Below are 57,671 nucleotides of genomic sequence, written 5' to 3' on the forward strand. Positions count from 1 at the left end.
GGCTGTGTCCGACCGAGGCCACGTTGTTGTACACATCCAGATAGGCTTCCCCATCCGGGCCGTACAGCCAGACGCCCTCGGCGCGTGCTACATGCACAGGCCGTTCGTAAAACAGCCGGTAGGCCGCGCCCAGCGACAGCTGCCGCCGCCGCACCAGCGCCTGCTCCCGTGCCGGCAATGCCGCTGCCGATGCGGGATCGAAGGCATTCACCATGCGCTGGTCCTTATTGCTCATGCTTGTCCTTTCATGCCGCAGATGCGACGCAGATAGGTGGTGGCTTCCTCGCGCCCCAGCGCGCTGAGCCGGGCGAAGCCATCGCGGCTGATGCCGTTGTTGCGCAGGATGTAGACGCGGTTTTCCGGATGTCGGGCAGCCCGCCAGTCGGTAATGGTGACCGTCATGTAAAGACGGGTGAGGATGAGGTCGTACAGCAGGTCCACCTCCGCCTCCTGCAAGGCATTGAGCTCGTGATAGGCGGCGATCAGGTCGGCGGCGGTATCCAGCGGGTTGACGCTGGCCGACAGCTGATAGGAACAAGCCACCGCCAGCTCATCCACCAGGGGCGCGTGCACCATGTCGCCAAAATCGATCAGACCTGCCGTACCGGTTTCATCCTCGGCGTTCACCAATACATTGTAGGGATTGAGGTCGTTGTGGATCACCTGCCGCCGCAAACCGGCCAGGCGGGGTTTGACCTCATCTTCAAAATGATCGAGCCAGCACCGCAGCTGCGGCTCCTGCCCTTCGGCCAACCCCCGCAGTCGTTCGCAGTGCTGGATGTCCCACAGCAGATAATGATGCGCGGCCGGATGCCGGAAGCCCGACAAGGCACGGTCCAGTCGCGCCAGCGTACGGCCCAAGTCGCGGCGCTGGGCAGGGGTGCGCGCCACTTGGTGCAAGGGCTTGCCATCCAGATAACTCAGCACTCGCAACACCCGCTCGCCGCCCTCCGGCATGCGTACCGCCGCCCATGGCGCGTCGTCCTTGCGAGGCAGCACATGGGGGATGGGCAGCCCCGGGTCTTGCGCCTGCGCATGCAGCAGCGCCCGGGTCTGAAAGTCCGTCACTTCGCGCGGCTCGGCCGGATGCGTCAGCTTCACCACGTACTGCTTGCCATCCAGACCTTGCAGATGAAAGTTTTCGTCACGCTCACTATTGAGCCGGCTCAGCGCGCCGCCCAAGCCATAGTGCTCGACCAGTAAGGCCGACACCACCTCGTACGGCGTGGCGTCCGCCACGGTGGAAAACAGCTTACCGGCTTGTTCAGACATGCTGCCCCCCGTTGATATGGATTTCCGCGCCGTTGATATAGGACGAAGCGTCGGTACAGAGAAAATGAATGGTGCGCGCCACTTCTTCCGGCGTGCCCAGCCGTCGCAGCGGCACATCGCGCTCTACAATCTGCGCCGTGCCGGGCGACAGGATGGAAGTATCGATTTCGCCCGGAGCGATGGCGTTGGCGCGAATCCCGTGCGGGCCCAGCTCATGCGCCAGCTCGCGCGTCAAGGCGGCCAGCCCGGCCTTGGAGGCGGCATAGGCCACGCCGGCAAACGGGTGCACCCGCGAACCGGCAATAGAGGTCACATTGACGATGGAACCCTGCCCTTTCTTGAGTTCGGCAAACAAGCCCCGCGCCAACAGGGCGGTGGAGATCAGATTGACATTCAATACCCGCGTCCAGGTGTCGGCATCGCTTGCCAACACGCCAAGACGCGCGCCCTCCGGTCCCTTGGGTGAAATCCCGGCATTGTTTACCAGGGCGTGCAGCTCGCCGTTCGGCAAACGTGAACGTACCTCGGCAATCAGCGCATCCAAGGTGGAAAGGTCGGCCAGGTCCGCCTGCACATGACTTTCTTTGGCGGAGGGCCACAGGCAGAACTCGGAAAAGGGCTGGCGTGACACGGTAAGCATGCGCCAGCCCTGCTCCTGAAACAGCTTGACGGTAGCGTGACCAATGCCGCGGCTTGCACCGGTGAGCAACATAAAGCGGGTGGACTGCGACATGACGGCTCCTTAAGAGTGGCTGGCAAAATGCCTGATGCGGCGTTGCGCCGACTGGTCGTACTCAAGTACTGCCTGCATCGGCACGCTTGGCCTCAGCCGTGAAACCGATTTTGTCAGCCGCTCCAAATCCGCCACAAACCCTTGCGCGTCCCTGTCCTGCTGCGGTTGCCGGCTGCATCTGCCTGTCTGGACTCAGGGTGTCTGCGAGGTATTGTTAGCGGTTTGCATTGCGTGACGGGGCGAGATGAGCAAAACCCGGGCCGACTGCGCCGTACCAGGCAACAAGACATCAAGCGCATGTCGTCGACAACTCGGTACAAACAAGCGGTAGCACCCAGCCGCCAAAACTCTGGCCGCCGACAAGCCTTGCTCACCCAAATTATGATGCATCATATACAATGCATCTTGAGCATTGCAAACACGCATCGACTGCTTGTATCGTTCCGACCACAAACCACCGGATTGATCACAGGCTGCTCGCAAACGCGGCTCATGCCCGAAAACGGCGTAGACCAAGCACCCGCCCAGTCTTGCCCGCAAGATTCAAGCGCGGCCAACAAAGCCCTGATGCTGCATGCGTCTCCTGGACATACCCGGGTACGGCCTGTGCCGGCGCACCTTGCCTCGGCTGTGAAACTGATATTTGTCAGCCGCTGCAAACCCTTGTTTCTCACGCCGTGCGCAAACGCCAGGCTTGCGCCAACCGGAACACCGCCATGACACAGGAAACCGCCGCATTGGAACATGACAAGCTGGGCGACTCTGTCTACCAGCTGATCTGTCACGCCCTCATCCAGGGCCGGCTCAAACCCGGCGACCGACTGAAAATCCGCGATCTGGCCGAGCGCTTCGGCACCAGCGTCACCCCGGTGCGCGACGCCATCCTGCGCCTGGTACAAGAGCAAGCGCTCATCCTGAGCTCCCCGCGCGACATCCGTGTGCCGCACATGACGCTGGCGCGCTACCTGGAAATCCGCGCCATCCGGGTCAAACTGGAAGGCCTGGCCGCTGAAATGGCCGCGCTCAAGGCGGGCCCGGCGGATATCGCCCGACTGGAAGAGCTGGTGACGCGCAATCAGGCGGCGGTGGCCGCTGGCGATATCGACCTAGGCTGCGACCTCAATCAGCGCTTTCACTTTGCTCTGGTGGAAATTGCCGACATGCCCTTTCTTGTCGGCATCCTCTACCGCATCTGGCTGCAGATGGGCCCGCTGATTGCCGCCGTCTACGCCGAAGGCGGCGACGACATGATCGACTACCACCCGCCAGTGATAGACGCCATCCGTCGCCAAGACGGCGCGGCGGCCGCAGCGGCCATCGGCGCGGATATTGTCAGCGGCGGACAGGCCATGCTGCACAGACTGCAAAAGGCCGAAAACCTGTTCGATTCATGAATCCGGCGTCTGGCATACCTTCCTTCTTTTGAACAGTTGCTTGCAAGTGCCGACTTTATCTCCCACCCAGAAATGTGACTGACCTGAATTTCATCGGTGCACAGATCATGGGGGGGGACAATATGCTGGGACAACTGACAGTGCGGCAGAAACTGCTTGGCGGTTTCGCTGTCATTATCGCCTTGCTGGTGGTGCTGCTTTCCGCAGCGCTGCACAACATGGGCACCATCAACGAAAAACTGCTGGATATCACGCAAGACCGCTACCCCAAGGTAAAACTGACCCACGGCATTACCGAAAAGTCCTTGGACATAGGTCGTCAATTGCGCAGCGCAGCACTTTTCCCGGCCACTTCGGCCGACTTTCTGAGCAAGGTTGACGGCTTGAGCGCCGGGCAAAAAGACGACATGGACAAAATCGAAGCGCTCTTGTCCACCGCCAAGGGCAAGGCGCTGTTTGCCGAACTGAAAGAAAAACGAGGCGCCTTCATCGCGGCAGTAAGCGATGCGAGTGTGCTACTCAAGGCGCAAAAAGCCGCCGAAGCGGCCGATGTCATCAAAAACCGCGTCGCGCCCGCCAACAATGCCTTCATGGCCAGCCTGAAATCCTTCTCCGACTTCCAAGAGGAGCTGATGGGACATGCCAACGAAGCGGCCGCTACTGCCTATCACGATGCCGTCACCAGCATGATGACCATCGCCGTCATCGCTCTATTGCTGGCCGTCGCCACGGCATTGCTGATTGCCAGGCTGATCACCACGCCTCTGCAGAAGTCCGCCGCACTGGTGGAAAACATTCGCCGTGGCGACCTGTCCGGCCGCGACGATGCAATCCCCCCTTCCCGCGATGAAGCCTTGCAGATCGCCCGCAGCATTCAGGAAATGCGCAGCGGTCTGCGAGAGATCGTACAAGCCATCCAGCAAAACGCGCACAATGTCGCCGATTCGGCGCGAGAACTGTCCAGCATGGCCGAACATGTGGCCAATGGCGCACAACAACAGGCAGAGGCCACCAGCGAAGCCGCCGCCACCATTGAAGAACTCACGGTGAGCATCAATCATGTGGCGGACAACTCCACAGAAGCCAGCGAGCAAGCCAAAAATACCGGCACGCTGGCCCGCGACGGCGGCAAGGAGGTTATCCACTCGGTATCCCAGATTCGCGAGGTCAGCCATTCGGTGGGCGGCACCGCACATCAGATGAACGAACTGAGTCAGGAGGTGCAACGCATCGGCAGCATCGTCACCGTTATCCGCGACGTGGCCGACCAGACCAATCTGTTGGCGCTCAACGCCGCGATTGAAGCCGCCCGCGCGGGAGAAATGGGCAGAGGCTTTGCCGTGGTGGCGGATGAGGTGCGAAAGCTGGCCGAGCGCACCACGGCCTCGGCGCTGGAAATCACCCAAATGATCAATGCCATCCAGCAAGGCGTTGGCAAAGTAGTGGGCAGTATGGAACGCAGCCTGAGCAGTGTGGACAGTGTCAGCAGCAGCACCGAGCTTGCCTCCCAAACCATTGAGCGCATCAGTCACAGCACGCATGCCATTGTCAGTGCGGTGGCCAACATCACCGACTCTCTGGGAGAGCAACGCATCGCCAGCCAGAGCTTGGCGATGAATATGGAAAAGGTGTCGCAGATGGCCGAAGAAAACAGTGCCACTGTTGAGGAGCTGGCCACCACCTCCGCTCAACTCAGCGCCCTTTCGGGCAACTTGCAGGAAATCACGGCCCGCTTCCATCTCTGAGCTGTTAAAGCCAATAAAAAGGCGGACCGCAGTCCGCCTTTTTTCGGTTACCAAACCCGCGCCGCCAGCAACACTTGCGCTAAAGCGCAGGCATTGCCAGACCCCAGTCTTACTCCCGCTCCGCCGCCATGGCCAGTTGCTGATGCCGGCCCAGATTGAACATCTTGTAGGCTGCGGATACCAGCAACAGCAAGGCGCTGCCCACCAGCAGGGACACACGGGTATCCGGGTTCACGGCCATGCCGAACAGCACGCACACCAGGAAGGCAATGGTCAGATAGTTGGTGAAGGGAAACATCACCGATTTGAATGGATGGCTGGCCATCTTCTCGCTGTGCGCCATGCGGAAGCGCGCCTGACACAGCAACACGATGAACCAAGGCACCATGCCCGGCAACACGCTGGCGCTGTACACATAGACGAAAACGCGCTCCGGATTGGGAATGATGTAGTTCAGCGCCGAGCCGAAGAAAATGCAGGCGATGGTCACCCAGATGGCGTTCACCGGCACCCCGCCCTTGGATACTTTCGCGAGGAAGGACGGCAGCTGCTTGTTTTGCGCCAGCGCGTACAGCATGCGACCACAGCTGTAGATGCCGCTGTTGCACCCGGACAGCGCAGCGGTCAGCACTACGAAGTTGATCACCCCGGCAGCGGCGCTGATGCCGATTTTGGCGAATGTCAGCACAAACGGGCTGCCGTGGCTGCCAATCTGGTTCCACGGATAAATGGCCACGATCACAAAGATGGCGCCGACATAGAAAATCAGGATGCGCCAGATGATGTTGTTGATCGCGCGTTTAAGCGTCACTTGCGGATTCTTGGCCTCGCCGGCGGTAATGCCCACCAGCTCTACGCCCTGATAGGCCGCCACCACCAGACAGAGGGCAAACAGGAAGCCCTTCCAGCCGCCGGCGAAGAAGCCGCCATGCTGCGCAAGATTGGCGAAGCCGATGGCGGGCATGTCGCCGCCGCCCACCAGGATCAGCTTCAGTCCCACCAGGATCATCACCACGATGGTGGAAATCTTGATCAAGCCGAACCAGAACTCAAACTCGCCGTACAGGCGCACAGCCAGCAGGTTGGAGGCCGCCAGAATGCCGACGAAAGCCAGCGCAGGCACCCATTGCGGCAAATCGGGGAACCAGTACTGCACATACACCCCCGCCGCCGTGATTTCCGAAATGCCCACGGCAATCCACATGAACCAGTAGGCCCAGGCTGTGAGGTAGCCCCAATAGGGGCTGATGTACTTGTACGCGTAAAAGGCGAAGGATCCGGCCACCGGTTCGGTGTACAGCATCTCGCCCATGGTGCGCATGATGAAGAAGATGAATAGGCCGGCGATGGAGTACGCCAGCAAGACGGAGGGGCCGGTCCACTTGAGCGTGCTGGCGGAGCCCATGAACAGGCCCACCCCAATAGTGCCGCCCAGCGCGATCAGCTCGATGTGCCGAGCCTCCAGCCCGCGCTGCAGTTTCTTGTCGACTTGATTATCTGACACGATGCTATTTCCCACTTGTTTTGATATGTCTCTGCGAATGACTTTATCGCCAAATCATTCTGGCAACCGGCAAGATCATGAATATTGATCTTGCTCACATTCAAATGCTAACCAGCATTTGAATTCGCAACAAGCTGGGGAAATCCATTAAAAACAGGCACTTTTTGATTATTTTCGGATTGCCGAACAGTAATTGTGTATCAAATTCGGATTTCCGAACCACATTATCAATTTACGTGGCAACACCCAGGAAAATGGCTTTCATTGAAAGCACTTCAAAAGCAAAAAAAGGCCTGAGGCGGCCTGACGCCGGCTTATTTCATAAAGCCTTGTCGCAATCAGGCAAAACCAGCACCCGTCCGTCATGATCGTAAGCCACATTCCTTGACGCCAAACAGAAAGCCCGGCTGTCGCCGGGCTTTCCAAAACCGGGGCCGGCCAGTTTGTTGGCCGCCCCGCTGATGGCAGTACTAAAGAGCACAGATAAAACCTCGCGTCACCTCTGAGCCAAGACGCGCCGACGCGGTCAAGTCACCCAATGCGACAGGGCGCGCAACGCAGGAATTCCGGTGTTGTTTGCGGGTTTTACTTGCTCAGATACAAATCATCAAACACGTCATTGGTGAGGTAGTACACCTCCCCCTCGTGCGAAATGCGGGACACCTTGCCGTCGCAATAGGAGTTGCCGCGCTCGATGACGTATTCCCCCTCCTCCAGCAACACCTTGGTGTTGTTCTTCTGCAGATAGGCAACCGTGCCGGCCGGCACATGCAGCGTAGTTTTGAGCTCTTGTTCAGCCATGGTTTGCTCCTTTGTTGTTCGATGGGGTGCCAGCAGCATATCAGGCTTGTCGTTTCAATGCCTTGACGGGCCGCGGCAAATACTGCCCGTCGTAGGGGAAATGCAACGTCAGTCGCTTAGAGCGGCCAACAAAATTCCTGATGCTGCGTTGTGCCTCCTGGCCGTACTCAAGTACTGACTGCGTCGGCGCGCCTTGCCTCTGCCGTGATACTGATTTTTGTTAGCCGCTCTTATTCCGTCTTACTGACAGCTATTTGAAATGAATGATTGTCAATATTTGCACTATTCCAACACTGATAGTTTTTAATCGGCAAAACCCATGTCTTCTTGCAAATTTATGTGAAAGAAACCCTGGTCATAACTAAACTTTGTCTGACAAAAGCCAGCCATCAAACAAGGCGGCATTGCGGCAGGGAGGCCACATGAAGCGAAACCAATTCAGCAAGACCATCATCGCAGCCGCCATGGCGTCGCTGGGAGCGCCGGCCCTGGCGGCCACCTACGCGCCCTGGCTGACGCAAATCGGACTGAACGACAGTATTCTTTCCGCCAGCAACTGGGGCAAAGGCGTGCTCATCGGTGTGGTGGACACTGGTATTCAGCCCGCCAGCCCGGCTTTCGCCAAAGGCCAGATTTCCACATCGCTCAGCAGCTGCGCCGCCGTCAGCTTTCCTTGCGGCAACGGCTATATCGACGACAATAGCCACGGCACCGCCGTCGCCTCTATCGCCGCAGCCAACGCCGTCTCTCAGTTCACCACCAACACGGGGATGTACGCCGTCAAGGCCGGCAATGTCATCAGCGTGGCCCCCAATGCCAACCTCGTGGCGGAAAAAGTACTGAGCGCCGCCGGCAGCGGCTACTCTACCGATGTGGCCAACGGCATCATCAAGGCCGCCAACGCCGGGGCTTCGGTAATCAATCTCTCACTGACTTACGGCAACAGCGGCGACCTGGTCAACGCGGTGAACTACGCCGCATCCAAAGGCGTGTTTATTGTCTGGGCCGGCGGCAACAGCTCTCAGGCCTTGCTTGGCAACGCCAACAGCAACGGACTGACCGCCGCCGCGATCAGCCATCTGATACTGGTGGGTTCGGTCAATGCCGGCAATGGCCTGTCCAGCTTCAGCAATACGCCGGGCGGCGGCAAGCTGATCAGCACCACAGGCGCCAGCACCAGCTATGCCAGCCGCTGGGTGATGGCCCCGGGAGAGGGCATCCTCGCTCCCTATGTCAGCTATGGCAGCAACGCCTGGGGTTACTGGAGCGGCACCTCCATGTCCGCACCCGTGGTCAGCGGCTCCATTGCCCTGCTGGAGTCCACATGGAAGGTGCTGCAAACACAGGGCACCGCTGGCAATCTGCTGCTGGCCACGGCCAAGGATCTGGGCGCCGCCGGCGTGGACAGCACCTATGGCAATGGGCTTGTCAATCTTGGCGCAGCCTTTCAGCCGGTGGGCGGACTCAACGTGACCGGCAGCAATGGCAAGTCCATCAGCGTTTACAGCCTGACCGGCAGCATGATTACCGGCGGAGCGCTGGGGAGTTTGTCCTCCGTGCAGAAACTGCTGGCCAACTACACCGCTTTTGACGGCTACCAGCGCAATTTCAGCGTCAACCTGTCGGGGCTCATCCTCAGCAAGAGCAGCCCGGCCACCTTGAACCCGCTGCCCTCAAACCCCAACACCGGCCCGACCGTCATCAAGCTGCAAAACGGTGGCGAGCTTGCCTTGCTGCAATTGGATACTGCGGACGACAGCTTGCCGCCGACGCTGATGCGCGCCGCACCCAGTCGCAGCCCAAAAATCGGCTTCGCCATGATGACGGACCGCCAGGGCAGCAGCCTGGCGCTGGGCTATGGGGTACCGGTACAGTACGCTTTCGCCAAATCCCTGTACGCCGATGAAAACCTCGCTTTGCAGGCGGAAGAGCTGTCGCGGTTGCGCCTGAGCAGCCTTGCCGAGGGCGGCGGCCTTGCCAGCTATGGCATGAAACTGGGCGACGATACTCGCGTGGCCATTTCCTGGAGCGGCAGTCAGTCCGTCACCGGCTTGCAAACCGATACCACGGGGTACGCCGAGAGCAGCGGCCGCAACATGAGTGTCGGCTTCAGCAGCAAACTCACCCCAGCGCTCAGCGCCGGCATGACGGTTTCCTTGCTCAACCAGCAACACGGGCTGCTTGGCAGCAGTTACGCATCCGACTCCCCGTTGGCCTTGTCGGACAGCACCCGCACAGTGGGCGTCAATCTCAACGCCAGTTATCTGTTGAGCGGACGTGACACCTTGCTGCTGGAGGCAGGCTTTGCACGCAGCGACGCCACCAGCGGCGCGGGCTTGCTGGCGGGCACCAGCGCGCTGGGCGCGCGCTCCTGGGGCGTGAGCCTGCAACACCGGGAATTGTTCCGCCCGGACGACAGGCTCACGCTTTCCGTCATGCAGCCCTTACGGGTAAGCAGTGGCCGGATCGGTGTGGTCTCGCCGACAGTGGATGCGGACACCGGCTTGCCGGGCTGGCATACCGAGTGGGTCAGCGCAGCGCCTTCCGGCCAGGAGCGGGATTATCAACTGGGCTACGCAGCGCGGCTGCCGCACCAGCAGGCCCTTGGGGTTTCCATGGGATACAACAAGGATGCGGACAATATCAGCGGCAACAATCAGTGGCATGCCGGCGTTAGCTGGTCGGCGCGTTTCTGAGCATTACCCCAGTAACAAGGCCGCCCTCCGGCGGCCTTGTTACATATCCAACGCATGGGGCCGCAAACGCCCCAGTGCCTCTTCAGCCAACCTTTGCATCAACCCGGACTCAGCCTCGGAAGGCGGATGCTGGCGCGCCAGCAAGGCGTACACGGTCACCGGTATCGCCGGCGTCAGTTCTCGCGCGGCGACACCCTCCCCCTGATCCTGCACGGTAAAAGGATCGGCGATCGCCAAGCCCTCGCCCAGCGCCGTCAGACGGCTGGCCAACTGATAGGTTTGCACGCGAGTGCGAATCTGCGGCGCCACTCCGGCCTGTTCGCAGGAAAGCGCAAACAATCGTCCCATGCGGTCATCGTCCGGCAAGCCCAGCATGGCCACGCCATCCAGCTCGGCAATATCCAGCGGCTGGCGCTGTACAGAAGCCTCCCAATAGCCGGCCGGCGCCAACACCTGCAAACAACCTTCGGCCAAGGGACGCGCCTCGATGCCGGGATGATCTGGCTGACGCATGCCAAAACCCACATCCAGCTCACCCAGCAACAAGCCCTCCACCAGTTCGCGCGTGTGATGAGTGGAAAGCTCGCAAAAGACGGCTGGAAAATCGCTCCGCCAGGCTTTGAATGCCGCTGGCAGCACGCCCCCGGCCAGCGCCGGCGTGGCGGCAACGCGCAAGCTCTCCGCCCCTCCGCGCCGCAACATGTCGGCTTTGCGGCGCAACACTTGCAGCCGCTGGTTCAACTCGTCCACATCGGCAAACAGCGCCAGCGCCTCGTGGGTGGGCGACAGCTTGCCTTTGTGGCGCTCAAACAGGGCGAAGCCCAGTTGCCGCTCCGCCTGCTGCAACGCTTTGCTGGCCGCCGGTTGCGAGACATGCAGGCTCTGCGCCGCTGCGCTGATGCTGCCGGCCTGCATGATGGCGTTGAAGATTTCGATGTGTCGCAATTTCATGGCAAGGCCCGCGCGCTAGCGCAGATAGACATCCTCAAACTCAAAGGAACCGTTAGGGTTCATGACGAAACCCTCCACTTCCTTACGCATCGGGATGTAGATGCGAGAGTGGGCCATGGTGATCCACGGGCGCTCGCGCTTGAAGATGTCCTGGGCCTTCAAATAATAGGTGGCGCGCTGTTTCTTGTCGGTGGTTTGCCGCGCCTTTTGCAGCAGGTCGTCAAACTCCTTGTTGCAGAAGCGCTGTCCATCCTTGCTGACGCTGCAGGACAAAGTACCCCAGAGAAAATCGTCCGGATCGCCGGAATCGCTGGTCCAGCCGCTCATGTATACATCATGCTCGCCCTGCCCCGCGCGTTTGAGGTACTCGCCCCATTCATAGCTCTGGATATTGGCTTTCACGCCGATTTTGGCCCAGTCCTGCTGGATCATCTGCGCCATCAGCTTGCCGTTGGGGTTGGTGGGGCGCTGCACCGGCAGAGCCCACAGATTCAAGACAAAGCCATCCGGATAGCCGGCTTTGGCCAACAATTGCCGGGCCTTGGCGGGGTTGTATTCGTTGCGGTTCTTGCTGTTCCAGCCCCAGACGCTGGGCGGGAAGGGATTAATGGCCTGGGTCGCCCCGCCCTTGGGGAACAGCGCCTTGAACAGCGCGTCGCGATCAATGGCGATATCCAGCGCCACGCGCACATCGCGCTTAGCCAGCTGCGGGCGCTTCAAGTTGTAAGCGAGATAGGAAATATTGGTGGCGCCGGTGCTGGCCACCTTCAGGCTTTTATCAGCCTCAATGCTGTCAAGATCAGACTCGCGCACTGCCGCCGCCAACTGGCACTCATACCCCTTGAGCTTCTGGATGCGCACTTGCGGATCGGTGACGATGGCAAAAATCAGGTTTTGCGTTTTCTGTTTCTTGCCCCAGTAAACCGGGTTGGCGCTGTAGCGTACCGCGGAATCCTTCACGTAAGCCTTGAACTGGTACGGACCGGTGCCCACCGGGTACTGATTGATATCCGCAGCGCGGCCTTCGGCCAACAGTTTGCCGGCGTACTCGGCGGACTGCATGCCGGCAAAACCCATGGCGAGGAATGACAGGAAAGTGGCGTTGCGCTCCTTCAGGCGTATTTTCACCGTATACGGATCCACCCGGGTCACGGCGCTGACGGATTGCGACAGTCCATAATCATTGGGGCCCAGCAACTGTGTCTTGAAAGCCTTGTTGAAGGGATGCTCCGGGTTGATCCAGCGGCTGATGGTAAACACCACGTCATCGGCATTGAAATCGCGGCCGGGCTTGAAGTAGTCCGTCGTCTGGAACTTCACCCCCTTGCGCAGGTGAAAAACGTATTCGAGGCCATCCGGCGAGATGTCCCAGGACGTAGCCAGCACAGGGATGATTTCCGTGCCGCCGCGCTTGAATTTCACCAGCCCCTGAAAAATCTGACGGGTAACATTGTAAGTGGACGCGCTGTCCCACAAAGCAGGATCGAAACCCTCAGGCGCAGTTTCCGCACAAAACACCAAAGGACGGCCGGCCTGAACGGCGGTGGAGGCGAAGCCGGCAAGCAGACCGGCCAACAGCAAGCTACAAAAGCGCATTATTGTTCTCCTGGCGCAAGAGGCGGTTCAGGTTTGCCGAACGCGGCTGCCGGCCTCCTCCTGAACAGCATCCAAAATGGGTGGGTTGATTCTAGAGCGACGCCAATGCGCGTCACCAATGAAAATGCATGCATCAACCATAACTTCAGGTTATGCATCAAAGCAAGGCAGCACTCACCTGAACACCAAACCATAACTTTCAGCTATGGAGACAGCTCTTCTTTTCATTGGGCAAGCCGCGGGCCGGCTGACTAAGCTTGCTTCCAGAAAGGACTGTCATGCCCCATATCTGCATCATCGGCGCAGGCGTCATCGGCCTCACCACTGCGTGGAGACTGGCCGAAGACGGCCATCAGATCACGCTGATAGATGGCGGCGAGCAAGCCGCCAGCGGCGCCAGCCACGCCAATGGCGGGCAACTCAGCTACCACTACATTGCCCCCTTGGCCGATGCCGGCATGCCGCTCAAGGCACTGGGCTGGCTGTTGCAGTCTGACGCGCCCATGCGCTGGCAACCCGCAGCCGACCTGGCGCAATGGCGCTGGCTATGGCGTTTTCTGCTGGCCTGCAACACCGCCACCCACCAGCGCAATCTGCTCAAACTATGGCAGCTGGCCATGCACAGCCGCCTGCAAATGCGGGATTTCGCCGCCCTGCCTCATGCCGACTACGCCCGCCAATGCAACGGCAAGCTGGTGGTGTTTCGCAGCGCCGCGGGCTTTGCCGCGGCCCGGCGCGGCATGACTGCGCTGGCCCGCCTGGGTGCGGAACAACAAGCACTGGACGGGGCTGCCTGCCTGGCGCTGGAACCCGCGCTGGCAGCGGTGGCCTACCGCCTGGCGGGCGGAATATTCACAGCAGCAGAAGAAGTCGCCGACTGTCTGCAGTTCTGCCAAAAGCTGGAAGCGCGCCTGCTGACGCTGCCCAACGTCAGATTGCGGTACCGGACACAAGCTACCGGCTTCGGCCAACATCAGGGCCGCATCGACAGCGTACAACTCGACCACGGCGACGCCATTGCTTGCAACCATGTGGTGATTGCCGCCGGCTGCCACAGCCCTGCTCTGGCCCGCCTGCTGGGCGACCGGTTAAACCTTTACCCACTCAAAGGCTACAGCCTCGACATGCCCGCCGGTGCCCAGCCGCCTACCGTCAGCATCACCGACGCCGACCACAAGATTCTCTATGCGCCCATCAACGGACGACTGCGCGTGGCGGCGCTGGCCGACCTGACGGGCATGGATGACAGCCTGGACCCACAACGCCTGCAAAGCCTGACGCGCCGCATTGCCGCCGACATGCCCATGGCCGGCAAGCTGCCGCACGCCCGGCCATGGGCAGGACTGCGCCCCGCCACCCCGGACGGTCTGCCGCTGATCGGCAAGGGGCGGTACGACAATGCCTGGTACAACACCGGCCACGGCGCGCTTGGCTTCACGCTGGCGGCGGGCAGTGCCGACTTGCTGGCGCGCCGCATTGCAGGCGAACAAGAGCCGGCATCCTTGCGCGGCCTCTTCCAGCCCGGCTAAGCGCCGCTGACAACACCTCGCAGAGACTCTGTACCAAGCTGCGCCGGCGCATACGGTGCATGAAGTGCAACAAGAAAGATCAACGCAGTATCAGGGCTTTTGTTAACCGCGCTAAGTCAGTCTTCTTGACCCGATAATGCACAATGGGAAACACTGAAGCGCCACTTTGCAGCGGCAGCGGCTGGTCCGCACATACAGACACAGAAACAATCACACGCACATGACACCTATCACCCCACTCCCCAATGCCCTTGGGCCTGGCGCGCACATTGCCATCATCGCTCCCGCCGGCCCCGCCCTGCCCGAACGCCGCGACGCGGTGCTCGCCTGGCTGACTGCCCGCGGCATGGGCGGCGAGTTGCTGCCCGGCGTGTTTCAGCGGCAAGACTATCTGTCCGGGCCGGATGAGCAGCGGCTGGCCGACCTGCACATGGCGTTTGCCGAAGCGCGCTTCGACGCCGTGTTCTGCTTGCGCGGCGGCTATGGCACCCCCCGGCTGCTGCCTAACCTTGACCTGTCGCTGATTGCCCGCCATCCCAAACCCTTTGTCGGTTACAGCGACATCACCGCGCTACACATTGCCTTCAATCAGGCTGGCCTGCCTACTTTTCATGGCCCGATGCTGGCCTCCGACCTGGCCGTCAATGGCGACCAGCAGCATGAACATGCGCTGTTCAAGCTGCTAGCCGGCAAGCTGGCCGCCGGCGCGGACGTCCCCACGGCTACAGGCTTCCCCTTGCAAACGCTGCGAGGCGGCAAGGCGCGCGGCCCCCTGCTGGGCGGCAATCTGGCGCTCGTCGCCGCACTGGCAGGCACGCCCTGGGCCCTGCGCGGCGATGGCGCCGTCCTGTTTCTGGAAGACGTGGGGGAAGAACCATACCGCATCGACCGCATGCTGAACCAGCTGAAACAGTGCGGTCTGCTTGGGCGCGTCGCCGGTGTCATCTTGGGCGACTTTGCCCTGCCGCAAGGCGTGGATGCGCAAGCGCTGGCGCCGCTGTGGCAACACTATCTGTTGCCGCTGGGCGTACCGGTGCTGGCCGGCTGGCGCAGCGGACACTGCTTCCCCAACATGCCCTTGCCGCTGGGGGTTGCCGTGGAACTGGACGCCGACGCCGGCCGTCTCACCTTGCTGCAGGATATTTTTGCTGAAAGAACCCCCGCATGACTGCTGCCGTACCCCACATCATCGCGCTGGAAGACATGCTGGCGCATCCGGAATACCTGTCGCTGCGCGAAATTCCCGGCCTGCATCTTGATCTGCGCTACGCCAGCGACAACAACTTCATCGGTCATGATCTTTACGGCCGCTTTGACGGCGCCTATCTGCATCAGCAAGCCGCCGCCCAATTGCAAAAAGCCGTCGCCCTGCTGGCCGCGCGTAAGCCCGATTGGCGTTTCCGCGTACTGGACGCCTTGCGACCGGGCCGCGTGCAGCGCGTGCTGTGGGCCAAGGTGGCGGGCACGCCGGAGGAAATCTACGTGGCGGACCCGGACAAGGGCTCCATTCACAGTTTCGGCATGGCCATAGACATTACGCTGGATGATGAAGACGGCAATGAAGTGGACATGGGCACCCCCTTCGACGACTTCACCTTGCTGGCCCACCCCGCGCACGAGCCCACCATGTTGGCCGAAGGCCGCCTGAGCCAAGCGCAGCTGGCCAACCGCCAGCTGTTGCGCGACTGCCTGTACGGCGCGGGATTTCACGGCATACCTGCCGAATGGTGGCACTTCGACGCCGCAGACAAACACTGGATCCGCCAGCATCTGGCGCTGGTGGAATAAGCGCGACCGTCAAAACCCCGCATCAACCCCGAGCCAAGGCGCGCCGACCCGGGCAATGCACGCATCAGAACAAGAAGACGCCACGCGGGGTCGGTTTTTTGTCAGCGGCCCAGACAGGATAGCGGAGTCGCGCCGCCGTCAACCCCGCCCGGCCAGCCCGGGCTTTTTTGCGTCACCCCATCCCCCATCAATGCCAGCCGGCTTGACGCGCTTCGGCAAACAGCGTTTCAATGCTGCAAATCTGAAAAACAATTTAAACAAATTCAAAAACCCTGGCGGGGCGTGCGTCAACCCGGACCACTAGATGAGAGACATCATTACCTATAGCAGCGCGGCATCTTTCGCCCAGCTGCAGGCCAAGATCCACAACATCGTCGGCCAATGCCGCGATGAGCCTTTGCGCCGTCTCTGCCAGGGAGCGGTGGAGCGCATTTTCTCGGTCAAAGCCATGCTGTGCATGCCTTTCGACATGGTTTACTCCAGCCAGGCCGCGCGCTTGGACGCCGAGATGGGCCCTGCGGCTTTCGCCGAATTCGCCCGTTCGGAAGACGGACTCTCCCACATGGAGTACGAGCTGCACCGGGTGTTCGATTTCATCGAACGGCAGCACGGTCACGTGGTGTTCGAACGCCTCAACGGCCTTGCGGCGGCACTGGCCTGGGACATCATCGAAGCACTGATGCGCGACTTCATCGAGCAAAGTTGCAACCGCTACCCCCTCTATCTGCTGGATGCGCTGGACAAGCTCAAACCCATACACCGCAACAAACTGTTCCGCAGCGAAGTGATGCAGCGCCATCAGTTCTCGGTGCACGAAAAGCTGGGCACCATCCTGCTGGAAGAAAACAATATTCGCGGCATCGACCGCCTGCGACTATGGAGCAAGTTGCTGTTCCCCGAAGAAGCCTTGCTGCTGGCTTTTCTGGAAGATCCGGTGCTGGACACCCTGCAACGGCGGCGCGATGCGCTGATTCACACGCGCCAGCAACAGGAAGGCGCGCTGGCAGTGGGACGCGATGAGGTCAATCTGGCGGTGATCCGCGCAGTGAAACTGTGCGTGATGCTGTCGATGGATGTCAGCGTGGGCAAGGCGCCCACATTGACGGAAGACAGCGCGGAACTGCTGCTATAAAAAAATCGCCCGGCCAGAAACTGGCCGGGACGGAACGTATAGCGGGGATAGGTACGAAGCAAGGCTTCGTTTTCAATTTATAGCTTTCAAATAAAGCCTCGTCATCAGTACAAATACTTACATGTCGCCTTGGTAATAAAAAAAGCACCCCGTAGGGTGCTTTTTTTGCGCCGCGAGCGAATCGCCCGCGCCTTGAACCGCTTAACCTTCCACCTTGGCCATCTTGCGACGCTCGTGCTCTTGCAGGTAACGCTTGCGGATGCGGATGGATTTCGGCGTGATTTCCACCAGTTCGTCATCATCGATGAACTCGACGGCGGACTCCAGCGTCAGCTTGACCGGGGTGGTCAGGCGAACGGCTTCGTCAGTGCCGGAAGCACGCACGTTGGTCAGCTGCTTGCCCTTCACCGGGTTGACCACCAGGTCGTTGTCGCGGCTGTGAATACCGATGATCATGCCTTCGTACAGCTTGTCGCCCGGGGAGACAAACATGCGACCGCGATCTTCCAGCTTCCACAGCGCGTAAGCCACAGCTTCGCCGTTTTCCTGGGAAATCAGCACGCCATTGTGACGGCCCGGCATATCCGGCTTCACCGGCGCGTAGTCGTCAAACACGTGGCTCATCAGGCCGGTGCCGCGGGTCATGGTCATGAAGTCGGACTGGAAGCCGATCAGGCCGCGAGCCGGAATGTGGTATTCCAGACGCGTGCGGCCCATGCCGTCGGATTCCATATTGGTCAGCTCGCCGCGGCGACGGCCGATTTCTTCCATGATGCCGCCCTGATGATCGTCTTCCAGGTCGATGGACAGGTTTTCATACGGCTCGCACTTCTCACCGTTGATTTCCTTGTAAACCACACGCGGCTTGGCCACGGCCATTTCGAAGCCTTCGCGACGCATGTTTTCCAGCAGGATGGTCAGGTGCAGTTCGCCGCGACCGGATACGCGGAAGATATCGGAGTCGCCGGTATCTTCAACGCGCAGGGCAACGTTGGTCAGCAGCTCCTTGGTCAGGCGATCGCGGATCTGGCGGGAAGTCACGAACTTGCCTTCGGTACCGGCCAGCGGCGAGGTGTTGACCATGAAGTCCATGGTCAGGGTCGGCTCGTCCACGCCCAGCACCGGCAGACCAACAGGTTGATCCTTGTCGCAGATGGTCACGCCGATACCAATATCATCCAGACCGGAAATGATAATGATGTCGCCGGCTTCGGCTTCTTCCACCGGAACGCGGTCCAGGCCCTTGTAACCCAGCACCTGGTTGATGCGGCCGGAAGCCACTTGTTCTTCATGGTTCATTACCACCACTTGCTGACCCGGCTTGATGCGGCCGTTCAGTACGCGGCCAACGCCCAGGCGGCCGGTGTAGGTGGAGTAGTCCAGCGCGGAAATCTGCAATTGCAGCGGCGCTTCGGCGTCGCCCGGAGGGGTCGGCACGTGCTTGAGCACGGTGTCGAACAGCGGACGCATGTTGTCGGAGGTTTCGTCCAGTTCCAGCTTGGCGAAGCCGTTCAGGCCGGAAGCGTAGATGATGGGGAAGTCGAGCTGTTCGTCGCTGGCACCCAGCTTGTCGAACAGGTCGAAGGTTTGGTCCACCACCCAGTCCGGACGCGCGCCCGGACGGTCAACCTTGTTGATGACCACGATCGGGCGCAGGCCCAGGGCCAGTGCTTTCTTGGTCACGAAACGGGTTTGCGGCATCGGGCCTTCAACGGCATCCACCAGCAGCAGCACGCCATCCACCATGCCCAGCACGCGCTCCACCTCGCCGCCGAAGTCGGCGTGTCCCGGGGTGTCAACGATGTTGATGTGCACGCCTTCATAATCGATGGCGGTGTTCTTGGCCAGAATGGTAATGCCACGCTCTTTTTCAAGATCGTTGCTGTCCATTACGCGCTCGTCTACCTGCTGGTTCTCGCGGAAGGTGCCGGACTGGCGCAGCAACTGGTCAACGAGGGTGGTTTTGCCATGGTCCACGTGGGCGATAATGGCAATATTACGAATCTGTCGGGTCATATCTCGGAAATCGGCTTGAGGAGTGAGATGAAGCAGAAAAATCCCACGATTCTACCACGTTACACGGGATTCCCCCAAAGCATTATCGCGACAGGGGATGTTGTTTTAGTTACACTGCGCCCGATTCTGGCTAGCGCGCAGCGCGATCAAGGAGTTCGACATGTATGACTGGGACGCCCTCTGGCATGAACACGAAGGCTTTCGCACCGGTTTTTGCGTGCAGCACAACGACGCCAACCTGTTGGCCGAAGACCTGTCCGCCACGCTGATTCACCCCGCGCAGGGCGCGGACGGCGTCGCCGTTTATGAAACAGCGGACAAATACATTCTTGCCGGCCACGACGACGGGCTGCAGATGGTGGAAGTACTCAAGCACGGCCTGTTCGACATCACCTTGCGACTGGTCACTGAAGATGAAGGCGCGGACGCGGCCCTGCCTTATGTGGAAATCCACGTCGACAACCTCGCCACGGAAGAGCAGGCCGTCTGGCGCGGCGAAGTACAACTGGACGATGAAGGCCGCATCTGGGTAGGCAAACGCACACTGAATGAAAACGTGTTGCCGGCCATGCCGTTCGACGAGCTGTCCTTCACCGACAACGCCCGCTTCCGCGACGAACTGCATCGGGTGTGGCAGGAAGACCTGCCGCAATTGCGCCCGCTGATCGAAGCCTGGTTCAAGGGTGAACCACTGGGCGAAGACGACGCGCCGCATCACTACGGCGACGAGGCCCGCGTACAGCAGATTTGCGACCGCTACGCGGAGATCGTCCGCCGCGAGCAAGCCGCGCTGTCGCGCCTTTTCTCCGACGCGGAGCTGGGCCTGATCGCTCACGTACTGCGCAGCGTGCGCTTTGAAGATGCCGCATCCTGCCGCGGCGTGTGGCTGGCGGTAGAAGCCCGCATTCTCGATGAAGAACTGGACCAGCGTTTCAAGCTTGACGGCGAGGCCTTGCTGAGCAAGATGAAAACGCTTGGCTACGCACAGGAAGTAGCGTTGATTGAAGCGCTGTCGCCGCTGCCGGAAGCCGCTTCGGCCAACCTTGGCTAAGCGCGCAGCCGCCAATAAAAAGGGCGGCCATCAAGGCCGCCCGAAATCCCATCCATACCAGTCAGAGGCAGAGTCACCTCTCACCACGCCAATGTAATGGCAGATTATTGCGCGCTCATGACAGGAAAGAAGGTGAGCACCACTTTGCCCAGGTTGGCATTGGCCTCAATGTGCGCATGCGCGTCAGCCGCCAGCTGCCAAGGGTAACTGCTGTCCAGCGTCAGCCTTGCCAGCCCCTGCTCCAGCGCCGGCAGGACATACTGTTCCAGCGCCCGCGCCAGCTCGGCCTTCACCTCCAGCGGCTGAGTGCGCAAAGTGGACCCGCATACCGTCAAGCGCCGCATCAGCATCTGACCCAGATTGATCTCCGCTCGCGTTCCGCCCATCACGCCAATCAGCACCAGGCGGCCATCTTTGTTGAGCCCCGCGACATTTTCATTGAAGTGCGACGCGCCAACCGGGTCCAGAATCACATCCACGCCGCCCCATTGCTTCAGCAGCGCGGAAAAAGCCGGCGTCTCACGGTAATTGAAGGCTTCGGCCGCGCCATGCGCGCGACAATAGTCCAGCTTCACCGCCGAACCGGCGCTGGCTATCGCTTTCGCACCCAACATCCCCGCCAGCTGGATGGCGGTAATGCCTACGCCGCTGGCTCCGGCATGCACCAGCAAGGTCTCCCCTTCGTCCAGGTGCGCCACTCGCACCAGATTCAGCCAGGCTGTCATCCAGGCCTCAGGCAGACTGGCAGCCTCGGCCCAGCTGAGCCAATCCGGCTTGGGAATCGCCAATTCTTCTTCCAGTAGCGCGTATTCGGCATAAGCGCCGCCGCCCACCAAACCAAACACGGCATCGCCCGGACGGAAGCGCGACGGCCCAACCACCTCCTCCACCACGCCTGCGATTTCCAGCCCCAGCAGCTCGCTGGCGCCGGGCGGCGGCGGGTAATGCCCCTCGCGCTGCACGATGTCGGCCCGATTGACGCCGGCCGCCATCACGCGCACCAGCAAACTGCCCGCGCGGGCGGCCGGCCTGGCCGCTTCGCCCACATACAAGGTATCCGCCCCGCCGGGCGCGTTTTGCAAGATGGCCTGCATCATGTCTTGTCTCCTGAAAACCGGCCATCTCGGGATGCGCCGGACGCAACTGAAGCCTTGATTGTACAGCCACGGCAAAGCGCGCCAAAACGGACTTGCAACATGACTGCCGGCCAGCCGCGCGTCGTTCTGCGACACATGCCATTACGGCGACATGAAACTGAGCCAGATCAAGCAAAGCGAAGGGGGATTGTTTACAATGGCGCGCCATGAGTGATAACTGCTTCCATTGCGGCCTGCCGGTTCCGGCGTCGGCCGACTTCCCCATTCGTTACCGCGACAAAACCGAACGCACCTGCTGCGCCGGCTGTCAGGCGGTGGCGCGCACCATCATCGAGTCCGGCCTATCCGATTACTACGCCCACCGCACCCAGGGCGCCAATCAGGCCGAAGCCCTGCCGCAGGAAGTGCTGCAGCAAATCCGCCTGTACGACTCCGACGAGCTGCAAAAGAGCTTTGTCCGCATGGAGGACGGCGACATCCGCGAAGCGGCCTTGATGCTGGAAGGGATTACCTGCGCCGCCTGCGTCTGGCTGAACGAACAGCACATCCGCCAACTGCCGGGCGTAGTGGAAGTGGATATCAACTACACCAGTCACCGCGCCCGAGTGCGCTGGGACAACAAGCAACTGAAGCTGTCGCAGATATTGCAAGCCATCGGCGATATCGGCTATCGCGCCCATCCCTACGACGCCGAGCGACTGGAGGCGATGAACCAGAAGGAGCGCAAACAGGCCATCAACCGCCTGTGGGCCGCCGGCCTCTCCATGATGCAGGTAATGATGTACGCGGTGCCCATTTATCTGGCGCCGGACGGCGATATCGCGCCGGACTTTCTCTGGCTGCTGCACTGGGCCAGCTTCATTCTCACCCTGCCTGTGATGCTGTATTCCGCCGTGCCCTTCTACCGCGCCACCTGGCGCGACCTCAAGACAGGCCGAGTGGGCATGGACACGCCGGTAACCATCGGCATCCTCACCGCGTTTTTCGCCAGTTTCTGGGCATTGATTCACAAAATTCCGCACGGCGTGTTTTTTGACTCGGTATCGATGTTCGTTTTCCTGCTGCTGGGCGGTCGCTATCTGGAAGGCATCGCGCGGCGCAAGGCCGGCGAAGCCACGGAAAGCCTGGTCAAGCTGATTCCCGCCTTTGCGCACAAGCTTGACGGTTGGCCGGCTGATCGCAGCGCCAGCGAAGCCACGGTCGCGTCGCTCGCCATCGGCGACGTTATCCTCATCAAGCCGGGCGAGACCGTGCCGGTTGACGGCGAAGTACTGGAAGGCAGCGGCAGCGCCAATGAATCCCTGCTGACCGGCGAAAGCCGCCCGCTAGAGAAGCAGGCCGGCAGCGAGGTGATTGCCGGCAGCGTGAACGCCAGCAGCCCGCTCATCGTGCGCGTGACGCAAACCGGGCAGGAAACCCGCCTGGCCGGCATTGTCCGCCTGCTGGACAAGGCGCTGGCGGAAAAGCCCCGCCTCGCTGTCGCGGCCGATCGCTTCGCCAGCTGGTTTGTCGCGCTGCTGCTGATTGCCGCAGCGGCCAGCTATATCGGCTGGCACTTCATCGACCCGGCGCGCGCGCTGTGGATCATGGTGGCGGTACTGGTGATTTCCTGCCCCTGCGCCCTGTCGCTGGCCACCCCCGCCGCACTGACCGCCGCTACAGGCCACTTGGCGGCGCTGGGCATTCTCACCACGCGCGGCCACGCGCTGGAAACGCTGGCGCGCGTCACCGACGTGGTTTTCGACAAAACCGGCACCCTGACCCATGGCGACATGCGCTTGGTGGCGCAGCAATGCTTCGGCCAACATGAGCCGGAGCCATCGCTGGCCATCGCCGCCGCTCTGGAAACCGGCGCGGAACACCCGGTGGCGCGCGCCCTGCTGACCGCCGCCCAAGACCACCCCCTGCCGCCAGCCAGCCAGCTGCGCAATGTGCCCGGCAAGGGCATTGAAGGATGGGTCGGCGGCATGGAATGGCGACTGGGATCGCCCGAGTTTGCCGAAGAATGGCTTGGTGCCCTGTCGGGCGACGCCAGCCACCCCGAGTGTACACAAGTGGTGTTGGCCAACCGCCAGGGCGTGGCGGCGCGCTTCGCTATCGGCGATGCCGCGCGCGCGGATGCGGCCGCCATGGTTCGGTCGCTCAAGGCGCGGGGTCTGACCGTGCACCTGCTGAGCGGCGATGGCCCGCAAGCGGTACAGGCGCTGGCCGATGCGCTTGGCATTGCGCACTTCACCGCGCGCGCCGCGCCGGAAGACAAGCTGGCTCGCGTCAGCGCCCTGCAACAAGAAGGCCGCCGCGTCTTGATGGTGGGCGACGGCATCAACGACGCGCCGGTACTGGCCCGCGCCGACGTATCGCTGGCGATGGGCGGCGGCACCGATGTGGCTCGCGCCAGCGGCGACATGGTGCTGATGGGCGACCAGCTGTCGCTGATCCCGCAAGCCATCGCGCTGTCGCGCAAAACCCTGACCGTGATCCGGCAAAACCTTTGCTGGGCGGCGGGATATAATCTGGTGGCCCTGCCCCTGGCCATCGGCGGCCACGTTACGCCATGGATCGCCAGTCTCGGCATGGCCATGAGTTCGCTGATCGTGGTCGGCAACGCCCTGCGTCTAGTCAAACGGAAACGCTGATGGAAAGTCTTTACCTGCTCATACCGCTCAGCCTAGTGCTGGCTTTTGTCATCGGCGTCATTTTCTGGTGGGCGACCCGCAGCGGTCAGTTTGACGACATGGAAGGCCCGGCGCATCGCATCCTGATGGACGACGACAGCACCAGCGCCGCCCCGCGCGGCAAGGACGCCGACAAGCCGGACTGACCTTCGCCCGGCGAACACCCCTCGCCGGCAATGACAACATCCTGCGCGCTCGTGCTGACAGGGCGGCTCGCTTGCGCTAGCATCGCTGCACCATTGACTCGTCAGCCGCCGCCGTGAAAGCAGACTTCTCCTTCTTCGCCACCCGACGCTTTTTCCCGCTGTTCGGCACCCAGTTTCTAGGCGCCTTCAACGACAACTTACTGAAAACCGCCGTTGTCGTGCTGGTGAGCTACCACGGCCTGACGCTGGACGGCTTATCGCCCGCACTGGTAGTCAACCTGGCCGCCGGCGTGTTCATCCTGCCGTTTTTCCTGTTTTCCGCCACTGCCGGCAAGTTGTCCGAGCGCGTGGACAAGGCTGTGATCGCCCGCTGGATCAAGCTGGCGGAAATCGCCATCATGGCGCTGGCCGGCATCGGCTTTGTCGCCCACTCCGCCGCCATGCTGCTGTTTACCTTGTTTCTCATGGGTTGCCATTCGGCTTTTTTCGGCCCGCTGAAATACTCGGTGCTGCCGCAATACCTGAAAGAGCATGAACTGGTGGGCGGCAACGGCCTGATCGAAATGGGCACTTTTCTCGCCATTCTCATCGGCCAGATCATTGGCAGCCTGATGACGCAAGGCGGGCCAGCGCTGATGGCCACGCTGCTGCTGGCTACCGCCGCCTTCGGCTACCTGTCTAGCCGCTCCATGCCGCCCGCACCGCCGGGCGCGCCGGATTTGCGGCTTTCGGCCAACTTCATCAAGGATTCGGTCGAACTGGTGCGCGACGCCTGGCGCATTCCTGACGTACGCTGCGCCATTCTGGGCATTTCCTGGTTCTGGCTGATGGGCGCGGTGTACACCACCCAGCTGCCCACCTTCACCAATATGCACCTGGGCGGCAACGAGGATGTCTACACCCTGCTGCTGGCGCTGTTTTCCATTGGCATAGGCCTGGGCTCCATCGTCTGCGCCAAGCTCTCGCGCGGTCATTTGCAACTGGGGTTGGTGCTGCTGGGCAGCGCCGGCATGACGGTTTTCGGTGGCGATCTGGCGCTGTCCGCACTGCCGCACTATCGCGGCCCGTTGATTGGCCTGGCTGATTTCCTCGCCGTGCCGGCCAACTGGCGGCATCTGATCGATGTGGGCCTGCTGGGCTTTTTCGGCGGCTTCTTCACCGTGCCGCTGTATACCTGGCTGCAGATGTCCAGCCCGGACAGCTTCCGTTCGCAAGCCATCGCCGCCAACAACATTATCAATGGTTTCTACATGGTGGCCGCCGCCGTGGCCAGCGTGCTGGCGCTCAAGGCCTGGGACAATATCGCCATCCTGCTGCTGGGCACCGCGCTGGCCAACATTCTGGCCACGCTGCATCTGCTGCGCGAAGCGCCGGTGATCTGGCAACAGCGCACGCACTGGCTACGAGCCATGCTGGACAAGGCATGATCCGAGCCCCCCTGCCCGCCGACCTGCCGGACTTGTGCCGTCTTTTTAGCCAACTGGGCTACACGCAAAATGAAGACGGGCTGCGCCGGAGGCTGCATCAAACCCTGACCGATCCCGCCTGCATCATGCGCGTGCATCAGGGCCCCAACCGCGTGGTGGACGGCGTGATCGTCATGCACCTGATGCGCCCGCTGCACGAGCCGCACGACTGGGCGCTGATTTCTTCGCTGGTGGTTGACGAGGCCGTGCGCGGCGGCGGCGTGGGCGCGCAATTACTGGCGGAGACGGAGTTGCTGGCAAGCCTGGCCGGCTGCGCAAGGGTGATGCTGGCCAGCAATGAAACCCGCGAAGACGCGCACCGCTTTTACGAGCGGCACGGCTATCAGGAAAGACGAAAGCGCTTCGTCAAAATGCTGACGCCCACGCCGATGGATAAAAAAAGGCCGGCATGAAAGCCGGCCGAGCGAGCCGGGTGGCGTCAAGGCCCGAGGCCACCCGTCCCGGAGAGGTGAATTCCGTTCATTGCGCCCGATATCGGGCAAGTCAATGATTCGTCGAATTTTGATAGCCTGACGCAAAGCCGTCCAATTGATTGTAATTAGCCCTTTCATTAGCAGGAGCTATCGGCCATGCCACACCCCCTGGGCCTGACCGGCTTGCATCACGTCGCCTTGATTGCATCGGACTACCCGCGCTCGCGCGATTTTTATCACCGCCTGCTGGCGCTGCCCATCGTCAGCGAAACCTGGCGCGCTGAACGCGAATCCTGGAAGTTGAATCTGGCGCTGCCGGACGGCTGCGAGCTGGAGCTGTTCAGCTTCCCTTCCCCGCCGACGCGCCCTACCCGACCCGAAGCCTGCGGCCTGCGCCACCTGGCCTTGGCCTGTGACGATATCGATGCCGCCCGCAAATGGCTGTTGGCCGAAGGCGTGCCATGCGAAACCATCCGGCTGGATGACATCGCCAACCGGCGCTTCTTTTTTTGCCAAGACCCGGACGGGCTGCCCATCGAGTTCTACAGCGCCGTCTGAACCGGAAAAGCATCAAGGCCGCCTGATGGCGGCCTTGATGCTTTCATGTTGAGCCCTCACTCTTCGTGACTGGGCACCGTCTGCTCAAGACTCAGCCAGTCTACGAAATCGGCGCGAGGCATGGGGCGGGCAAACAGGTAACCTTGCGCGTAATCACAACCGGCCGCGCGCAACAAATCGCACTGGGCCTGCGTTTCCACGCCCTCGGCCACCACCCGCAAACCCAGCTTGTGCGCCATGGCGATCACCGCTTCAACGATAGCCTGGTCGCTGCTGTCGGTTTCCAGCATGCTAATGAAGGAGCGATCGATCTTCAGCGCGTCGATGTCGAATTTTTTCAGATAGGACAAGGCGGAGTAACCAGTGCCGAAGTCATCAATGCTCACCGTCATGCCGGCGCGGCGAAATTCGTGCAAGGTCTCCACCACCGCCGGCCGCTCATCCAGCAACAGCGTTTCCGTAATCTCCACGGCGATCAGACTTGGCGGCAGGGCCGCGCGCTTCAGGTACTCCACCCAGGCGCCGCAGTTGCCGCCGATGAACTGACGTGGCGACACATTGATGCTGATCTTGATGCCATGTTGGCGCGCATGCCACCAGGCGGCCAGATCCAGCGCGTGATGAAACACCTGATTGCCCAATGTGCCGATCAGGCCGATTTCTTCAGCGATGGGAATGAACTCGTCCGGCGGCACCATGCCGCGCGTCGGGTGGCGCCAGCGCAATAAGGCTTCGGCGCGGGTAGCCTTGCCGCTGGCAAGATCAACGATGGGCTGGTAATGCACATCGAACTGACCTTCCCGCACCGCCAGTCGCAAATCGCTGCCCAGGCCCAGCCTGCGCTGGGCTTGCACCTGCATGGAGGGCGTGAAGTAACAGAAAGCATTCTTCCCCTGCGCCTTGGCCGCGTACATGGCCTGGTCCGCATAACTGAGCAGGCTGCCGCTATCCAGCCCGTCCTGTGGATACACCGCGATGCCGATGCTGGCCGACACATGCACCAGCCTGCCGCCCAGATCAAAAGGGCGCGACAACAGCGTCAGGATCTTCTGCGCCACCACGCCGGCCGCCGAGGCGTCGGCCACATTGGGCAGGATGATGACAAATTCGTCGCCGCCAATGCGCGACACCGTGTCGCTGGCGCGCAGCACGGTGCTGATCAGCCGGGCGGCCTGGATGAGCAACTCATCCCCCACATGATGGCCCAGCGTGTCATTCACCTCCTTGAAACGATCAAGATCAATGAACAACAGGGCCAGCGAACAGTCCTGCCGCTCTGAACGCAGCAGCTCTTCGGCCAACCTGTCGCGCAGCAGCCTCAGATTGGGCAGGCCGGTCAGCGCGTCATAATTGGCTTCATGCCAGATCGCCTGCTCCATGCGCTTGCGGTCGCTGATGTCGAGGATCAAACCCACCAGCCCGCCCAAGGTGCCGTCTGCCTTGTCGAACGTCGCCTTGTAAAACACCACGTCATGACGACTGCCGTCGGCGGCGTAGACCACCGAAGCTTCGTAAGTTTGCGTGCCGCGGGCGTCAAACAATGCCTGATCGGCAGCGTGATACTTGTCGGCCAAGTCGCACGGCGAGATGTCGTACACCGAGCGGCCCAGCAATTGATCGCGACTGAGGCCGATAAACTGCTCGAAGGCGCTGTTGCAGCCAATATAGCGCCCGGTTTCATCCTTGTAGAACACCGGGCTGGGGATGGTATCCACAAGACGGGTGATGAACTGCAGCTGGTTGGCCACCTCGCGCTCGGCGCGACAGCGCTCCGAGACGTCCTGCAGCAAACCGATGATGGCCGGCGCGCCGTGATATTGCACCGACACCCCGAACACCTCGGCGTCAAACTGCGAACCATCCCGCCGCAAACCGAGAAAATGGTAAAAACTGGCGCGGGCTTCCCCCTTGTCGCGCCGGTCGATCTCGCGCGACACCAGCGCGTGGTCGCGCGGCGATGTCAGTGAAGCCGGCCCCATGCCGCCGCACAACTCGGACGGCGTATAGCCGAACATCTCCGCCAGCTTGTCGTTGACGTAGACGAAGCGGTTGTCCTGGATGACGTACACCCCGGTCAGCGCGTTGCTGCACAATCCCTGCAACAGGGCGTCCGCCTCGCTTAGCAGGCTCTGGAACAATGCCTGTCCCTCCTGGCTCATTCTGTTTTGCTCTCCCGGCTTGCCCGCTTTGCGGGTGGCCGTTCTTTCTGTTTTATAGCGGTTTTTGCGCGCAGGCATCGGCGCCATGCCGGGCTCGATCCGGGGCGGAGCGGACGCGCGGGCGATGGCCGGCTGTGCTTAACCCAGCAGATTGTCAAACTCGGCCGCCGGCACGGGTTTGCCGAAGAGATAGCCCTGATACAAAAAGCAACCGGCCTGCAGCAGAAAATCCTGCTGCGCCCGCGTTTCCACCCCCTCGGCCAGCACCGTCATGCCCAGCGTCTGCCCCAGCGCGATGATGGTGCGAGCGATGGCGGCGTCGTTGGGGTCGTCCAGAATGTCGCGGACGAAACTGCGGTCTATCTTCAGCTGACTGATGGGCAAGCGCTTGAGATAGGACAGCGAGGAAAACCCGGTGCCGAAATCATCCATGGCGAAGGACACTCCGCACGCCTTGATGGCATGCATGCGGGCGATGATGGTCTCCGTGTCTTCCAGCATCATGGTTTCGGTCAGTTCCAGCTTCAGCCGGTCCGGCCTGGCCCCGCTGGCAGTCAGTATGGCTCGCAGGCCGGTTTCAAAACCCGGCTGCATGAACTGGCGCGCACTGACATTGACCGCCAGCGTGATATCCGCCCGACGCGGATCATGGGCCCAGGCGGCCAATTGGCGGCAAGCCTCTTCCAGCACCCACTGCCCAATCGGCAGGATCATGCCAGTATCTTCCGCCACCGGAATGAAGGTCAAAGGCCCGACCACACCCCGCTCAGGGTGCCGCCAGCGCAGCAGGGCTTCCGCCCCCACCATCACCCCTTCGTTGTTGTACTGTGGCTGATACACTAGGAAAAACTGCCGGTCCGCCAGTGCAAAGCGCAGCTCGCCCTCCAGCGTCACCCGCGCCTGCACTGCGGCTTGCATCTCGGGATCAAACAGGAACCAGGCATTGCGGCCACTGTGCTTGGCGCGGTACATGGCGGTATCGGCCCGCTGCAGCAACTCCTCTTCGCTGCTGTCGCTGGCGTTGAACAAGGCGATGCCCATGCTCGCGGTACAGACGAAAGGCCTGGCGCCGCCGTCGCGCCCACCCCAATCGCTGGCCAGGGCAAACGGCGTGGACAGCCGTTCGAGAATACGCTCGGCACGCTGCCCGGCCGCTGCCGCGGCATCCTCCTCCAGACCGGAGAGAATGATGACAAACTCATCGCCGCCCAGCCGCGCCACCACATCGCTGTCGCGCACCGTGGAACGCAAACGGCCCGCCACCGCCACCAGCAGCTTGTCGCCCGCGGCATGCCCTTCCGAATCGTTCAACACCTTGAAGTTATCCAGATCGATCAGCAACAGCGCGCCGCAACCGCCCTGCTCCCGCGTCTGGCGCATGGCCTGCGACAGGCGATCCATCATCAGTTGCCGATTGGGCAAACCAGTCAAGGTGTCGTAAAACGCCAGCTTGCGAATCTCTTGCGCGGAGCGCTTGCTGTCGGTGATGTCTTCCAGATTGAAATGCAGCATGTGCCGGCCCTGGTGCTCTAACGACATCAGTTGCACCCGGGCCTCCCACTGCGAACCATCCGGCCGCTGATGCCGCCACTCAAACACCACATGCCCTTCGCGCAAGGCCTGCTCGACAAATTCCGCCGCGGCTTCGCGCGAGGCGCGGCCGTCCGGTTGCCGCTCCGGCGACACCGCCAGCGGGGTCAGCCCCAGCATGGCTTCGCAACTTGGCAGCCCGTAAATGCGCCGCGCCGCCTCGTTGCAGTCGATAAACACCATGGAAGGCGTTTCCATCACCACCATCGGGATCTGCGATTTGCTGAACAACGCCTTGTTGTAAGCCTCGCTCTTGCGCAGGGAAGCCAGCGCATGCGACAGCTCTGCCGTCCGCAAGCGTACTTTTCGAGTGAGGCTCTTGCTCCAGACGGCCAGCCCTGCCAGCAACAGACCCAGCGCCAGAATGGTGTAGCCCGCCCAGCGCGCCCAGCTTGGCAGTCGGCCGGTAGGCAGGTTCTCGCCCAGCCAGTGGCGCTCGATGGCAGCGCGCTCGTCCAGACTGATCTTGTCAAAGCCGCTCAGCACATCGCGGTACAGCGCATCCCGCCCCTTGGCCACCGCCCAGTGAAACTGCCCCGAGTACAAAGGGTCGGTATGCCGGAACTGATCCGCCGCGCCTTCCTTGTTGAAAAAGTAAAAAGCCGGCGGCGCGTCGATGCACAGCACCCGCACGTTCTGCGCGGCGGCGGCGCGCACCAGCTCTTGGTAACCGGGATAGCGCTTGAATTCGTGGATGCCGTGCCGGACCAGGTATTCGATGCAGGCATCGCCGTCCTTCACCCCCACGGTAAAGCCCTTGAGGGAGTTGGCGTCGGTGATGCCGCTGATGGACTGGTGAAAAAAGATCGGCACATCGATATTGGCGTGCGGCGGGGAGAAAGCGTAAAAGCGCTTGCGCTCTTCTGTTTCAAACAGCGTGTCGATAACATCCGCCTGGCCGGACTTCATCATGGCTTGCGCCTTGCCCCAGTCGGTGGCGATGAACTCCACCTTGATGCCGGTCTTTTTTTCCCATAGCGCCCAGACATCGCGCAGGATGCCCTCCGGCTGCCCATCGGCGTCGCGGAATATGTATGGCGGGTAATTGTCGTCCATCACCACCCGGATGGACGCCGGCGCCGCCAGGGCCGGAAAGGCGCACAGCAAGGCGCAGGCCCAGCCTGCCGCCATTGCGGCGATGCGCCGCCACACTCCCCCGCCATGAGCCGAGCCTTGCTCATGTTTCATTGTTTTTCTCCAACCTTCCCGCTCGTAAAACTACTCCCTCTCTGGCGAAGCAGTATCAACCCGGAAAGCGCTGGAGCGCATCATTTATCTGGCAAGAAAGCAATGATAGTGCGCCGGTGGTGCTTGCTGGTTTCCAAAATGCGACAGACAGGCCCAGAAGAGCAGGCTGCCGCGAGCCTGAATAATGCAAGCTTGCTTGACGGTTAGCCCGGTTGGTCTCACATGGCGGATTCACCCAGGCATTGCTTGAAAATCGCTGTATCCCCCGGCGGTTTGATGTTCGGCAAACAAGACTATCCCCGCACAAGGAAGTACTTGCGCAATGGCCATGAATGCCGGATGGTTAAGCAATAGGCATGAGATTGCCAAGCGGAACCACCTGATGATTTCTCCTGTTTACACGCAATGCGACGCCGCCTCGCTGGAAGCCGCCGTCGAAGTGCTGCTCAAGCAGGGCGCGCGGGCGCTGCTGGCCCTGCTACCCGAAGCCGAGCAAGACCAACTGCCCGCCCTGCAAAGTCTCTGCCTGCGACGAGGGCTTGAATTGGCGGGGGGCATCTTCCCCCAGTTGATCCGCGGCGGCCAGTTATGCGCGGAAGGCTGTTGGCTATTGCCTCGCAAGCAGACCACCGGCGCAGAACTGCTGGGATTGTCCGCCGACCTCTCCGCTGAAACGGCGGCCTGCATGGTGGCCACGCGCGTGGAAACCCTGCTGCAGGGCTGGGACCCAGCGCAGGGCCGGCCAACGCTGTTTCTTGCTCTGGATGCCGTGCTGCCCAATATGGCCAGCATGGTGGATGAGCTCTATCTACGGCTGGCCGATCAGGTGAGTTACTTCGGCGTCAATGCCGGCAGCGAAACCTTCCAGCCCATCGCCTGCTTGTTCGACCAGCACCGCACGCTGGGCCATGGCGCGCTGGCGCTGTTGCTGCCGTCCAGCGCGGAGCCCGTCATCCAGCATGGTTATCCGCTGCCGGATCATGTCATGAGCGCCACCGCCACCGAAGGCAACCGCATTTTCCAGATCGACTGGCGGCCGGCTTTCGAGGTGTATCAGGAGCAAGTTCGGCAGCAGTACGGGCAAAATCTCAACCGCGACAACTTCTACCAGTACGGTGTTCACTTTCCGCTGGGCATCGCGCTGGCCAACAATGAGTTGCTGGTGCGCATTCCCGTCGCGCTGGAGGACGATGGCTCGGTGCTCTGCGTGGGCGAGGTGCCGGAGAATTCGCTACTGTTCATGCTGCAAGCGCCGGCGCTGGACCAGCAAAGCTGCGTCAGTGACATTGCCGCAAGGTTGCCCGAACCCGGCGGAGACGACGAAACCCTGCTCACGTTCTACTGCGCCGGGCGGCGCATGCACTACGGCGCGGAAGCCGGCACGGAACTGGCCCGCCTCGGCAGCGCCAGCGGCGGTCGCTCCATGGCTGGCGCGCTGACGCTGGGTGAAATCGGCAGCCTGCGCGCCGGCGGCTATCCGATGTTCCACAACGCGGCCATCGCCTGCGCCCTCTGGAAAACCACATGAACAGAGACCAACTGCTGGCCGTGCTCTACGACCTTGCCCTGACCATTGGCCACGAGGTGAGACTGGACGCCTTGCTGACCAAGGTCTTGCAACGGCTGATGTTCCACACCGGCAGTCCTGCCGGGCTGGCCCTTCACCATCCGGAGGGCGCGGCGACGGACTACGCCACCCTGCTCAAGGCGATAGGCGACCACGCCCTGCAGCAGCGCGCAGGCGAACGCATCGCCATTCCCGCCGGCCTGCTGGGCAAAAACATTGCCCCTCTGGACAAGGCGGAGTTGCTCGCAAGCCTGACCGGCCATGATCGCTACCGCTTTTGTTTGCGACTGCCAGTCGAGCAGCGCTACACCATCCTGCTGCTGGGCCTTGCGCCGCTGAGCGACAATATTCCTTACGATCACGTATTCCCACCGGTGCTCGCCAATCTGTCCCGGGCCATTCAGCTTTGTCAGGACAGCGAAAGGTTGGCCGAAGCCAAGGAAAAAGAGCACCGCGCCATGCAGGCCCAGTTGACGCGCTCGCAGATTTTCAGCCGCGCCCTGCTCAACGCCATCCCGGTGGCCGCCTTCTACAAAGACACGCATGGCCGTTACCTGGGCGCCAATCCCAAATTCTGCGAACTGCTGGCGGTTAAAGAAGAGGATATCGTCGGCCATACCGCCGATGAGCTATGGCCTAAGGATCTCGCCGCTTTTTATCAACACTCGGACCGGCAGATACTGGAAAGCCGCCGACCCTTGAATCTGGAACACGCCTATCGCAACCCGGAGGGCGAAGAGCGCCTTGCCCTCTACGCCAAAAATGTCTTCTATGACGAAAAGCACGAGGTCGCCGGATTGATCGGCACCTTCATCGACATTACAGAACGCCGGGATGCAGAAGCCCGTCTCAAACAGTCGCTCATCCAGACTATCAACGCCCTCTCCTCAGCCATGGCGCATCGCGACATGAGCACCGCCAGCCACGAAAAACGCGTCAGCGACCTGGCGGTGGCCATCGGTCGCGAAATGGGACTGGATGATCAGCGACTGGAAGGCCTTGGCCTGGCGGCCATGGTGCACGATATCGGCCTGATCCAGATTCCGTCGGAGATTCTCACCCGCCCGCGCCGACTGACCGTGGAAGAGTTCGACCTGCTCAAGCTGCACTCCGAAGCCGGCTACGAGATCCTCAAGGACATCGACCTGCCATGGCCGATCGCCCGCATCATCCTGCAGCATCACGAGAACCATGACGGCAGCGGCTACCCCAACGGCGTGCGCGGCGACGATATCTTGCTGGAAGCGCAGATCATCCATGTGGCGGACAGCATGGAGGCCATGCTGTCGCACCGCCCCTTCCGCCGGCACCTGGAGTTCAACCAGGCCATCAACGAACTCAAACGTTGCCGCGGCGTGTGGTATGCGCCGGAACCGGTGGATGCCTGCCTGAAACTGTTTCTGGAAAAAGGCTATCAACTGCCCGATCATGTGAAGAAGTCGCTCCAGGCCGCCACCTTATGACGCATCCCGCCAGCCAAGCCGCCGCCCGCCTCCTGTCTCCACAAACAGGGGATGCCCTCTGCCTGCAAACCGTACTCGACCAGATGCCGCAGAGGGTCATCATCAAAGACGCGCAATCGGTCTTCCTCTACTGCAATGAGCAGGCTGCGCAAGACATCGGCGCATCCCCCGCCGCCATCGTCGGCAAGACTGACTTTGACTTCTTCCCGCCCGACCTGGCGCGCCGCTACCAGGAGGATGACCGAAGGGTGATGGCCTCGGGCGAGCGCGCTTCTTTCGAAGAACCCTACCAGCGAGACGGCCAACAGCGCTGGCTGGAAACCACCAAGATCCCGATTCGGGACGAAACCGACCATTGCATCGGCATCGCCGTGCTGTTCGACGATATCACCGAGAAAAAAAACAGCGCCGAAGTCACCCTGCGCCGAGCTTGGGCGCTGCGCGCGCTCAGCGCCAGCAACAACGCACTGGTGCACGCGCGCGGAGAGGCCGAGCTGCTACAGTCGGTGTGCAACGCCATTACGGAAGATGGACTCTATCGCTTGGCCTATATCGCCTGGGGCCGCGCCACCACGGACCACCGCGTTGATGTGGTAGCCTGCGCCGGCGAAGCGCGGGACCTGATCGCCGAACTGGAAATCAACTGGGGCGAGCATCACAGCCACGGCTCCGGCGCCGTAGGACGCTGTCTGCGCAGCGGCAAAACCGTCAACATCCCCGCCATCATGAGCGACCCTGGCCTGACTCCCTGGCTGGATCAGGCGCGCCGCTTCGGCCTGGTATCGATGATGGCCACGCCGCTAAACATAGAAAACGGCGAATCGGGCGCGCTGGTGGTGTTCGCCTCCGTCGAAAACGCTTTCGGCGCCGACGAGTTGCACCTGTTTGAAGACCTGAGTCACAACCTGCGCTACGGCATTGAGTCCAGACGCACCACCTCGGCTTACGAGCACAGCCTGCTTGAGCGCGCGCAGCAGGCCACCGTGCTGGAGCACTCCCTGGAACAAGCCCTTACCGCCATTGCCTCCGTGCTGGAACAGCGCGACCCCTACACCGCAGGTCATCAGAAACACGTTGCCGACCTTGCCGTAAAAATCGGCAAGGAAATGGGCCTGGACGACAATGACCTGCGCGGCCTTTACCTGAGCGCGGTTGTGCACGACCTGGGGAAGATCCAGGTGCCGGCAGAGATTCTCAGCAAACCCACCCGCCTCAACAAGCTGGAATTCGCGCTGGTAAAACGTCACCCCGAGGTGGGCTACACCATCCTGAAAAACATCGATTTTCCCTGGCCCATCGCCGACATCATCCGTCAGCATCATGAATACTTGGACGGCTCAGGCTACCCTCGCCGCTTGCAAGGCAACGATATCCTGCTGCAGGCCCGCATTCTCACCGTGGCCGACATTGTCGAATCCATGTCCTCGGACCGCCCCTACCGTCAGGCGCTGGGTCTGGATGTCGCCTTGGGGCAGATACGCAGCATGCGTGGCGCGCAACTGGACCCGGACGTGGTGGATGCCTGCGTGCGAGTGGTTGAAAGAGGCGAGTTCGAGCCTCATCTGATGATGCTGGAAGCGTAAGCTCCGCTTGCGCCCTGACTCCTCACAAGGAACGCCATGCCCCGCCTTGCCCCTGTCGAACTTGCCAAATCCTATCGTCTGCTCAACCACGGCCCTACGGTGCTTGTATCCAGCGCCCATGAAGGCCGCAGCAACGTCATGGCCGCCGCCTGGGCCATGCCGCTGGACTTCGACCCACCCAAAGTGCTGGTGGTAGTGGACAAATCCACGCTGACGCGTCAGTTGATGGAGGCGTCCGGCGAATTCGTGCTCAACATCCCCTGCAAGGCACAAGCGGCACAGGTGCTGGCCGCCGGCAGCCAGTCCGGCAAGGAAGTTGACAAGTTCGCCGCCAGCGAGCTCTCCCCGCTGCCGGCTTGCAAGGTTGGCGCGCCGCTGGTAGCCGGCTGCATCGCCCACCTCGAATGCAAAATCATCAGCGAACCGCGCAATGAGCAACAGTACGACCTGTTCATCGGCGAAATCATCGCCGCACAGGCCGACCCCGATGTATTCAGCAATGGCCATTGGCACTTTGACGGTCATGACGACAAACGCAGCCTGCACTATGTGGCCGGCGGGCATTTCATGGTGATTGGCGAGGAAATCGATGTCTCCCCAAGCCCGTGACGTTGGCCGAAGGCGGCAAGCTGGCCGCCTGTCGGCTTTCCGCAATGAAAAGACCCGGCGTTTGCCGGGTCTTTTTGTTTGCCGGGCAGGCAGCGTCCGCTCAGATCACTTCGCGCACAAACTCATCGAACGCAGACACCAGCTGATCCACATCCGCTTGCTTCGTGTCGGGGCACACTAGAATCATGTTGTGGAACGGTGTGATCAGCAGTCCGCGATTAAGCAGGAACAAGTGAATAATGTGCTCCATATCGCTATCCAGAATCGCATCCGCTTCGCTGCCGTTTTTCGGCGGTGCCGGCGTGAACTGGAATTCCGTGCGCGCGCCCACCTGGGTGACGCACCACGGCAGGCCGTGACGGGCGATGACGCCGCGCAGCCCTTCGGCCAAGCTCTCCGCCAAACCAAACATGTACTGGTAAGCCTCCTCGGTCATCACCTCGGCCAGATTGGCGCGCATCGCGGCCATCGCCAGCATGTTGGCGGTGAGCGTGGTGCCGATGCCGCTATGACCCGGCACCGCTTCGCGCTTGGCCTGCTGCGCCCGCTCAGCCATCTCCGCAGAAAAACCATACACCGCGCACGGCACGCCGCCACCCACCGGCTTGCCCACCACCAGCATGTCGGGCTGCAAGCCGTGGGTGCGGGTATAGCCGCCCATGCCGGTGCTGATGGTGTGGGTTTCATCCATGATCAACAAGGTGCCGTAACGCTTGCACAGGGCCTGCGCCGCCTTCCAGAAGCCTGGTTCGGGCAACACCATGCCGATATTGGTCAGCGCCGGCTCGGCCAGCAGGCAGGCTACGTCTTCCGTTTTCAGCGCCGCTTCCAGCGCGGCCAGATCGTTGAACTCCACCACGCGGGTGAATTGCTTCAGGTCGTACACCTGGCCCAGCAAACTGGCGCGCTGCACCGGCTGGCCATCCACCAGATCGACAAACACATCGTCTATGGTGCCGTGATAGCAGCCATTGAACACCAGCAGTACTTTGCGACGAGTGGCGGCACGCGCCCAACGCAAGGCGAAACGGTTGGCGTCGGTGGCGGTCATGGCGAACTGCCAGTAAGGCAGACCGAAACGACGCGCCAGTTCGCGCGATACCCATACCGCGTCCTCGGACGGCAGCATGGCGGTAATGCCGCGCGCCGCCTGCTCCGCCACCGCGCGGGCCACCGGTTCGGGCGAGTGGCCGAACATGGCGCCGGTATCCCCAAGACAGAAATCCACGTAGCGATTGCCGTCCACGTCCTCAAAGCGCGCACCGCGTGCCGACTTCACGTACAGGGTGAAAGGCGTGGACCAGTCGTCCATCCAGTGCAGCGGCACACCAAATAACAGGTGTTCCGACGCCTGGGCCGAATAGTCGCGCGACAGCGGACGGCAGCCGACAAACAGTTCGCGTTCGCGTTGATGCAGTTGCTGGGCCTTGTCCCAGTTGATGCCATGGCGAGTCGTCATGGTGTCTCCTTGATCTTTGCCAAAATGGATTGATTGCTTCGGCCGCTGCCAACAGCATCCCCCCGCAGCATGCGGGCTCGGGAAATCTGCGGGACGCCGGGCGCGACGCTCAAACATGCAACTGCAGGTGTTCGCGCTCCCAGGCGGTAATGCCGCGATTGAAGGTTTCAAACTCTTTTTCCTTCACCGCGCAAAACGCCTGGACGAAATCGTCGCCCAATATTTCCGCTAGCTCGCGGCATTCCTGCATCAGCGCTACCGCGTCTTCCAGACTGCGGGGCAACTCGTAATCCAGGTTGTAGGCGCTGCCGGTCATGGCTTCGCTGGCGGACAGCTGTTCTACCATGCCCAGATAGCCGCATGCCAGCGTTGCCGCCATGGCGAGATAGGGGTTCACATCCACGCCGGGCACGCGGTTTTCCACGCGACGGGCCGAAGGACCGGAAGGCGGCACGCGAATGCCGCAGGTGCGGTTGTCGTAACCCCAGCGCACATTGATGGGCGCCGCTGTATGCCGGCTCAGCCGGCGATAGGAATTCACATAAGGGGCCAGCATGGGCATCACGCGCGGCAGGTACTTTTGCATGCCGCCGATGTGATGGAAAAAAAGCGGGCTGGCTTCACCGTCGGCGAGGGAGAAAATATTGTCGCCGGTGCGGGCATCGACAATGCTTTGATGAATGTGCATGGCGCTGCCGGGCTCGTTCTCCATCGGCTTGGCCATGAAGGTGGCGAATATGCCGTGGCGGTAAGCGGTTTCACGCACAGCGCGCTTGAAAAGAAACACTTGATCAGCCAGCGACAGCGCGTCGCCATGACTGAAATTTATCTCCATCTGGCAAGCGCCCACTTCGTGGATCAGCGTTTCCACATTGAGTTTGGCTTGCTGGCAAAAGGTGGAGAGTTCCTGAAAAAAAGGATCGAAATCGTTGACGGCGTCAATGGAGAAAGACTGCCGTCCCACTTCAGAACGACCTGCCCGGCCAGAGGGCGGTCGCAGCGGCTCATGTGGGTTGTCGTTCTGGCGGATGAGGTAAAACTCCATCTCAGGGGCCACCACCGGGCGCCAGCCGCGCGCTTCGTACAATTTCAATACACGGCGCAGCACCGCACGGGGGGACAGGCTGACCGGCTCGCCGTCAAAATCTTCGCAATCGTGAATCACCACCGCCACCGGCTCCATTGCCCAGGGCACCATGCGGATGGTGGATGGGTCCGGCACACACACCATATCGGGATCGTTGGGGCCGACGAAGCGCTCGAAATCGGCGAATTCGCCATTGACGGTGATGGTCAGCACCGCCTTGGACATCTTCATGCTGCTTTCATTGAGGAACAAGTCCTTGGGCACGATCTTGCCGCGCGCCACCCCCGTCATGTCGGGGATGACGCATTCCACTTCATGGATACGGTGTTCTCGTATGAAGCTTTCCAGCTGCTCTCGCATTATTTTCTCCACTTATGATCATAAATTTAAACGCCAGCACATAACACTCCTCAGATAAAAATGAACAAAGCGTCAAATTCATTGCTTCGGCGTTATGGTTTTGATCATAGATGCGAGATTGATCATAGTCAATATTTGATCAAATACAGCAGTCGCAAAACCACATCACAGCAAAGGTGGGCTATGGTATGCTTTCGGCAAACAAAAACCGCCACTGCTCACCACCCATGAAAACACCCGCCTCATCCACGCTTCAGGACGAAACCTACGAAACCCTGCGCCAATGGCTCTCGCTGGGCCGGTGGCTGCCTGGCGAGCGACTCAAGATCAAACAGCTGGCTCAGGACATGAGCGTGGGCGAAATGCCCGTGCGCACCGCACTGCAAAGACTGGTGGCGGAAAAAGCGCTGATCAACATCCCCAACTGCGGCGTCACCGTCCCGCAGCTGTCGCGCGCCCAGTTTGACGACATCCTGCAAACCCGCATGCTGCTGGAAGGCGAAGCGGCGGAAAAAGGCGCGCGCAACCTCAGCGCCAATGACCGTCAGCTGCTGATCGACCTCCACACAAAGATGGCGGCCTCCATCGCCACCCACGATGTGAAAGGCTACCTGGACGCCAATGAAGTGTTTCACGTCACGCTGTATCGCGCTTCCGGTTCGCCGCTGCTGCTGTCGCTGATTGAGAACGTCTGGCTGCACGTCGGCCCCATCTCCAATCAGCTGCATGGCGACCCCTATGTCTGGTCCAGCATGAACGATGCCCACGACGATTTGATGAAAGCACTGGAGCGCAACGACCCCGTTGCAGTGCGCCGTGCCATCGAGCGCGACCTCTTCGTCGCCGGCCAGTACCTGAAGACGCTCTGCAACTGAATTACCCACTTTTCCCCCTGGCGGCGCCGAAGTTTCCGAAACGCCGCCTGCGAGGTAAAGTCATGACATTCATTTAGACTGCCGGCCACGTCGCACTGGAATCCAGCCAGGCCGCGCCGGGCAGCGTTTCAGTCTCGCCAGGCCGCGCGGCGGCCTTTGTACAGGTTGTCATCATGCAGCAGCCCTACCGGTTTACCTCACTGCTCCGGCTCCTGGCCGGGCTTCTGGCTGCGCTGCTGCTCCTCGCCTCACCCACCCTCGCCGCCAACAACTGGCTGCAAGAACACCGAGCTTGGCGTGTCGGGGTGGTGCTTCAAGCCCCCTACGCTCAGTTCAACCCGCGCAGTCGCCTGCTGGAAGGCGCCGACGTGGAAGTCATGAGTCTGCTGGCCGGCCAAATGGGCCTTACATTGCAATGGCGCGCCTACAACACCCAGACCGAGCTTGACCGCGCCGTGCGCAATGGCGAGGTGGATGTCTCGCCCGGCATGCTGCAAACGCCCAACACCCTGCGCGACTGGCTGTTCTCCCAACCCTATCTGCGCGTGCCGCACAAAATTGTCGGCTTCCCGGACGGCGGGGGCAACGCCGTGGACCTGGATCGCATCTCGCTATCCGAGCGACTGGCCATGGTTGGCAACAGCGACGCGGTGAAGTTTGTGGCGCGCAACTACCCGGAACTGCAGCGCCTGCCGGTCCCCAGCGAGCGCGATGCCTTGCAGATGGTCAATACCCAATATGCCGAGTACGCCATCATCGACGAAGCGCAACTGGCTACGCTGCTGAAAGAGCCGGAGTTCTCCCGCCTCGCGGTAGTCGGCGACCTGGGTTACACCCACCTGCTTCGCATCGCCGTGCGCAAGGACTGGCCGGAACTGCCCCCGCTGCTGGACAGGCAACTGCAATCCATCGCCGGCGACCGGCTGGAGCAGTTGTACGCCCGCTGGATGCTGCCCAGCTATCCCCGCCTGATTGATTCGCTGCTGTTCTGGCATCGCATCACCCTGCTGCTGACCTTGCTGGCCGCCGGCCTTGCCGTACTCTGGCTGCGCCAGCGACGCCAACGACGCTGGACTGAACGCCGCCTGCTGAGCACTCGCCAGGAACTGGAAGCGCGCGACCGCGCGGAAGAGTCCCTGCGACTGACCCAGTTCTCCATCGACAACAGCACGGTGGGCATCTTGTGGGTGAGCTGGGACAGTCGCATCCGCTACGCCAATCAGGCGGCAGAAACCATGCTGGACTACTCGGCGGAGCGTTTGCTGAACCTGCCCATCAACACCCTGGAACCCAACCTCACCCCGGAACGCTGGCTGGAACTGTGGAACCAGCTGCGCAGTCGTCAGCCGGTCAGTCGCTTCGAAACGCACTGCCTGAAAGCCGACGGCCAGCTCCTGCCGGTGGAGGCCACGCTCAGCTTTTTGAAGTTCGGCCTGACCGAATACCTGGTGGTCTACCTCAGCGACATCACGGAACGGCAGCAGGCGCGTGAAAAACTGGAAGAGAGTGAAGCCCGCTTCAAGGGCATGGCTTCCAATGTGCCGGGCGTGGTGTTCCGCATGGAGAAAGCAGGGCCCGGTCATCAGGCGCGACTCGCCTTTGTCAGCGACGCCAGCCAGAGCATGCTGGGGATGACGCCGCTGGACATGCTGAGCCTGAGCGGTGGCTGGCAAACCATCATCGCGCCGGAAGACCTCTCTGGTTTCCTGCAAAACTGGCAGTTGGCCGAAGACGAGCAACGCGATTTCCAGTGGCAAGGGCGCATTCGCGACGCCGGCGGCCAACCACTGTGGGTGGACGTGAAGGCCACCGTGCGCTGCTTTGACGACGGCCATACCGTCTGGGACGGCATTGTCTGGGACATTACCCGCAACAAGCAGAACGAAATCATGCTGGCCGAATCGCGCGCCCTGCTGCGCAGCCTGTCCGCGCACCTGGAATCCGTGCGCGAAGAAGAAAAGGCCCGCATTGCTCGCGAGGTGCATGACGAACTGGGACAGGTACTCACCGCGCTGCGACTGGAAACCACCATGTGCGAACTGGGCTACGCCCATCAGGACGCAGGCCTGTCCGAACGCCTGAGCGCCATGAAAAAACTGATCGAGCAAACGTTCCAGCTGGTGCGCGACATTGCCACTGCGCTACGCCCGCCCGTGCTGGACGCCGGCATCGGCTCTGCCATCGAGTGGCAAGCGCGGCGTTTTGAAAAGCGCACCGGCATTCCCTGCCTGATTTCCGTGCCAGACAGCCCGCTCCCGCTTTCCGACGCCCGCGCCATTGGCGTATTCCGCATCCTGCAAGAAGCCCTGACCAACGTGATGCGACATGCCGAAGCCAGTACGGTCAGCGTGGCGCTGACCCAGCAGAACGGCATCATCACGCTCAGCATCGCCGACGACGGCAAGGGCTTCGATCCGGACGCCCACCGCCAGCAGCGCTCTTTCGGCCTGGTGGGCATGCGTGAACGCGTCTTGCTGCTGGGCGGCGAACTGCTCATCGACAGCCAGCCCGACCAGGGCACCACCGTCACCATCCGCCTGATGGCGGACGAATCCGACGCCACCGCAAAGGAAACCGCGTGATCCGCGTAACAATTGCCGAAGACCACAAGATTGTCCGCGAGGGCATCAAGCAACTGCTGAGCATGGCGCCGGACATCTCCGTAAGCGGCGAAGCCACCAATGGCGCGCAGCTGCTGGACACGCTGCGGCAGTCGCCCTGCGACGTTCTGCTGCTCGACATTTCCATGCCCGGGGTCAACGGGCTGGAAAGTATTCCGCGCATCCGCGCGCTGGACAATCCACCGGCCATTCTGATGCTGTCCATGCACGATGAAGTGCAGATCGCCGCCCGCGCGCTCAAAGCCGGCGCCGCCGGCTACTCCACCAAGGACAGCGACCCGGCGCTGCTGCTGACCGCCATCCGCAAAGTGGCTGGCGGCGGCCGCTACATCGACCCCCAACTGGCGGACCGCATGGTGTTTGAAGTGGGGCTCACCGACTCCCGCCCGCCGCACGACCAGCTCTCCGAGCGCGAATACCAGGTATTCGAGCGGCTGGTGCACGGCGCCAATATCAACGACATTGCCCAACAGCTCAATATCAGCGCCAAGACCGTCAGCACGCACAAAGTGAGGTTGATGCAGAAGCTGCAGGCACACTCGGTAGCCGACATGGTGCGTTACGCCATCGACCATAAGCTGATCTGAGCCGCCCGGCCGGAGCAGCCCGCTTCGGCCAACCCTTCCGCCATCCCTCATCCCTGTAGGGATTTCCCTACACCACACTATCGGAATCGCTTAGGCGAAAATCCGTAGCACGCCGATATTCCAATCTGATGACGGTTTCTACAATCACTCCATCAACTTAATCAAGTTACAGGAGTGGTCATGGCAGGCACGGTCGCAAGCGATATCCTGGTTCGCTTCAAAAATGTACAGAAGAGCTATGACGGCGAATCCCTGATTGTGAAAGATCTCAATCTGGACATCCGCAAAGGCGAATTCCTCACCCTGCTCGGGCCGTCCGGCTCCGGCAAGACCACCAGCCTGATGATGCTGGCCGGCTTTGAAACCCCCACCTCCGGTGAAATCCTGTTGGGCGAGCGTTCGCTGAATCGCGTGCCGCCGCACAAGCGGGACATCGGCATGGTGTTCCAGAACTACGCACTGTTTCCGCACATGACCGTGGCGGAAAACCTGGCCTTCCCGCTCAAAGTGCGCGGCATGGACAAAACCGATGTCACCGAGCGCGTGAAGCGCGCGTTGTCCATGGTGCAACTGGACAAGTTCGCCAACCGCTATCCAGGCCAGATGTCCGGCGGCCAGCAACAGCGCGTGGCGCTGGCTCGCGCACTGGTGTTCGAACCCCAACTGGTGCTGATGGATGAGCCGCTGGGCGCGCTGGACAAGCAACTGCGCGAACACATGCAGATGGAAATCAAGCACCTGCACGAACGCCTGGGCGTTACCGTGGTGTACGTCACCCACGACCAGAGCGAAGCGCTCACCATGTCGGACCGCGTGGCCGTGTTCCACCAGGGCGAAATCCAGCAAATCGACAGCCCGCAAGCACTGTATGAACACCCGCGCAACACCTTTGTGGCCAACTTCATCGGCGAAAACAACCGCCTGCATGGCCGCATGATCAGCCGCGAAGGCGATCGCTGCTCCGTAGGCCTGGAAAACGGCGAAGTAGTAGAAGCCGTCGCCATCCACGACGCCGCCCCCGGCCAGCCGGTTTCCCTGTCCATCCGCCCGGAGCGCATCCAGCTGGGCGGCATGCCGGAGCACAACCGCTTCTCCGGCCGCATCCGCGAATTCATTTATCTGGGCGATCACGTCCGCATTCGCCTCGAGGCTTGCGGCAACCCCGGATTCATCGTGAAACAGCCCATCTCCACGCTGGACCCCAAGCTGTCGGTCGGCGACGTGGTGCCCTTGGGCTGGCATGTAGAACACGTAAGAGCACTCGATCCTGTCACCGTGGCCGAGTAAGCGTGTAGCCCCAAAACAATAGGAGAAATATCAATGGAGATCTCTATGAAAGCTCTGTCTCTGGCAGTAGTCGCAGCATGTTGTATACAGGCCGCGCAAGCAGGCGACCTGACTGTCATTTCCTTTGGCGGGGCCAACAAGGCTGCCCAGGAAAAGGCTTACTATGCCCCGTTCACCAAAGCCACCGGCGTGAAGGTTGTCGGCGGTGAATACAACGGCGAAATGGCCAAGGTGAAAGCCATGGTCGATACCAAGAGCGTGTCCTGGGACGTGCTGGAAGTGGAATCCCCGGAACTGGCCCGCGGCTGCGATGAAGGCATGTTCGAGAAGCTGGACTACAGCAAGATCGGCAACAAGGCCGACTTCGTGCCCGGCGCCGCCCAAACCTGCGGCGTAGGCATCTTCGTCTGGTCCACCGTACTGGCCTACAACGCCGACAAGCTCAAGGTTGGCCCGACCAGCTGGAAAGATTTCTGGGATGTGAAGAAATTCCCGGGCAAGCGCGGCATGCGCAAGGGCGCCAAGTACACCCTGGAAGTGGCCCTGATGGCCGACGGCGTTGCGCCGAAGGATGTGTACAAGGTGCTGGCCACCCCGGCCGGCGTGGACCGTGCCTTCAAGAAACTGGATCAGCTGAAACCGAACATCCAGTGGTGGGAAGCCGGCGCGCAACCGCCGCAGTATCTGGTATCCGGCGACGTGGTGATGAGCTCGGCCTACAACGGCCGTATCGCCAACACCCAGAAAGAAGGCAAGAACCTGAAGATCGTCTGGAACGGCGGCATGTACGACTTCGATTCGTGGGCCATCCCGAAGGGTTCCCCGAACAAGGACGCCGCGCTGAAGTTCATCGCCTTCGCCAGCAAGCCTGAAAACCAGAAGGTGTACTCGCAGGAAATCGCTTACGGCCCGACCAACAAGAAAGCCGTTGGCATGCTGGACAAGAAGGTAGCCGAAAACCTGCCGACCGCGCCGCAAAACATCAAGAACGGCGTGGCCGTTGATGTGGCCTTCTGGGCCGACTTCGGCGAAAGCCTGGAACAGCGCTTCAACGCCTGGGCCGCCAAGTAAGTCCTAAGCGCAGCATTGCCCCGCGCCTGGCGCGGGGCTTTTCCCACCCCTTCACTACCGGAGCCGGAAGAATGACCGCTTCCTCTGCACCATCCACCGACATGGCAGCCATCCTGCCGGAGGCCGGCCGTTCCCTGAAACAGAAGCTGGCGCGCGCCGAGCGGATGAACAAATTCAAATCCCAGCTGCTGATCCTGCCGCTGGTGCTGTTTCTGTTGCTGGTGTTCGTCGCCCCCATCGCCGCGCTGCTGTTCAAGAGCGTCAACAACCCCGAAGTGGTTGAAGCGATGCCGCAAACCATCAAGGCCGTCAGCCAGTGGAGCGGTCGCGCCCTGCCGCCGGAAACCGCCTACGCCGCCCTTGCCAAGGACATCGAACAAGCCCGGGACAACCAGAAGCTCGGTGATCTTGGCAAGCGCCTCAACATGGAAGTGGCCGGCTATCGCAGCCTGCTCAACAAAACAGCCCGCGCGCTGCCGATGGACCCTGCGCCCAAATCCTACAAGGACGCGCTGACCCAAGTGGATGAACGCTGGGGCGACCCGGCATACTGGCAAGCCATCCGCCGCAACACCACCACGCAAACCCCGTTCTACCTGCTAGCCGCCGTGGACCACCGGATTGACGACCTGGGCGAAGTCAGCCGCTCCTCGCCGGACCAGGCCATTTATCTCGACATCTTCACCCGCACTTTCTGGATGAGCCTGGTTGTCACCGCCATCAGCCTGCTGCTGGCCTACCCGCTGGCCTACCTGCTGGTGAACCTGCCCACTCGCACCAGCAACCTGCTGATGATTCTGGTGCTGCTGCCGTTCTGGACCTCCGTGCTGGTGCGCGTGGCGGCATGGATCGTGTTGCTGCAGTCCGGCGGCCTGATCAATAGCACCCTGCAAGCACTGGGACTGATCGATCACCCCTTGCAGCTGGTGTTCAATCGCACCGGGGTTTACATCTCCATGGTGCACATCCTGCTGCCCTTTATGATCCTGCCCATCTACAGCGTGATGAAAGGCATTTCGCCCACCTACATGAAAGCCGCCATCTCGCTGGGCAGCCACCCCTTCGCCAGCTTCTGGCGAGTGTACTTCCCGCAAACTGTGGCGGGCATCAGCGCCGGCGCCCTGCTGGTGTTCATCCTGTCGATCGGCTACTACATTACTCCGGCGCTACTGGGCAGCCCCAACGACCAGATGGTCAGCTACTTCGTGGCCTTCTACACCAACACCTCCATCAACTGGGGCATGGCCACCGCGCTGGGCGCGCTGCTGCTCACCGCCACCATGGTGCTGTACATCGTTTACAACTGGCTGGTCGGCGCCAAGAGCCTGCGCCTGGGCTAAGAACGAGAAAGGAACACGATCATGCTGAACCCGACCATGTCGCCCATCGAAAAGGTGTGGTACTTCGCCCTGCGCATCCTGAGCGGCTTAACCTTGCTGTTCCTGATCCTGCCGGTGCTGGTGATCATTCCGCTGTCTTTCAACGAAGGCTCCTTCCTGGTGTACCCGCTCACCGGCTTCTCGCTGCGCTGGTACCAGGACTTGTTCACCTCCCCAGAGTGGATGCGCTCCATGCAGAACAGCATGATCGTGGCGCCCGCCGCCACCGTGCTGTCCATGGTGCTGGGCACGCTGGCCTCCATCGGCCTGACACGCGGCGAATTCCGCGGCAAGTCGCTGGTGATGTTCCTGCTGATCTCGCCCATGGTGGTACCGGTCGTCATCGTCGGCGTGGCCAGCTACCTGTTTTTCGCGCCGATGGGCATGGACAACAGTTACAGCACGCTGATTCTGGAGCATGCGGCGCTGGGCGTACCCTTTGTCATCATCACCGTGACCGCTACGCTGCAAGGCTACAACCACAACCTGACCCGGGCAGCAGCCAATCTGGGCGCGTCCCCGCTGACCACGTTCTTCCGCATCACCCTGCCGCTGATCGCCCCCGGCGTCATCTCCGGCGCACTGTTCGCCTTTGCCACCTCCTTCGACGAGGTGGTGGTAACCCTGTTCCTTGCGGGCCCGGAACAGGCCACCCTGCCGCGCCAGATGTTCAGCGGTATCCGCGAAAACCTGAGCCCTACCATCGCCGCAGCGGCCACCTTGCTGATCGGCTTCTCCATCCTGCTGCTGTTGACGCTGGAATGGCTGCGTGGCCGCAGCGAGCGCATGCGCACCGCTTGATCCATTTTGCTGTAACCACTCTCTGTTTGGACCAGTACTCGGGCCGGTTTTGCCGGCCCTTTTTTTGCCCGCCGCCTTCCATTAAGAGATTGTCAAATATCAATTCAGCAACCACTTAAGGTTGCAATCCCACGCCAGCCGTTTACTATTCGTATAACTTGCGTTAGTCATGCCCCTTATCCGCTGCGTACCTATGCGATTCCTACCATTCTGCGCCCTCGCAGCCATCGTCAGCTGCAATGCCTCGGCCGCGCCCGCCAACACAGCCACTTGGGAATACCAAGTCAAGAAAGGCGACTCGCTGTGGTCGTTCGCCGACATGCACCTATCATCCGCCGCCTACGTGCCGCGCCTGCAAGCGCTGAACCATATTGGAGATCCCTATCGGCTGACGCCCGGCAGCGTGATCAAAGTGCCTTACCCTTGGGTGAAGCAGCAGCCTTCCGCAGCGCGCATTGAAGAGATGTCCGGCGAGGTCAGCGCCAAGGACGCAGCCGGCAAGCCGCTTCCGGTAGGCAAGGAGCAACGCTACGGCAAGGGAGTTCAGTTCCAAACCGGCGCCGACTCCATGCTCAAACTGCGCTTTGAAGATGGCTCCACCCTCACACTGAGTGCCAGTTCGTCGGCACAGCTGCAAACCCAGATTTACTACCCGACCACCGGTTCGGCCAACACCGAAATCCTGCTTGACAAAGGCGGTGCCGGCAGTTCGGTCATCCCGAACATCCTGATGCCCAACCGCTACCGCATCAAGACGCCCTCCGCCGTCACCACCGTGCGCGGCACCGAGTTTCGCGTTACCGCAGACAACATCGAGTCCAGCGCTACCGAGGTCCTGCGCGGCAAGGTGAATGTCAGCAATGAAAAGAAGCGCAAACAGTCGGTGGATGTGCCCGCCGGCTTCGGCACCATCGCCGACAAAAACGGTGGCCCAGGCAAGCCGGAGGCCCTGCCACCGCCACCAGACTTGCAAAGTCTGCCACGCGTCAGCCAGTTCAACCCGCCGCTACTGCAATGGCAAACTTCGGCCAACGCCGCCGCATGGCATTTGCGTCTCAACGGCCCAGGCGCCGACGGCAAGCTCATCAGCGACCGCACCGTGCGCCAACCTGCCTTCTTCCCGCGCCTGCCCGGCAATGGCGAATACACACTACAGGCCCGCGCGCGCAGCCAAAGCGGCCTAGAGGGTGCGGACGCCGAACATCGTTTCGTTCTGCAGGCTTACCCACAACCGCCATTACTGCTGGCTGCCGCCGACGCAGAGGTACGCGGACAAACGCTGAAGGTTCGCCTCAGCGGCCCGGAATCGCAAACCGTACTGATCCAAGTATCGCGCAGCGCGGACTTCTCCAGCATGCTGCCGCCTGTTACTGCCCATGCCGCCGAGTCGGATATCGAATTGCCGGAAAAGGGCAAATGGTTCTGGCGCGTAGCGCGACTGAATGCGGACGGCAAGCCCGGTCCCTTCTCGGATACGCAGTCCGTCATGACCAAAACGTTATTCAGCAGCATCGCCGACAGTAAGCCCACGCTGCTTGGTCGGCGCTACCCGTTGCCCGGAGCCCGCTACACCCTGCAACTGGCGAGCGACCCGGCAATGAAGGATGTCCGCTACAGTCAGACGCTGGACCAGCCCAGTTGGGACCTCTCCACACTGCCGCATGGCCAGCTCTATGCACGCATCCAGGTGGAAAACAGCGACGGTTATCACGCCACGGAGTCGATAGAATCGGTAAACATTGAGTGAGCAATGACATAGAATGCACACATGTCCGCCACTCTGAAACAAAGACTCGCCTTTCTACTGCCGCTTTTGGCCGGCGTCATCGGTGCTCTGCTGTCGCTGACCGGCGCTTTGCAGCGACCCGACAATTGGTTCTACGACACCATCGTCAGCCACCAGAGCTACAGCCAGAAGGCCGACGATCCCATCATCATCGAAGTCGACAATCGCAGCCTGGCCGAGCTGGGACGCTGGCCCTGGCCGCGCGAGCTGCACGCCCGCCTGATTGACCAATTGCAGCTGGCGCGCGCGGTTGGCATGGACATCGCGCTATCGGAAAGCACCCTCAGCAGTCCGCGTCCGGATGAAGCGCTTGCCGCCGCCATGCGTCGCAACGGCAAGGTAGTGGTGCCGGTCTTTCCCGAAACCGCCGGCAACGGCCTGGATGAGACGCGGCCCATCCCCATACTGGCCAACGCAGCCAATCGCTTGGGACACACCGATTTTGAGCGCGATAGCGACGGTGTGATCCGCCGCAGCTATCTGCAAGCCGGCCTGGGCAGCCCGGACTACCCCAGTTTCGCCAAAGCGGTGCTGGACGTTGCCCGACGCCTCCCCGCCCCGGCGCTGCAATCCGCCCACAGTGGCGGCGACAGTTGGGTGCGCAAGGACGAAGTGCTGGTGCCTTTCCGCAGCGGTGTAGAACCCTTCCAGCGGCTCTCCTACATCGACGCCCTTACTGTTGCCACACCCGAGACCTTCCGCGATCGCATCGTCTTGATAGGAGCAACCGCCGCCGGCTTGGGCGATCAACACGCCACGCCCGTTTCGGCCAACGCCAGCGGCATGTCGGGTGTGCTCGTCAATGCTTTCCTGCTGCGCGGCTTGCAAGACGACAATCTGATCAGCCCCAGCAACCCTTGGAGCGTAGCCCTTGCGGTATTGCTGCTGATCGCCCTGACAGACTTTGCGCTGTCCCGCTGGGGCAACCGCCGCAGCGTGGTGCTGTACTATCCCGCAGCCGCGATTGCCATCGGCATCGGCAGCTTTGCGCTGTTGGCCAGCGGCTTGCTGTGGTTTCCACCCACGCCCGCCATGCTGGTGCTGCTTGCCATCGGCATGCTGCGCTTCATGGCTCGGCAGGCCAGCCTACAAACCCTGGCCACTACCGACGGCCTGACCCAACTGGCCAATCGACGCCATTTTGACGAAGTGTTCCAACCCGCCATCGAGCGCCACCGACTCAGCGGGCAGCCATTGGCGCTGGTACTGATGGATATCGACCACTTCAAGCTGTACAACGATCAGTACGGACACTATGCCGGCGATGCGGTACTCAAGCGGGTGGCCAACGTGATGCGCGACTGTTTCCAGGGCAAAGCCGCCTTGCCGGCCCGCCTGGGCGGCGAAGAATTCGGCGTACTGCTCACCGGCATGGACATGCCGGGTGCCATGGAGGCTGCCGAGCGCTTCCGGCATCAGCTGGAAGCGCTGGACCTGCCACATGTAGGCAGCCCGCTTAATCGCGTGACTTGCAGCGTGGGCGTTGCCGCCCGCGTACCCCGCAAGACGGACACGCCGCAATCCATTTACGAAGACGCCGACGGCGCGCTCTACATCGCCAAACGCTCCGGCCGCAACGTGGTCAGCCCGGCATCCAGCTGAGGCCAAACGCACTGGCGCGGCAAACAAAAAGGCAGCCATGACGGCTGCCCTTTGCATTTTCGCATGCGCAAATTCAGTCTTGCGGACACAATACCTGCCAGTCATCAGCACCCACCGTCAGATGACAAGCCAGACGCCAATGCCCCGCCAACCCGGACCATACCGCTTGCCGCGCCTGCTCAGCGCTCACCAAACCTGCGCGCAGCATCACATTGCGCTCTTTGCCGCTCAGCATCACCTCGCCATCCTCGCCCACGGGCGTCACCCTCACCTTGCACGTACCGCAGGTCCCCTGCCCGCAGCGCCAGTGCAGGGGCACATCGCACAATCGCGCCACATCCAGCAGAAGATCGCCCGGCGCGGCGTCGGCTTCGGCCAACAGCGCGCCCCCCGTGTCGACAAAACGGATCAGCGGCAAACTGCTACTCCAGCAAAATGAAAGCCAGGCTGTCGCCTGGGCGCACCACCTGTCCTGGCGCCAACCTTACCAGACCATCCGCCCAAGCGCAGGAAGTCAACACGCCTGAACCTTGATGCGCAAACCGTTCCAAGCGCCAGGCACCGTCGCGCAGCACACGGCGCACCCGCAAAAATTCTTCCCGCTTGGCATCAGGACGCGACCAATCGAAGTCTGCAACATAGCGCTGCGGGGGTTGCTCCACGGCCATCAAGCCCTGAGCCCGTTGCAGGGCGGGCTTGACCATTACGTGGAAAGTCACAAAACCAGACACGGGGTTGCCCGGCAAGCCGACAAACACTGCCTCGCCCACGCTGCCGCTGGCCAGCGGCTTGCCGGGCTTGATGGCAACTTTCCACAAGTCCAGCTCGCCCGCCGCCTCTACCGCGGCCTTGACGTGATCCTCTTCGCCGACAGACACTCCGCCGCACGTCATGATCACGTCCGCCAGGCCCGCGGCCTCCTCCAGCGCGTCTCGCGTCGCGCCGAAGCTGTCGGGGATGATGCCAAAATCCGTCACTTCGCAACCCAGTCGCATCAACTCGGGCACCAGCCAGTACCGGTTGGAGTTGTAGATCTGCCCTGCGGAAAGGACCGCGCCCGGCTCCACCAACTCATCGCCGGTAAAAAACACCGCCACGCGCAGCGGACGACGCACGACCAGCTCAGCCACGCCAATGGACGCAGCCAGGCCGATATCCGCCGAGGTCAATTTTCGCCCCGCCTGCAGCACTACCGCGCCGCGACGGATGTCTTCGCCGGCGCGGCGGATGTTTTGCCCGGCCTGCAACGGCGGCTTGAACCATACCGAGCCATCGGCAGCCGGCTCGGCCAGCTCTTGCATCACCACCAGATCGGCCCCCGGCGGTATCGGCGCGCCGGTGAAAATACGCGCGACGGAGCCCGCCGCCAGAGCTTGCGGCACGCTGCCGGCCGGAATGCGCTGAGATACCGGCAATGCCACGCCTGCGTCGGCAAGCCGCAAGGCATAGCCATCCATGGCGCTATTGTCATGCGGCGGTACATCAATGCCGGATACAAGATCTTCGGCCAACACCCGGCCCAGCGTTTCCAACAAAGGCAAGCTTTCCACGCCGGACACCGGCTTGGCGCGCTGCGACAGCAAGGCTTGCGCCTGATCAACAGTCAACATGGGGGAAATTTTCCAGCAAGCTAAGAATGAAAGCGGCGACGCCATCGGCATCGTCCCGCAGAAAGACAGGAAGAGAACTTGGCGCGGCCTGATCGCAAACCAGCGCCAGCACATTCGGATCATCCGGGTGCAGACGCGGCTTGCCTAGCCGACTGTCGTAGACTTCGATCTTGGGCACAGTTGCCTGTTTGAAGCCTTCGGCCAACACTAGGTCACAAGGCCGGAGCATGGCGACATGACTCATCAGCGGCAAATCGTTGCCGCCCGGCAGCTCATCGCTCAACAGCCTGCGCCGCGGCGTCACCAGCATCACTTGCGCCGCGCCGGCCTCACGGTGACGCCAGCTATCCTTGCCGGGAGTATCCCACTGCACATCGTGATGCGTATGCTTGATGACCGCTATGTCGAGGCCGGCTGCACGGAGGCGCGGCAGCAATTTTTCGATCAGCGTGGTTTTGCCGCAGCCGGAGTAACCAGCCACTCCCAGAACGTACATAGGCTTGAGTCCGCCAAGAATGCCAGCGGCGATTTTACCATGCGCCCCGTCAACGCACGCTAGACCAGCCGAACTAGACTGATCGCTCCAGGCGGATGGCGGGAATGGCTGTAACGGGGAAATGTTCAGGCAGCACGCGGGTAGTGGCCAGACTGGTCTTCAGGCGCCTCGAAGCGCTTCCAGTCGACAATCATCACCTGGGTCAGGCCGCAGTCTTCGGCCAACTGCGCCTCAATCTCTTCCAGCACCTGATGGCTGTGTATCGTGCCGTTGATCGCCACTTCGGCGCGGCGCATCACCGTATCGTCCGGCGTGACAAACCAGATGCAGTAACGACTCATACGGGGCCCCTTGGGAAGTTTCCTTTTCACACTATCGGCGCAAGTGCGGGAAAACTTCAAGCCAAAGCGTTTGTCATGGCGCGGAAAACAGCTTTTTGGCAACAGACCGGCAGTTTCAGGCCAGCCAGTCGGCCAAAACCGACCATTGCCGCCATTTTTCCTCCAGCGGCAAGGTATGAGCCGGACTAGTAGATGGCAACGTGAGCACGGTCAGCCGGGCAGCAGCCTCGCCCAGCTGCCGCAGCCCGATGCGCGCAGCGGTCTGCCCATTGAAAGCCACCACCCGCAAACCAGGCAAGCTATCGATCAGGCGACTCAAATCATTGCCTGACACCTCCCGCAAGTCGGCATCCAGACTGCCTTTGCGACTGGCCTCCGCCACCACGTCCCACAGACCGACCCCTGCCGTCTTGAGCACGGACAGCCTCGCCTCGTAACCTAGATCAACCAGAGAGGAATCCAGCAGACGGCCCATGATGGGCCAGAAGTGATTACGTGGATGAGCATAATACTGCGCCGCCTTGAGCGAGGCATCGCCTGGCAGCGAACCCAGCACCAGCACCCGCGTAGCCGGACTGACCACCGGCGGAAAGCAGCGTTTGTTCTGATCCATATGAATCAGAACAGCTGGCCTTGCTGCAATGCCAGTTGCCGCTTGACCGGGCCAAAGCTCTGCCGGTGCACGCCCGGCAGCACGCCGTATCGGGCTATGGCAGCCTGATGCTCCTGGGTGGGATAGCCCTTGTGGCGGGCGAAACCGTACTGCGGATGCGCGGCATCCAGTCGCACCAATTCCGCATCGCGCGCGGTCTTGGCCAAGATGGAGGCGGCAGAAATAGCCTGTACCTTGGCATCCCCCTTGACGATGGCCTCCGCCGGCAAACGCAATTGTTTGGGTACGCGATTACCGTCGATTTGCACGGCGTCCGGCTGCGTGGCCAAGCCTTCTACCGCGCGGGACATCGCCAGCATGGTGGCATGCAGAATGTTGAGCTTGTCGATCTCTTCGACACTGGCAACGGCAATGCACCACGCCAGCGCATCCTGCTTGATCCGCTCGGCCAATGCATCGCGGCGGGCCTCGGTCAGCACCTTGGAATCAGCCAGGCCCATGATGGGCTTGGCCGGGTCGAGAATGACGGCGGCAGCATACACCGCCCCCGCCAGCGGGCCGCGCCCGGCCTCGTCCACGCCGGCAATCAGCGACATTTCGCCTCCAGCAGCACCGCATTGGCCGCCAGCGCGGCGGTATCCTGCTTCAGCTGCAGATGCAAGTCAGTGAAGGCTTGCACCATCTCCGCCCTGGCGGCCGTATCTTCGTACAGACGCACCATCTCCGCAGCCAGCTTGTCCGGCGTGGCATCATTTTGCAGCAGCTCGGGCACGACGAAGCGCCCGCAGAGGATGTTCGGCAAACCCACGTACGGCAAACGGATCTTGCGCTTCACCAGCCAGTAGGTCAGTGTGGACAGCTTGTAGCTGATCACCATCGGCCGCTTGGCCAAGGCCACTTCCAGCGTGGCGGTGCCGCTGGTTACCAGCACGGCGTCGCTGGCTATCATCGCCATCTGCGCGTGACCAAACAGCTTGCGGATGGGCAGTTCCCAAGCGCGATGCTTGGTCAGCAGGCGATCAAAAATATCCATGGTGGCGCGCGTCGCCAAAGGCACCAGGAAGGTGACATCCGGATAGCGCGCGAGCAGTCGCTTCGCCGCCTCGATGAACAGCGGGCCCATGTAATGCAGCTCGCTCTTGCGACTGCCCGGCATCAAGGTAAAGATCGGCCCGATGCGCGGCAGGCCAAGCTGTTCACGCATGGCGCGCATATCGGGCTCAAGCGGAATCTCGCTGGCCAGCGGATGGCCGACATAACTCACCGGCACGCCAGCCTGCTGATACAGCGGCGGCTCCATCGGGAACAGGCACAGCACGCGATTCACCAGTTTGCCGATACGCTGTACCCGCTCAGGCCGCCAGGCCCAGACCGACGGGCTGACATAATGGATGGCCGGAATGCCAGCGGCCTTCAAAGCGCCTTCCAGCGCCATATTGAAGTCCGGAGCATCGACGCCGATGAACACATCGGGCCGCTCCGCCTTGAGCTGGTCGCGCAGGCGACGACGGATGCGCAGCAGCTCGGGCAACACCCGCAACACCTCCGCATAGCCGCGCACCGCCAGCTTCTCTTGCGGCACCACGCCGTGAAAGCCTCGCGCCTCCATGCGCGGACCGCCAATGCCGGCGAACTCGATATTCTCGTGTCGCGCCTTGAGCGCATCCATCAAATGCGCCGCCAAAAGATCGCCTGAAGCCTCGCCGGCTACCATGGCCACCTTCAGCGCCCCCGTGCGCGTGAATAATGGCTGCGACATGATCAGCGAATGATGCCTCGTTCGGATGAGTTGAAAAAGCGCACGAAAGGTTCAAGCTCAGGCTGCCCCTTTTGCGCCTCGGCGAGAATGCCTTGCTTGGCCTCGTCGTAGCTCAAACCTTGGCGGTACAGCGACTTATACACGTTGCGGATATTGCGGATCTGCTCCGGCGTAAAGCCACGGCGCTTCAAGCCTTCGGCATTGATGCCGGACGGCACGGCGCGATTGCCGTGCGCCATCACGTACGGCGGCACATCCTGCGCCACGGCGCTGGCGAAAGCGGTCATGGCGTGATCGCCGATGATGGTGAATTGGTGCACGCTGGTGAAACCGCCCAGAATCACCCAGTCGCCAATATGCACGTGGCCGGCCAGCGTGGCGTTGTTGGCGAAAATGGTGTTGCTGCCCACCTGGCAATCATGACCCAGATGCACATAGGCCATGATCCAGTTGTTGTTGCCCAAGCGGGTCACGCCCACATCTTGCGCCGTGCCGATGTTGAAGGTGCAAAACTCGCGGATGGTGTTGTTGTCGCCGATCTCCAGCCGGGTAGGCTCGCCGGCGTATTTTTTGTCCTGCGGGATCGCGCCCAGCGAGGTGAACTGGAAGATGCGGTTGTTCTTGCCAATGCTGGTATGGCCTTCAATGACCACGTGCGGCCCTACCCAGGTGCCGCTATCGATGCTGACATCCGGACCGATGATGGAGTACGCGCCGATTTCGACATCAGAGGCGATGCTGGCCTTGGGATCGACGATCGCGCTGGGATGAATCGCCATGGATTACACCTCGCGTTTGGCACACATGATTTCGGCTTCGCAAGCCACCTGTCCCTCCACCAGCGCGCGCGCGCGATATTTTCCGATGCCACGCTTGACGGTGATGGTTTCCACTTCAAAAATCAGCTGATCTCCCGGCACCACCTGGCGCTTGAAACGGGCATTGTCGATGCCGACGAAGAAGTACAGTTCATTCTCGGCACGCTGCCCCTGGCTCTTGATCGCCAGAATGCCGGCAGCCTGCGCCAGCGCTTCGATGATCAGCACGCCCGGCATCACCGGGTACTGCTCGAAGTGGCCAACGAAGAAAGGCTCGTTGATGGTGACGTTCTTCAGCGCGCGAATGCGGGTTTCCGGCACGAATTCCGTGACGCGGTCCACCAGCAGGAAGGGGTAACGATGCGGCAGATACTGC

The 57,671-nt window shown here is 61.5% G+C and carries 48 protein-coding genes (2 of these 48 running past the window's edge); 26 read left to right on the top strand and 22 right to left on the bottom strand.

Translation table 11 applies throughout. The features are described from left to right. The 3 genes in view from Q0P52_RS11990 to Q0P52_RS12000 are tightly spaced (each overlapping or abutting the next) and all read right to left on the bottom strand, a layout consistent with a single transcriptional unit that may run on beyond the window. A protein-coding gene (locus Q0P52_RS11990) for an aminotransferase class III-fold pyridoxal phosphate-dependent enzyme (RefSeq protein WP_293762630.1) crosses the window boundary here: on the bottom strand, window positions 1-235 show its start. Its footprint begins 1,094 nt before the window's first position; only the first 235 of its 1,329 coding nucleotides appear in the window; it begins with the start codon at window positions 233-235; the stop codon falls past the left edge of the window. Continuing rightward, window positions 232-1,272 (bottom strand): phosphotransferase, encoded by a 1,041-nt coding sequence (locus Q0P52_RS11995; protein ID WP_293762632.1) that lies wholly within the window; start codon window positions 1,270-1,272, stop codon window positions 232-234. The genes Q0P52_RS11990 and Q0P52_RS11995 overlap by 4 nt, the downstream gene beginning before the upstream one ends. Further along, a complete protein-coding gene (locus Q0P52_RS12000) occupies window positions 1,265-2,005 on the bottom strand; it encodes an SDR family oxidoreductase (protein WP_293762634.1) in 741 nt (246 codons plus the stop codon). The genes Q0P52_RS11995 and Q0P52_RS12000 overlap by 8 nt, the downstream gene beginning before the upstream one ends. Window positions 2,006-2,721: 716 nt before the next feature. Here Q0P52_RS12000 and Q0P52_RS12005 point away from each other — a divergent pair. Further along, window positions 2,722-3,399: a GntR family transcriptional regulator gene (locus Q0P52_RS12005; RefSeq protein ID WP_293762636.1), complete on the top strand. Its 678-nt coding sequence runs from the start codon at window positions 2,722-2,724 to the stop codon at window positions 3,397-3,399. A gap of 107 nt (window positions 3,400-3,506) precedes the next feature. Next, window positions 3,507-5,144, top strand: coding sequence for a methyl-accepting chemotaxis protein (locus Q0P52_RS12010; protein WP_293813718.1), 1,638 nt, complete (start codon window positions 3,507-3,509; stop codon window positions 5,142-5,144). Window positions 5,145-5,253: 109 nt separating this feature from the next. Here Q0P52_RS12010 and Q0P52_RS12015 read toward each other — a convergent pair whose 3' ends face one another. Both Q0P52_RS12015 and Q0P52_RS12020 read right to left on the bottom strand, forming a co-directional pair. Beyond that, window positions 5,254-6,648 carry an amino acid permease gene (locus Q0P52_RS12015; protein WP_293762640.1) on the bottom strand — a complete coding sequence of 465 codons (1,395 nt, stop codon included), beginning with the start codon at window positions 6,646-6,648 and terminating at the stop codon, window positions 5,254-5,256. A gap of 585 nt (window positions 6,649-7,233) precedes the next feature. Continuing rightward, window positions 7,234-7,449: a hypothetical protein gene (locus Q0P52_RS12020; RefSeq protein WP_293762642.1), complete on the bottom strand. Its 216-nt coding sequence runs from the start codon at window positions 7,447-7,449 to the stop codon at window positions 7,234-7,236. A gap of 422 nt (window positions 7,450-7,871) precedes the next feature. On the opposite strand from Q0P52_RS12020, the gene Q0P52_RS12025 reads away from it, so the two are divergent. Further along, window positions 7,872-10,145 carry a S8 family serine peptidase gene (locus Q0P52_RS12025; protein WP_293762644.1) on the top strand — a complete coding sequence of 758 codons (2,274 nt, stop codon included), beginning with the start codon at window positions 7,872-7,874 and terminating at the stop codon, window positions 10,143-10,145. Between the two features lie 39 nt (window positions 10,146-10,184). Here the strand turns inward: Q0P52_RS12025 and Q0P52_RS12030 are convergent, their stop codons facing one another. Beyond that, window positions 10,185-11,096, bottom strand: coding sequence for a LysR family transcriptional regulator (locus Q0P52_RS12030; protein WP_293762646.1), 912 nt, complete (start codon window positions 11,094-11,096; stop codon window positions 10,185-10,187). Window positions 11,097-11,111: 15 nt separating this feature from the next. Further along, entirely contained in the window at window positions 11,112-12,692 is a 1,581-nt protein-coding gene (locus tag Q0P52_RS12035; protein WP_293762648.1) for an ABC transporter substrate-binding protein, read from the bottom strand. Window positions 12,693-12,970: 278 nt separating this feature from the next. Here Q0P52_RS12035 and Q0P52_RS12040 point away from each other — a divergent pair, with 278 nt between their 5' ends. The 4 genes from Q0P52_RS12040 (at window position 12,971) to Q0P52_RS12055 (ending at window position 17,141) form a co-directional block, all read left to right on the top strand. Continuing rightward, window positions 12,971-14,221, top strand: coding sequence for a D-amino acid dehydrogenase (locus Q0P52_RS12040; protein WP_293762650.1), 1,251 nt, complete (start codon window positions 12,971-12,973; stop codon window positions 14,219-14,221). A gap of 220 nt (window positions 14,222-14,441) precedes the next feature. Continuing rightward, window positions 14,442-15,389 (top strand): LD-carboxypeptidase, encoded by a 948-nt coding sequence (locus Q0P52_RS12045; protein ID WP_293762652.1) that lies wholly within the window; start codon window positions 14,442-14,444, stop codon window positions 15,387-15,389. Then, entirely contained in the window at window positions 15,386-16,009 is a 624-nt protein-coding gene (locus tag Q0P52_RS12050) for a M15 family metallopeptidase (RefSeq protein ID WP_293762654.1), read from the top strand. The genes Q0P52_RS12045 and Q0P52_RS12050 overlap by 4 nt, the downstream gene beginning before the upstream one ends. Before the next feature lie 304 nt (window positions 16,010-16,313). Further along, complete coding sequence (locus Q0P52_RS12055; protein ID WP_293762656.1) at window positions 16,314-17,141, top strand: hypothetical protein; 828 nt, start codon at window positions 16,314-16,316, stop codon at window positions 17,139-17,141. A 201-nt stretch (window positions 17,142-17,342) separates the two neighbouring features. Here the strand turns inward: Q0P52_RS12055 and typA are convergent, their stop codons facing one another. Further along, complete coding sequence (gene typA / locus Q0P52_RS12060; protein WP_293762658.1) at window positions 17,343-19,157, bottom strand: translational GTPase TypA; 1,815 nt, start codon at window positions 19,155-19,157, stop codon at window positions 17,343-17,345. A gap of 160 nt (window positions 19,158-19,317) precedes the next feature. Here typA and Q0P52_RS12065 point away from each other — a divergent pair, with 160 nt between their 5' ends. After that, window positions 19,318-20,208: a hypothetical protein gene (locus tag Q0P52_RS12065; RefSeq protein WP_293762660.1), complete on the top strand. Its 891-nt coding sequence runs from the start codon at window positions 19,318-19,320 to the stop codon at window positions 20,206-20,208. Between the two features lie 104 nt (window positions 20,209-20,312). Here the strand turns inward: Q0P52_RS12065 and Q0P52_RS12070 are convergent, their stop codons facing one another. Next, complete coding sequence (locus Q0P52_RS12070) at window positions 20,313-21,305, bottom strand: NAD(P)H-quinone oxidoreductase (protein ID WP_293762662.1); 993 nt, start codon at window positions 21,303-21,305, stop codon at window positions 20,313-20,315. Window positions 21,306-21,511: 206 nt separating this feature from the next. On the opposite strand from Q0P52_RS12070, the gene Q0P52_RS12075 reads away from it, so the two are divergent. The 5 genes from Q0P52_RS12075 (at window position 21,512) to Q0P52_RS12095 (ending at window position 26,584) form a co-directional block, all read left to right on the top strand. Next, window positions 21,512-23,941, top strand: a complete 2,430-nt coding sequence (locus Q0P52_RS12075) for a heavy metal translocating P-type ATPase (RefSeq protein ID WP_293762664.1) — start codon at window positions 21,512-21,514, stop codon at window positions 23,939-23,941. Then, on the top strand, window positions 23,941-24,126 hold the full coding sequence (gene ccoS / locus Q0P52_RS12080; protein WP_293762666.1) for a cbb3-type cytochrome oxidase assembly protein CcoS: 186 nt from the start codon (window positions 23,941-23,943) through the stop codon (window positions 24,124-24,126). Before Q0P52_RS12075 ends, ccoS begins: the two co-directional genes overlap by 1 nt. A gap of 113 nt (window positions 24,127-24,239) precedes the next feature. Next, on the top strand, window positions 24,240-25,553 hold the full coding sequence (locus tag Q0P52_RS12085; RefSeq protein ID WP_293762668.1) for an MFS transporter: 1,314 nt from the start codon (window positions 24,240-24,242) through the stop codon (window positions 25,551-25,553). After that, on the top strand, window positions 25,550-26,005 hold the full coding sequence (locus tag Q0P52_RS12090; RefSeq protein WP_293762670.1) for a GNAT family N-acetyltransferase: 456 nt from the start codon (window positions 25,550-25,552) through the stop codon (window positions 26,003-26,005). Before Q0P52_RS12085 ends, Q0P52_RS12090 begins: the two co-directional genes overlap by 4 nt. Window positions 26,006-26,182: 177 nt before the next feature. Further along, window positions 26,183-26,584, top strand: a complete 402-nt coding sequence (locus tag Q0P52_RS12095) for a VOC family protein (RefSeq protein WP_293762672.1) — start codon at window positions 26,183-26,185, stop codon at window positions 26,582-26,584. 56 nt (window positions 26,585-26,640) lie between these two features. Here the strand turns inward: Q0P52_RS12095 and Q0P52_RS12100 are convergent, their stop codons facing one another. Both Q0P52_RS12100 and Q0P52_RS12105 read right to left on the bottom strand, forming a co-directional pair. Continuing rightward, window positions 26,641-28,743 (bottom strand): EAL domain-containing protein, encoded by a 2,103-nt coding sequence (locus tag Q0P52_RS12100; protein WP_293762674.1) that lies wholly within the window; start codon window positions 28,741-28,743, stop codon window positions 26,641-26,643. 138 nt (window positions 28,744-28,881) lie between these two features. After that, window positions 28,882-31,521 carry an EAL domain-containing protein gene (locus tag Q0P52_RS12105; protein WP_293762676.1) on the bottom strand — a complete coding sequence of 880 codons (2,640 nt, stop codon included), beginning with the start codon at window positions 31,519-31,521 and terminating at the stop codon, window positions 28,882-28,884. Between the two features lie 382 nt (window positions 31,522-31,903). On the opposite strand from Q0P52_RS12105, the gene Q0P52_RS12110 reads away from it, so the two are divergent. Genes Q0P52_RS12110 through Q0P52_RS12125 form a run of 4 tightly spaced genes read left to right on the top strand, consistent with a single transcriptional unit; the run spans window position 31,904 to window position 36,743 of the window. Beyond that, complete coding sequence (locus tag Q0P52_RS12110; RefSeq protein WP_293762679.1) at window positions 31,904-33,049, top strand: FIST C-terminal domain-containing protein; 1,146 nt, start codon at window positions 31,904-31,906, stop codon at window positions 33,047-33,049. Further along, complete coding sequence (locus Q0P52_RS12115) at window positions 33,046-34,551, top strand: HD domain-containing phosphohydrolase (protein WP_293762682.1); 1,506 nt, start codon at window positions 33,046-33,048, stop codon at window positions 34,549-34,551. Before Q0P52_RS12110 ends, Q0P52_RS12115 begins: the two co-directional genes overlap by 4 nt. Further along, complete coding sequence (locus tag Q0P52_RS12120; protein ID WP_293762685.1) at window positions 34,548-36,134, top strand: HD domain-containing phosphohydrolase; 1,587 nt, start codon at window positions 34,548-34,550, stop codon at window positions 36,132-36,134. Before Q0P52_RS12115 ends, Q0P52_RS12120 begins: the two co-directional genes overlap by 4 nt. 36 nt (window positions 36,135-36,170) lie before the next feature. Beyond that, window positions 36,171-36,743: a flavin reductase family protein gene (locus tag Q0P52_RS12125; RefSeq protein WP_293762687.1), complete on the top strand. Its 573-nt coding sequence runs from the start codon at window positions 36,171-36,173 to the stop codon at window positions 36,741-36,743. A 100-nt stretch (window positions 36,744-36,843) separates the two neighbouring features. Here Q0P52_RS12125 and Q0P52_RS12130 read toward each other — a convergent pair whose 3' ends face one another. After that, window positions 36,844-38,202, bottom strand: a complete 1,359-nt coding sequence (locus tag Q0P52_RS12130) for an aspartate aminotransferase family protein (RefSeq protein WP_293762689.1) — start codon at window positions 38,200-38,202, stop codon at window positions 36,844-36,846. 109 nt (window positions 38,203-38,311) lie between these two features. Continuing rightward, window positions 38,312-39,649, bottom strand: coding sequence for a glutamine synthetase family protein (locus Q0P52_RS12135; protein WP_293762691.1), 1,338 nt, complete (start codon window positions 39,647-39,649; stop codon window positions 38,312-38,314). 227 nt (window positions 39,650-39,876) lie between these two features. Here Q0P52_RS12135 and Q0P52_RS12140 point away from each other — a divergent pair, with 227 nt between their 5' ends. The 9 genes from Q0P52_RS12140 to Q0P52_RS12180 all read left to right on the top strand — a co-directional run bounded on the left by Q0P52_RS12140 (window position 39,877) and on the right by Q0P52_RS12180 (window position 51,658). Beyond that, window positions 39,877-40,524 (top strand): GntR family transcriptional regulator, encoded by a 648-nt coding sequence (locus Q0P52_RS12140; protein WP_293762693.1) that lies wholly within the window; start codon window positions 39,877-39,879, stop codon window positions 40,522-40,524. A gap of 173 nt (window positions 40,525-40,697) precedes the next feature. Next, window positions 40,698-43,106: a sensor histidine kinase gene (locus tag Q0P52_RS12145; protein WP_293762695.1), complete on the top strand. Its 2,409-nt coding sequence runs from the start codon at window positions 40,698-40,700 to the stop codon at window positions 43,104-43,106. Next, the gene (locus Q0P52_RS12150) at window positions 43,103-43,732 is read left to right on the top strand and encodes a response regulator transcription factor (protein WP_293762697.1); all 630 of its coding nucleotides are present in this window, start codon (window positions 43,103-43,105) and stop codon (window positions 43,730-43,732) included. The genes Q0P52_RS12145 and Q0P52_RS12150 overlap by 4 nt, the downstream gene beginning before the upstream one ends. Before the next feature lie 180 nt (window positions 43,733-43,912). Beyond that, window positions 43,913-45,019 (top strand): ABC transporter ATP-binding protein, encoded by a 1,107-nt coding sequence (locus Q0P52_RS12155; RefSeq protein WP_293762700.1) that lies wholly within the window; start codon window positions 43,913-43,915, stop codon window positions 45,017-45,019. 45 nt (window positions 45,020-45,064) lie between these two features. Further along, the gene (locus Q0P52_RS12160; RefSeq protein WP_293762703.1) at window positions 45,065-46,090 is read left to right on the top strand and encodes an ABC transporter substrate-binding protein; all 1,026 of its coding nucleotides are present in this window, start codon (window positions 45,065-45,067) and stop codon (window positions 46,088-46,090) included. A gap of 71 nt (window positions 46,091-46,161) precedes the next feature. After that, on the top strand, window positions 46,162-47,430 hold the full coding sequence (locus tag Q0P52_RS12165; RefSeq protein ID WP_293762705.1) for an ABC transporter permease: 1,269 nt from the start codon (window positions 46,162-46,164) through the stop codon (window positions 47,428-47,430). 21 nt (window positions 47,431-47,451) lie between these two features. Further along, window positions 47,452-48,270: an ABC transporter permease gene (locus Q0P52_RS12170; RefSeq protein WP_293762707.1), complete on the top strand. Its 819-nt coding sequence runs from the start codon at window positions 47,452-47,454 to the stop codon at window positions 48,268-48,270. 193 nt (window positions 48,271-48,463) lie between these two features. After that, window positions 48,464-50,017 (top strand): FecR domain-containing protein, encoded by a 1,554-nt coding sequence (locus Q0P52_RS12175; RefSeq protein ID WP_293762709.1) that lies wholly within the window; start codon window positions 48,464-48,466, stop codon window positions 50,015-50,017. Between the two features lie 21 nt (window positions 50,018-50,038). Then, window positions 50,039-51,658, top strand: coding sequence for a CHASE2 domain-containing protein (locus Q0P52_RS12180; RefSeq protein WP_293762711.1), 1,620 nt, complete (start codon window positions 50,039-50,041; stop codon window positions 51,656-51,658). 73 nt (window positions 51,659-51,731) lie between these two features. Here Q0P52_RS12180 and Q0P52_RS12185 read toward each other — a convergent pair whose 3' ends face one another. The 9 genes from Q0P52_RS12185 to fabZ form a co-directional block, all read right to left on the bottom strand. Continuing rightward, window positions 51,732-52,076 carry a 2Fe-2S iron-sulfur cluster-binding protein gene (locus Q0P52_RS12185; protein WP_293762713.1) on the bottom strand — a complete coding sequence of 115 codons (345 nt, stop codon included), beginning with the start codon at window positions 52,074-52,076 and terminating at the stop codon, window positions 51,732-51,734. A gap of 4 nt (window positions 52,077-52,080) precedes the next feature. Beyond that, window positions 52,081-53,268: a gephyrin-like molybdotransferase Glp gene (gene glp / locus Q0P52_RS12190; protein WP_293762716.1), complete on the bottom strand. Its 1,188-nt coding sequence runs from the start codon at window positions 53,266-53,268 to the stop codon at window positions 52,081-52,083. Next, window positions 53,255-53,764: a molybdopterin-guanine dinucleotide biosynthesis protein B gene (gene mobB / locus Q0P52_RS12195; protein ID WP_293762718.1), complete on the bottom strand. Its 510-nt coding sequence runs from the start codon at window positions 53,762-53,764 to the stop codon at window positions 53,255-53,257. The genes glp and mobB overlap by 14 nt, the downstream gene beginning before the upstream one ends. Before the next feature lie 125 nt (window positions 53,765-53,889). Beyond that, a complete protein-coding gene (locus Q0P52_RS12200; protein ID WP_293762721.1) occupies window positions 53,890-54,105 on the bottom strand; it encodes a hypothetical protein in 216 nt (71 codons plus the stop codon). Window positions 54,106-54,220: 115 nt separating this feature from the next. Beyond that, window positions 54,221-54,718 (bottom strand): DNA-deoxyinosine glycosylase, encoded by a 498-nt coding sequence (locus tag Q0P52_RS12205; RefSeq protein WP_293762724.1) that lies wholly within the window; start codon window positions 54,716-54,718, stop codon window positions 54,221-54,223. A gap of 5 nt (window positions 54,719-54,723) precedes the next feature. Further along, window positions 54,724-55,314, bottom strand: coding sequence for a ribonuclease HII (gene rnhB / locus Q0P52_RS12210; protein WP_293762727.1), 591 nt, complete (start codon window positions 55,312-55,314; stop codon window positions 54,724-54,726). Continuing rightward, entirely contained in the window at window positions 55,305-56,477 is a 1,173-nt protein-coding gene (gene lpxB, locus Q0P52_RS12215) for a lipid-A-disaccharide synthase (RefSeq protein ID WP_293762730.1), read from the bottom strand. The genes rnhB and lpxB overlap by 10 nt, the downstream gene beginning before the upstream one ends. Window positions 56,478-56,479: 2 nt before the next feature. Then, window positions 56,480-57,256 carry an acyl-ACP--UDP-N-acetylglucosamine O-acyltransferase gene (gene lpxA / locus Q0P52_RS12220; protein ID WP_293762732.1) on the bottom strand — a complete coding sequence of 259 codons (777 nt, stop codon included), beginning with the start codon at window positions 57,254-57,256 and terminating at the stop codon, window positions 56,480-56,482. A 3-nt stretch (window positions 57,257-57,259) separates the two neighbouring features. Next, window positions 57,260-57,671, bottom strand: partial view of a 3-hydroxyacyl-ACP dehydratase FabZ gene (gene fabZ / locus Q0P52_RS12225; protein WP_293762734.1) — the 3' portion only. Its footprint extends 41 nt past the window's final position; only the last 412 of its 453 coding nucleotides appear in the window; its start codon lies off the right edge, out of view; its stop codon occupies window positions 57,260-57,262.

It is taken from the genome of uncultured Aquitalea sp. (assembly GCF_945957525.1).
Classification (GTDB): Bacteria; Pseudomonadota; Gammaproteobacteria; order Burkholderiales; family Chromobacteriaceae; genus Aquitalea.

Bases quoted from the DNA above. Each gene is read 5' to 3' on its own strand.
- Q0P52_RS11995 (WP_293762632.1), bottom strand. From the start codon at position 1,272: ATGTCTGAACAAGCCGGTAAGCTGTTTTCCACCGTGGCGGACGCCACG.
- Q0P52_RS12000 (WP_293762634.1), bottom strand. From the start codon at position 2,005: ATGTCGCAGTCCACCCGCTTTATGTTGCTCACCGGTGCAAGCCGCGGC.
- Q0P52_RS12005 (WP_293762636.1), top strand. From the start codon at position 2,722: ATGACACAGGAAACCGCCGCATTGGAACATGACAAGCTGGGCGACTCT.
- Q0P52_RS12010 (WP_293813718.1), top strand. From the start codon at position 3,507: ATGGGGGGGGACAATATGCTGGGACAACTGACAGTGCGGCAGAAACTG.
- Q0P52_RS12020 (WP_293762642.1), bottom strand. From the start codon at position 7,449: ATGGCTGAACAAGAGCTCAAAACTACGCTGCATGTGCCGGCCGGCACG.
- Q0P52_RS12025 (WP_293762644.1), top strand. From the start codon at position 7,872: ATGAAGCGAAACCAATTCAGCAAGACCATCATCGCAGCCGCCATGGCG.
- Q0P52_RS12030 (WP_293762646.1), bottom strand. From the start codon at position 11,096: ATGAAATTGCGACACATCGAAATCTTCAACGCCATCATGCAGGCCGGC.
- Q0P52_RS12035 (WP_293762648.1), bottom strand. From the start codon at position 12,692: ATGCGCTTTTGTAGCTTGCTGTTGGCCGGTCTGCTTGCCGGCTTCGCC.
- Q0P52_RS12040 (WP_293762650.1), top strand. From the start codon at position 12,971: ATGCCCCATATCTGCATCATCGGCGCAGGCGTCATCGGCCTCACCACT.
- Q0P52_RS12045 (WP_293762652.1), top strand. From the start codon at position 14,442: ATGACACCTATCACCCCACTCCCCAATGCCCTTGGGCCTGGCGCGCAC.
- Q0P52_RS12050 (WP_293762654.1), top strand. From the start codon at position 15,386: ATGACTGCTGCCGTACCCCACATCATCGCGCTGGAAGACATGCTGGCG.
- Q0P52_RS12055 (WP_293762656.1), top strand. From the start codon at position 16,314: ATGAGAGACATCATTACCTATAGCAGCGCGGCATCTTTCGCCCAGCTG.
- typA (WP_293762658.1), bottom strand. From the start codon at position 19,157: ATGACCCGACAGATTCGTAATATTGCCATTATCGCCCACGTGGACCAT.
- Q0P52_RS12065 (WP_293762660.1), top strand. From the start codon at position 19,318: ATGTATGACTGGGACGCCCTCTGGCATGAACACGAAGGCTTTCGCACC.
- Q0P52_RS12070 (WP_293762662.1), bottom strand. From the start codon at position 21,305: ATGATGCAGGCCATCTTGCAAAACGCGCCCGGCGGGGCGGATACCTTG.
- Q0P52_RS12075 (WP_293762664.1), top strand. From the start codon at position 21,512: ATGAGTGATAACTGCTTCCATTGCGGCCTGCCGGTTCCGGCGTCGGCC.
- ccoS (WP_293762666.1), top strand. From the start codon at position 23,941: ATGGAAAGTCTTTACCTGCTCATACCGCTCAGCCTAGTGCTGGCTTTT.
- Q0P52_RS12090 (WP_293762670.1), top strand. From the start codon at position 25,550: ATGATCCGAGCCCCCCTGCCCGCCGACCTGCCGGACTTGTGCCGTCTT.
- Q0P52_RS12095 (WP_293762672.1), top strand. From the start codon at position 26,183: ATGCCACACCCCCTGGGCCTGACCGGCTTGCATCACGTCGCCTTGATT.
- Q0P52_RS12100 (WP_293762674.1), bottom strand. From the start codon at position 28,743: ATGAGCCAGGAGGGACAGGCATTGTTCCAGAGCCTGCTAAGCGAGGCG.
- Q0P52_RS12105 (WP_293762676.1), bottom strand. From the start codon at position 31,521: ATGAAACATGAGCAAGGCTCGGCTCATGGCGGGGGAGTGTGGCGGCGC.
- Q0P52_RS12110 (WP_293762679.1), top strand. From the start codon at position 31,904: ATGATTTCTCCTGTTTACACGCAATGCGACGCCGCCTCGCTGGAAGCC.
- Q0P52_RS12115 (WP_293762682.1), top strand. From the start codon at position 33,046: ATGAACAGAGACCAACTGCTGGCCGTGCTCTACGACCTTGCCCTGACC.
- Q0P52_RS12120 (WP_293762685.1), top strand. From the start codon at position 34,548: ATGACGCATCCCGCCAGCCAAGCCGCCGCCCGCCTCCTGTCTCCACAA.
- Q0P52_RS12125 (WP_293762687.1), top strand. From the start codon at position 36,171: ATGCCCCGCCTTGCCCCTGTCGAACTTGCCAAATCCTATCGTCTGCTC.
- Q0P52_RS12130 (WP_293762689.1), bottom strand. From the start codon at position 38,202: ATGACGACTCGCCATGGCATCAACTGGGACAAGGCCCAGCAACTGCAT.
- Q0P52_RS12135 (WP_293762691.1), bottom strand. From the start codon at position 39,649: ATGCGAGAGCAGCTGGAAAGCTTCATACGAGAACACCGTATCCATGAA.
- Q0P52_RS12140 (WP_293762693.1), top strand. From the start codon at position 39,877: ATGAAAACACCCGCCTCATCCACGCTTCAGGACGAAACCTACGAAACC.
- Q0P52_RS12145 (WP_293762695.1), top strand. From the start codon at position 40,698: ATGCAGCAGCCCTACCGGTTTACCTCACTGCTCCGGCTCCTGGCCGGG.
- Q0P52_RS12155 (WP_293762700.1), top strand. From the start codon at position 43,913: ATGGCAGGCACGGTCGCAAGCGATATCCTGGTTCGCTTCAAAAATGTA.
- Q0P52_RS12160 (WP_293762703.1), top strand. From the start codon at position 45,065: ATGAAAGCTCTGTCTCTGGCAGTAGTCGCAGCATGTTGTATACAGGCC.
- Q0P52_RS12165 (WP_293762705.1), top strand. From the start codon at position 46,162: ATGACCGCTTCCTCTGCACCATCCACCGACATGGCAGCCATCCTGCCG.
- Q0P52_RS12170 (WP_293762707.1), top strand. From the start codon at position 47,452: ATGCTGAACCCGACCATGTCGCCCATCGAAAAGGTGTGGTACTTCGCC.
- Q0P52_RS12175 (WP_293762709.1), top strand. From the start codon at position 48,464: ATGCGATTCCTACCATTCTGCGCCCTCGCAGCCATCGTCAGCTGCAAT.
- Q0P52_RS12180 (WP_293762711.1), top strand. From the start codon at position 50,039: ATGTCCGCCACTCTGAAACAAAGACTCGCCTTTCTACTGCCGCTTTTG.
- glp (WP_293762716.1), bottom strand. From the start codon at position 53,268: ATGTTGACTGTTGATCAGGCGCAAGCCTTGCTGTCGCAGCGCGCCAAG.
- mobB (WP_293762718.1), bottom strand. From the start codon at position 53,764: ATGTACGTTCTGGGAGTGGCTGGTTACTCCGGCTGCGGCAAAACCACG.
- Q0P52_RS12200 (WP_293762721.1), bottom strand. From the start codon at position 54,105: ATGAGTCGTTACTGCATCTGGTTTGTCACGCCGGACGATACGGTGATG.
- Q0P52_RS12205 (WP_293762724.1), bottom strand. From the start codon at position 54,718: ATGGATCAGAACAAACGCTGCTTTCCGCCGGTGGTCAGTCCGGCTACG.
- rnhB (WP_293762727.1), bottom strand. From the start codon at position 55,314: ATGTCGCTGATTGCCGGCGTGGACGAGGCCGGGCGCGGCCCGCTGGCG.
- lpxB (WP_293762730.1), bottom strand. From the start codon at position 56,477: ATGTCGCAGCCATTATTCACGCGCACGGGGGCGCTGAAGGTGGCCATG.
- lpxA (WP_293762732.1), bottom strand. From the start codon at position 57,256: ATGGCGATTCATCCCAGCGCGATCGTCGATCCCAAGGCCAGCATCGCC.